Origin of the sequence: Paraburkholderia madseniana (genome assembly GCF_009690905.1) — a bacterium.
GTDB classification, from domain to species: Bacteria; Pseudomonadota; Gammaproteobacteria; order Burkholderiales; family Burkholderiaceae; genus Paraburkholderia; species Paraburkholderia madseniana.
Window position 1 is genome coordinate 1 of sequence record NZ_VOSW01000016.1, and the last position, 57,671, is coordinate 57,671.

General features: G+C 60.1%; 48 protein-coding genes and 1 tRNA gene (1 of these 49 running past the window's edge). 27 read left to right on the forward strand and 22 right to left on the reverse strand.

Features of this window, described 5'->3' with window-relative positions:
• Positions 1 to 389: 389 nt before the first annotated feature.
• Positions 390 to 854 (reverse strand): hypothetical protein, encoded by a 465-nt coding sequence (locus tag FSO04_RS10480; protein WP_154559636.1) that lies wholly within the window; start codon positions 852 to 854, stop codon positions 390 to 392.
• Positions 855 to 1,900: 1,046 nt separating this feature from the next.
• Between FSO04_RS10480 and FSO04_RS10485 the strand changes: the two genes are divergently transcribed.
• Positions 1,901 to 2,479 (forward strand): hypothetical protein, encoded by a 579-nt coding sequence (locus FSO04_RS10485; RefSeq protein WP_199203022.1) that lies wholly within the window; start codon positions 1,901 to 1,903, stop codon positions 2,477 to 2,479.
• A gap of 39 nt (positions 2,480 to 2,518) precedes the next feature.
• Here the strand turns inward: FSO04_RS10485 and FSO04_RS10490 are convergent, their stop codons facing one another.
• The gene (locus FSO04_RS10490; protein WP_154559637.1) at positions 2,519 to 2,875 is read right to left on the reverse strand and encodes a nucleotide pyrophosphohydrolase; all 357 of its coding nucleotides are present in this window, start codon (positions 2,873 to 2,875) and stop codon (positions 2,519 to 2,521) included.
• Positions 2,876 to 3,198: 323 nt separating this feature from the next.
• Between FSO04_RS10490 and FSO04_RS10495 the strand changes: the two genes are divergently transcribed.
• Complete coding sequence (locus FSO04_RS10495; protein WP_233464810.1) at positions 3,199 to 3,549, forward strand: contractile injection system protein, VgrG/Pvc8 family; 351 nt, start codon at positions 3,199 to 3,201, stop codon at positions 3,547 to 3,549.
• On the opposite strand, the gene FSO04_RS10500 is transcribed toward FSO04_RS10495, so the two are convergent.
• Together FSO04_RS10500 and FSO04_RS10505 are read right to left on the reverse strand one after the other, a co-directional pair.
• The gene (locus FSO04_RS10500) at positions 3,458 to 4,180 is read right to left on the reverse strand and encodes a putative type VI secretion system effector (RefSeq protein WP_154559638.1); all 723 of its coding nucleotides are present in this window, start codon (positions 4,178 to 4,180) and stop codon (positions 3,458 to 3,460) included. The genes FSO04_RS10495 and FSO04_RS10500 overlap by 92 nt on opposite strands.
• Positions 4,181 to 4,207: 27 nt before the next feature.
• Positions 4,208 to 4,954, reverse strand: coding sequence for a putative type VI secretion system effector (locus tag FSO04_RS10505; protein WP_154559639.1), 747 nt, complete (start codon positions 4,952 to 4,954; stop codon positions 4,208 to 4,210).
• A 110-nt stretch (positions 4,955 to 5,064) separates the two neighbouring features.
• Here FSO04_RS10505 and FSO04_RS10510 point away from each other — a divergent pair, with 110 nt between their 5' ends.
• Genes FSO04_RS10510 through FSO04_RS10520 form a run of 3 tightly spaced genes read left to right on the forward strand, consistent with a single transcriptional unit; the run spans position 5,065 to position 9,381 of the window.
• Entirely contained in the window at positions 5,065 to 7,902 is a 2,838-nt protein-coding gene (locus FSO04_RS10510; protein WP_154559704.1) for a T6SS effector BTH_I2691 family protein, read from the forward strand.
• On the forward strand, positions 7,899 to 8,636 hold the full coding sequence (locus FSO04_RS10515; protein WP_154559640.1) for a putative type VI secretion system effector: 738 nt from the start codon (positions 7,899 to 7,901) through the stop codon (positions 8,634 to 8,636). The genes FSO04_RS10510 and FSO04_RS10515 overlap by 4 nt, the downstream gene beginning before the upstream one ends.
• A 43-nt stretch (positions 8,637 to 8,679) precedes the next feature.
• The gene (locus FSO04_RS10520; RefSeq protein ID WP_154559641.1) at positions 8,680 to 9,381 is read left to right on the forward strand and encodes a hypothetical protein; all 702 of its coding nucleotides are present in this window, start codon (positions 8,680 to 8,682) and stop codon (positions 9,379 to 9,381) included.
• Positions 9,382 to 9,453: 72 nt separating this feature from the next.
• Here FSO04_RS10520 and FSO04_RS10525 read toward each other — a convergent pair whose 3' ends face one another.
• The 5 genes from FSO04_RS10525 to FSO04_RS10545 all read right to left on the reverse strand — a co-directional run bounded on the left by FSO04_RS10525 (position 9,454) and on the right by FSO04_RS10545 (position 17,850).
• Entirely contained in the window at positions 9,454 to 10,911 is a 1,458-nt protein-coding gene (locus FSO04_RS10525) for a reverse transcriptase family protein (RefSeq protein WP_325063519.1), read from the reverse strand.
• 295 nt (positions 10,912 to 11,206) lie between these two features.
• A complete protein-coding gene (locus FSO04_RS10530; protein ID WP_168435634.1) occupies positions 11,207 to 12,382 on the reverse strand; it encodes a Wadjet anti-phage system protein JetD domain-containing protein in 1,176 nt (391 codons plus the stop codon).
• Positions 12,379 to 15,753, reverse strand: a complete 3,375-nt coding sequence (locus FSO04_RS10535; protein WP_154559642.1) for an ATP-binding protein — start codon at positions 15,751 to 15,753, stop codon at positions 12,379 to 12,381. Before FSO04_RS10535 ends, FSO04_RS10530 begins: the two co-directional genes overlap by 4 nt.
• The gene (locus tag FSO04_RS10540; protein ID WP_168435640.1) at positions 15,746 to 16,393 is read right to left on the reverse strand and encodes a DUF4194 domain-containing protein; all 648 of its coding nucleotides are present in this window, start codon (positions 16,391 to 16,393) and stop codon (positions 15,746 to 15,748) included. Before FSO04_RS10540 ends, FSO04_RS10535 begins: the two co-directional genes overlap by 8 nt.
• Before the next feature lie 2 nt (positions 16,394 to 16,395).
• Positions 16,396 to 17,850, reverse strand: coding sequence for a DUF3375 domain-containing protein (locus FSO04_RS10545; RefSeq protein WP_154559644.1), 1,455 nt, complete (start codon positions 17,848 to 17,850; stop codon positions 16,396 to 16,398).
• 287 nt (positions 17,851 to 18,137) lie between these two features.
• Here FSO04_RS10545 and FSO04_RS10550 point away from each other — a divergent pair, with 287 nt between their 5' ends.
• Complete coding sequence (locus tag FSO04_RS10550) at positions 18,138 to 19,253, forward strand: Fic family protein (RefSeq protein WP_154559645.1); 1,116 nt, start codon at positions 18,138 to 18,140, stop codon at positions 19,251 to 19,253.
• 346 nt (positions 19,254 to 19,599) lie between these two features.
• Here the strand turns inward: FSO04_RS10550 and FSO04_RS10555 are convergent, their stop codons facing one another.
• Positions 19,600 to 20,466 (reverse strand): AraC family transcriptional regulator, encoded by an 867-nt coding sequence (locus tag FSO04_RS10555; RefSeq protein WP_154559646.1) that lies wholly within the window; start codon positions 20,464 to 20,466, stop codon positions 19,600 to 19,602.
• Positions 20,467 to 20,721: 255 nt separating this feature from the next.
• On the opposite strand from FSO04_RS10555, the gene eat reads away from it, so the two are divergent.
• The 3 genes from eat to eutC are packed head-to-tail and all read left to right on the forward strand — an operon-like array spanning position 20,722 to position 24,345.
• Positions 20,722 to 22,125, forward strand: a complete 1,404-nt coding sequence (gene eat / locus FSO04_RS10560) for an ethanolamine permease (protein WP_154559647.1) — start codon at positions 20,722 to 20,724, stop codon at positions 22,123 to 22,125.
• A 43-nt stretch (positions 22,126 to 22,168) separates the two neighbouring features.
• Complete coding sequence (locus FSO04_RS10565) at positions 22,169 to 23,563, forward strand: ethanolamine ammonia-lyase subunit EutB (RefSeq protein WP_154559648.1); 1,395 nt, start codon at positions 22,169 to 22,171, stop codon at positions 23,561 to 23,563.
• Entirely contained in the window at positions 23,560 to 24,345 is a 786-nt protein-coding gene (gene eutC / locus FSO04_RS10570) for an ethanolamine ammonia-lyase subunit EutC (RefSeq protein WP_154559649.1), read from the forward strand. The genes FSO04_RS10565 and eutC overlap by 4 nt, the downstream gene beginning before the upstream one ends.
• 16 nt (positions 24,346 to 24,361) lie before the next feature.
• Here the strand turns inward: eutC and FSO04_RS10575 are convergent, their stop codons facing one another.
• On the reverse strand, positions 24,362 to 24,757 hold the full coding sequence (locus tag FSO04_RS10575) for a DUF779 domain-containing protein (RefSeq protein ID WP_154559650.1): 396 nt from the start codon (positions 24,755 to 24,757) through the stop codon (positions 24,362 to 24,364).
• Between the two features lie 75 nt (positions 24,758 to 24,832).
• Positions 24,833 to 26,353: an aldehyde dehydrogenase gene (gene adh, locus FSO04_RS10580; RefSeq protein ID WP_154559651.1), complete on the reverse strand. Its 1,521-nt coding sequence runs from the start codon at positions 26,351 to 26,353 to the stop codon at positions 24,833 to 24,835.
• A 336-nt stretch (positions 26,354 to 26,689) separates the two neighbouring features.
• Here adh and FSO04_RS10585 point away from each other — a divergent pair, with 336 nt between their 5' ends.
• Positions 26,690 to 27,730: a helix-turn-helix domain-containing protein gene (locus FSO04_RS10585; protein WP_154559652.1), complete on the forward strand. Its 1,041-nt coding sequence runs from the start codon at positions 26,690 to 26,692 to the stop codon at positions 27,728 to 27,730.
• A gap of 19 nt (positions 27,731 to 27,749) precedes the next feature.
• Here the strand turns inward: FSO04_RS10585 and FSO04_RS10590 are convergent, their stop codons facing one another.
• A complete protein-coding gene (locus FSO04_RS10590; protein WP_233464811.1) occupies positions 27,750 to 30,194 on the reverse strand; it encodes a heavy metal translocating P-type ATPase in 2,445 nt (814 codons plus the stop codon).
• Between the two features lie 80 nt (positions 30,195 to 30,274).
• On the opposite strand from FSO04_RS10590, the gene cadR reads away from it, so the two are divergent.
• The 5 genes from cadR to FSO04_RS10615 all read left to right on the forward strand — a co-directional run bounded on the left by cadR (position 30,275) and on the right by FSO04_RS10615 (position 34,896).
• The gene (gene cadR / locus FSO04_RS10595) at positions 30,275 to 30,706 is read left to right on the forward strand and encodes a Cd(II)/Pb(II)-responsive transcriptional regulator (protein ID WP_054037094.1); all 432 of its coding nucleotides are present in this window, start codon (positions 30,275 to 30,277) and stop codon (positions 30,704 to 30,706) included.
• Positions 30,707 to 30,817: 111 nt separating this feature from the next.
• The gene (locus FSO04_RS10600; RefSeq protein WP_028197690.1) at positions 30,818 to 31,018 is read left to right on the forward strand and encodes a hypothetical protein; all 201 of its coding nucleotides are present in this window, start codon (positions 30,818 to 30,820) and stop codon (positions 31,016 to 31,018) included.
• A 53-nt stretch (positions 31,019 to 31,071) separates the two neighbouring features.
• Positions 31,072 to 32,475, forward strand: a complete 1,404-nt coding sequence (gene dbpA, locus FSO04_RS10605; protein ID WP_154559653.1) for an ATP-dependent RNA helicase DbpA — start codon at positions 31,072 to 31,074, stop codon at positions 32,473 to 32,475.
• A 377-nt stretch (positions 32,476 to 32,852) separates the two neighbouring features.
• Positions 32,853 to 34,007, forward strand: a complete 1,155-nt coding sequence (locus tag FSO04_RS10610) for a pyridoxal phosphate-dependent aminotransferase (RefSeq protein ID WP_154559654.1) — start codon at positions 32,853 to 32,855, stop codon at positions 34,005 to 34,007.
• A gap of 94 nt (positions 34,008 to 34,101) precedes the next feature.
• The gene (locus FSO04_RS10615) at positions 34,102 to 34,896 is read left to right on the forward strand and encodes an ABC transporter substrate-binding protein (protein WP_154559655.1); all 795 of its coding nucleotides are present in this window, start codon (positions 34,102 to 34,104) and stop codon (positions 34,894 to 34,896) included.
• 13 nt (positions 34,897 to 34,909) lie between these two features.
• Here the strand turns inward: FSO04_RS10615 and FSO04_RS10620 are convergent, their stop codons facing one another.
• Both FSO04_RS10620 and FSO04_RS10625 read right to left on the reverse strand, forming a co-directional pair.
• A complete protein-coding gene (locus FSO04_RS10620; RefSeq protein WP_154559656.1) occupies positions 34,910 to 36,277 on the reverse strand; it encodes an FAD-dependent monooxygenase in 1,368 nt (455 codons plus the stop codon).
• Positions 36,274 to 36,933 carry a PadR family transcriptional regulator gene (locus FSO04_RS10625; protein WP_154559657.1) on the reverse strand — a complete coding sequence of 220 codons (660 nt, stop codon included), beginning with the start codon at positions 36,931 to 36,933 and terminating at the stop codon, positions 36,274 to 36,276. Before FSO04_RS10625 ends, FSO04_RS10620 begins: the two co-directional genes overlap by 4 nt.
• Positions 36,934 to 37,145: 212 nt before the next feature.
• On the opposite strand from FSO04_RS10625, the gene FSO04_RS10630 reads away from it, so the two are divergent.
• A complete protein-coding gene (locus FSO04_RS10630; protein ID WP_154559658.1) occupies positions 37,146 to 37,991 on the forward strand; it encodes an AraC family transcriptional regulator in 846 nt (281 codons plus the stop codon).
• A gap of 21 nt (positions 37,992 to 38,012) precedes the next feature.
• On the opposite strand, the gene FSO04_RS10635 is transcribed toward FSO04_RS10630, so the two are convergent.
• From FSO04_RS10635 to FSO04_RS10645, 3 genes are all read right to left on the reverse strand, one after another.
• Positions 38,013 to 38,600, reverse strand: a complete 588-nt coding sequence (locus tag FSO04_RS10635; protein WP_154559659.1) for a LysE family translocator — start codon at positions 38,598 to 38,600, stop codon at positions 38,013 to 38,015.
• Between the two features lie 86 nt (positions 38,601 to 38,686).
• Complete coding sequence (locus FSO04_RS10640) at positions 38,687 to 39,433, reverse strand: UPF0149 family protein (protein ID WP_154559660.1); 747 nt, start codon at positions 39,431 to 39,433, stop codon at positions 38,687 to 38,689.
• Between the two features lie 140 nt (positions 39,434 to 39,573).
• A tRNA-Lys gene (locus FSO04_RS10645) sits at positions 39,574 to 39,649 on the reverse strand.
• A gap of 202 nt (positions 39,650 to 39,851) precedes the next feature.
• Here FSO04_RS10645 and FSO04_RS10650 point away from each other — a divergent pair.
• Together FSO04_RS10650 and FSO04_RS10655 are read left to right on the forward strand one after the other, a co-directional pair.
• A complete protein-coding gene (locus FSO04_RS10650) occupies positions 39,852 to 40,256 on the forward strand; it encodes a PaaI family thioesterase (protein ID WP_028197697.1) in 405 nt (134 codons plus the stop codon).
• A 44-nt stretch (positions 40,257 to 40,300) separates the two neighbouring features.
• Positions 40,301 to 41,176 carry a patatin-like phospholipase family protein gene (locus tag FSO04_RS10655; RefSeq protein WP_154559661.1) on the forward strand — a complete coding sequence of 292 codons (876 nt, stop codon included), beginning with the start codon at positions 40,301 to 40,303 and terminating at the stop codon, positions 41,174 to 41,176.
• A gap of 32 nt (positions 41,177 to 41,208) precedes the next feature.
• On the opposite strand, the gene FSO04_RS10660 is transcribed toward FSO04_RS10655, so the two are convergent.
• Positions 41,209 to 42,222: a D-2-hydroxyacid dehydrogenase family protein gene (locus tag FSO04_RS10660; RefSeq protein WP_154559662.1), complete on the reverse strand. Its 1,014-nt coding sequence runs from the start codon at positions 42,220 to 42,222 to the stop codon at positions 41,209 to 41,211.
• Between the two features lie 377 nt (positions 42,223 to 42,599).
• On the opposite strand from FSO04_RS10660, the gene FSO04_RS10665 reads away from it, so the two are divergent.
• Complete coding sequence (locus FSO04_RS10665) at positions 42,600 to 44,468, forward strand: phosphoenolpyruvate carboxykinase (GTP) (RefSeq protein WP_154559663.1); 1,869 nt, start codon at positions 42,600 to 42,602, stop codon at positions 44,466 to 44,468.
• A 342-nt stretch (positions 44,469 to 44,810) separates the two neighbouring features.
• Positions 44,811 to 45,911, forward strand: coding sequence for a LysR family transcriptional regulator (locus FSO04_RS10670; RefSeq protein ID WP_097390881.1), 1,101 nt, complete (start codon positions 44,811 to 44,813; stop codon positions 45,909 to 45,911).
• Between the two features lie 147 nt (positions 45,912 to 46,058).
• Here the strand turns inward: FSO04_RS10670 and FSO04_RS10675 are convergent, their stop codons facing one another.
• The 3 genes from FSO04_RS10675 to dprA form a co-directional block, all read right to left on the reverse strand.
• Positions 46,059 to 48,737 (reverse strand): DNA topoisomerase III, encoded by a 2,679-nt coding sequence (locus tag FSO04_RS10675; RefSeq protein WP_154559664.1) that lies wholly within the window; start codon positions 48,735 to 48,737, stop codon positions 46,059 to 46,061.
• A gap of 249 nt (positions 48,738 to 48,986) precedes the next feature.
• A complete protein-coding gene (locus FSO04_RS10680; RefSeq protein WP_097390883.1) occupies positions 48,987 to 49,364 on the reverse strand; it encodes a thioredoxin family protein in 378 nt (125 codons plus the stop codon).
• A gap of 89 nt (positions 49,365 to 49,453) precedes the next feature.
• On the reverse strand, positions 49,454 to 50,716 hold the full coding sequence (gene dprA / locus FSO04_RS10685) for a DNA-processing protein DprA (protein ID WP_154559665.1): 1,263 nt from the start codon (positions 50,714 to 50,716) through the stop codon (positions 49,454 to 49,456).
• A 243-nt stretch (positions 50,717 to 50,959) separates the two neighbouring features.
• On the opposite strand from dprA, the gene def reads away from it, so the two are divergent.
• The 7 genes from def to FSO04_RS10720 all read left to right on the forward strand — a co-directional run.
• Positions 50,960 to 51,463: a peptide deformylase gene (def, locus tag FSO04_RS10690; protein ID WP_154559666.1), complete on the forward strand. Its 504-nt coding sequence runs from the start codon at positions 50,960 to 50,962 to the stop codon at positions 51,461 to 51,463.
• Between the two features lie 30 nt (positions 51,464 to 51,493).
• A complete protein-coding gene (gene fmt / locus FSO04_RS10695; RefSeq protein ID WP_154559667.1) occupies positions 51,494 to 52,480 on the forward strand; it encodes a methionyl-tRNA formyltransferase in 987 nt (328 codons plus the stop codon).
• 113 nt (positions 52,481 to 52,593) lie between these two features.
• Positions 52,594 to 53,235 (forward strand): LysE family translocator, encoded by a 642-nt coding sequence (locus FSO04_RS10700; protein ID WP_154559668.1) that lies wholly within the window; start codon positions 52,594 to 52,596, stop codon positions 53,233 to 53,235.
• 103 nt (positions 53,236 to 53,338) lie between these two features.
• Entirely contained in the window at positions 53,339 to 54,196 is an 858-nt protein-coding gene (gene htpX / locus FSO04_RS10705) for a zinc metalloprotease HtpX (RefSeq protein WP_093634626.1), read from the forward strand.
• A gap of 313 nt (positions 54,197 to 54,509) precedes the next feature.
• Positions 54,510 to 55,949, forward strand: coding sequence for a 16S rRNA (cytosine(967)-C(5))-methyltransferase RsmB (rsmB, locus tag FSO04_RS10710; RefSeq protein ID WP_154559669.1), 1,440 nt, complete (start codon positions 54,510 to 54,512; stop codon positions 55,947 to 55,949).
• Positions 55,946 to 56,545 carry a DUF4390 domain-containing protein gene (locus FSO04_RS10715; protein ID WP_054037187.1) on the forward strand — a complete coding sequence of 200 codons (600 nt, stop codon included), beginning with the start codon at positions 55,946 to 55,948 and terminating at the stop codon, positions 56,543 to 56,545. Before rsmB ends, FSO04_RS10715 begins: the two co-directional genes overlap by 4 nt.
• Positions 56,535 to 57,671, forward strand: the 5' portion of a protein-coding gene (locus FSO04_RS10720) for a sensor histidine kinase (RefSeq protein ID WP_168435635.1). It continues 1,278 nt past the right edge of the window; only the first 1,137 of its 2,415 coding nucleotides appear in the window; the start codon lies at positions 56,535 to 56,537; the stop codon falls past the right edge of the window. The genes FSO04_RS10715 and FSO04_RS10720 overlap by 11 nt, the downstream gene beginning before the upstream one ends.

Consider the following 57,671-nt stretch of genomic DNA (forward strand, 5'->3'; position numbering starts at 1 on the left):
CGGCTGAACCACATCCTGGACAACCTCGACTTCGTCCATCATGTACACCTGTCCATTTAAAATTTGAATGGACATGATCGTCGGGCTGCTCGACTTACCGATCAAGATGACTTCGCCGGCTGCTTACATTGCGTCCGCAAAGTTGGGTTGCGGACGCAATCGTGAGCCGTATCAATAACGGAAGCTAGGTGTGCGAAATCGCGCGCTTACGATCGAGTGACACGGTCCTGCTCCCGCTGCTTCGAATCCTCGCTCCCTGAGCTTGCGTGTCCGGCATTGCGTCGGACACGCAGATCGTCACTTTCGAAACGCAACCGCGTTGCAACTGCGGTGGTGTCTGATTCAGAGCGGGTACAAGCCAAAGGTAGCAGGCCTCGCGCGGAAGTCGATCACGTCATCTCTTTGCAATTACGTATGGGTGGCCCGTTTGGTGCCGACAGCACGGCGATATGGACGGTGCACGCGTTCATCTTTGCAATGCCCGTTTCGACCGCACGGCGCAGTATGTAGAAGCCCGACGCGAGCGGGTGTAAAGGCGGTGACGCGTCCATGTTTGCAACAGGACTGGAACTTCGTCGTGCATTCCGCTCCCGTTGCATCGCACAATTGCGCTCCCGATAGGCCGGGTGCGTCGTGCGGTATTGACGCCAGTAGTCCGGGCGACGAGCGCGCCATTTGGCCTGCGCCCGCGCCTGGTTGTCGCGGTAGTCGGGATCACTTCGAAGTCGCTGCTGTTGCCAGCGTCGGCGTCGCTCTCGCTGGCAGCCCAGGGCAGAACAGAATCGTTGATTCGGGATGTGAGACAAAGGATGGAAGAGGCTGCCACAGGCAACGCAACGGCGAGCGTTATTCATCACGCGCTCCATACGTAAGGTAGCAATCTGGAGCACGTTGGCAGCCGGGCATCCAACCCGCCTGTGAAACGCTGATGTGCAATCGGCGAAGGCTGCGAGCGCTCAATCTGCGCGTTTTTTGGGTGGGTGACTCAGTCTAACGAATTTGCTACACAAATCCGGGAGGTCCAACTATTTCTGTTCGGAGCGCGTTTTGAGCGCCAGCAGAGCCAGTCGTTACAAGGCTTTGACAGGGGGCGCCGAGATTTTTCAGTTATTGCGGCACGGCTGCCGATTTTTTTCACTTTCAGTGTCAGCGATGGTCATGACGCATGTCACTTTTAGTGAAAAAACCCTTTAAATTCAGACGGACGTTTTTCAGGATATGTGTCACCCGACATGTCGGGTGACGTAGGGCGCCAGAGTATGTGCGACTGGCGCCATAGTTATGCGACCACAGGACAGAGCTCCTGCGACTGACGTACTCCGTTAAAAAAATCGACCTTGTCTTCGCGGTCTGCGGACTCTTAATCCAGAGGTCGAGTGCTCGATCACTTACGCCCCACCAAAGAACTACCTTAAGAATCAGGAAAAACTGCCGCTCCATCCAGCGGCTTTTTTCTGCCCCTAAGCTTGACCAGAAAGTGATCGCACCCGCGTGTCAAGCCGGGTGGCTGGGACAAAGTTGGTGTACTTCTGCACGATCTCGATCGTTTCCCAGTCGCCGAGCTCCTTCAGTACCGTCGGCAGTGTGCCACGCTGGACATGCCAGCTTATCGCGTTCGCAGTAGTAGAATTGCGCGATCTATTAGATCGCCGACGATTTAAGAGGATTTTGAGATACCGCCCGAATACTTCCACCTTGACCACCTAAGCTTGGGATACCGCGAGCAAGTTGCTCATCGTTTGGACTTGGTGAAGGCCACTGCCTGCCACTGGCGCGAACACTAGAGGCTATCTGCGCACAAAATCGGACGGCTGTGGAAATCTAAACTTTCCGAAGTACATGAGTGCGTACGCGCCAACGGCGCCGACGAAGCTAAAAATCAAGAACCAGGAGCGGCTGAATGAGCATGAACGAGGCGGACACCCGCTACCACCTCATCGACCCGGTCTTGCGTGACAAGGGTTATGTCAGCCGCGACCGAATCACGCTGGAAACTGTGCTCACGCCACCTCCGGTGGAACCCAGCGGCCCCAAAGGCCGCAGACGCAAGGGTCCGGGGCGCACGGACTATCTGCTATGTGTGCAGGCAGGTGACATGCCCAAGGCTATGCCTGTCGCAGTGCTCGAAGCCAAGAAGGAGGGCGACGATGCGCTCAAGGGTATGCAGCAGGCGCGCGGCTACGCCGACACGCTGCGCTTTGACGTGAAGTACGTCTTCTCGACCAACGGCCACAAGTACGGCGAATACGATCGTTTCACGGAACTCATCAACGGGCCGGCCCCGTTCCAGGACTTTCCGTCGCACGCCGACCTCACTGCCCGCTACGCCAGGAACAGCGGTATCGACCTCACCCGGCCCGAGGCGACTATGTTGTTTCAGGCCGATAGCCCTGCATGGTCGCAGTTCCATCTTTCGCGAAGCCACATAGCAAGCAGTCGATACGCTTCGAGTTCGTCGGCAGTTGAAACTCGAGCTTGACGCCCTGGTTGGTCAACCCGGCTCGCGAAAGCTTGATTCTTAGTCTTGATAATCGGAGTACTTACGCGAATTTCCGCGGACTTTTTCGGCGGGATATTTCGCCCGATTGATGTCCATTTTTTCCAAACAGGCTTGATAGAGGTCGACATCAAGTTTGTCTGCAAGGCGGACGAGGTATAGCAATACGTCCGCCATTTCGTGACGAATGGCGGTTTGCTTGCTCTCATCCAGTTCGTTCTTCTCGCCAGTGGTCAGCCATTGGAACGGCTCCAGTAGCTCACTCGCCTCGACGCTTAAAGCCGTCGCCAGATTCTTTGGCGTGTGAAATTTGTCCCAGTCGCGCTCATCCGCAAACTGACGAACGAGGTCGCGCAAGCTTGCAAGGTCACTTTGCATCTTAAAATCCTTCGGGTGATGGCTTCCCCGGACGGCTGGGGATAACTATTCGGATCGGTCTTGCGGGGTGAGATAGGGAACTAGAGGCGTGCCTGCTCGGATGGACCGCGTTGTCCTTATCTCGATAGGAGGTGATGATATAAGAGGGGGACGGGTTGATGCGTGCGTTCTTTAGCTGGCTACGCTGGGCGAGACGCTGTTGCAGTTTCACGAGTCGGACGCGGATTTGATCCAGCGGCTGTGCGTCGCTTGGGGCTGCGTGGTTCACGGCGGCGGGCAAGCGGGGAGTTGTCCGATCGGCCGACGGCGCCGGTGAGTCACCGGTGCAGACGCTGGTGCTGCTGTGCGACCCGATGACACTGCCGAAATCGTCGGCCGGCACGGTGCGCTATAACCGCGATGCGGTCACCGAAGCGCGCGACTCGATCAGGCTGCTGTCGGTCTCGCGTCAACACGTGCCGGGCGACGTGCTGCGCGCGAGCTGGGACTACAAAAACGTGACCGTGGCGCAGGCGTCGGAGACGAGCATCGTCGATCAGGGCGAAGCCGGCGACGACATCGCGCAGCTGCTACGCGACGCGGTCATCGACGTGCCCGGGCAGGGTCGTAAAGGAAATAGTGCAGCCCGTATTCGGCAGCAATCCTTGACGGCTTTACCCCTTTGGACGCCTTGATCAGGTCGATGTTTTTCTCATTCGGCCAGCCATAGCAGGAAAAAATAGCCTCAGCTAGATAAGAAAATCGGACCAGTTTTTGGTATGAAATGTAGAACAACCCCCAAAACATCAATAGTCCAAAAAACCCACAAATCGCAATGAAACTTAAGGCGTCAGACCATCCATCTTTTCCATTGTTATATAAGAAGACAACGGAGAATAAGGAATAAATCACAAAGAAACTCCAGAGCATCATTTTCATGACGCTTCTGTATTGAGCCAATCTCCCGCACGTCGCATGCGGATAAACTGCAACAACACCGTCTTCAGGCCGTCTCAGGGAGTACACCAAGTAGCGCCCCCTCGGTCGCTTCTCGACCACGACCTCCACCTCGTCCCCGTTAAACACTGGCATCTTCCAAAGCCAGCCTTCCATGTGCCTGCCGTCGAGATCGAATTCAACCCAGTCAGCATCTTCCTCGGAGTTGGCCGAGATGTTGAGCAAACCAGTTGCCGATCCGCCCATATCTAACAGAGCCGCGCCAGCCGCCGTTGCCTCCATGCGTTCGTGTTGTACTTGGCTCAGCACGAAGTCCTGTTGCCGCCTTCGGATGCGAAGATTAGAAATCGTTCCACGCAGCAATTCCATATTAAATGAAGTCTCTGTTGCAGATCATCATCGCCGTGCCCGCTCAGGGTCGTAAAGGAAATAGTGCAGTCCATATTCGGCAGCAATCCTTGACGGCTTTACCCCTTTGGACGACTTGACCAAATCGATACTTTTCTCATTCAGCCAGCCATAGCAGGAAAAAATAGCCTCAGCTAAATAAGAAAACCGAACCAGTTTTCGGTATGAAATATAAAAAAGACCAAAAAAAGTCAGGAGCACAAAAAAGCCGGCTACAACAAGAAAACTAAGCATCGTAGCGAAGCTTACGCTCCCACGGCTTGACAAGAGAAAAATGGAAATTACGGCATAAATCCCCAAAAAACACCAAAGCATCATTTTCATGATGCTTCTGAATCGAGCCGACCTCCCAGACGTCGCATGCGGATAAACGGCGACAACGCCATCTTCAGGCCGCCTCACGGAGTAAACAAAGTATCGTCCCTTCGGTCCCTTCTCGACCACGACCTCCACCTCATCCCCGTTAAACACTGGCATCTTCCACAGCCAGCCTTCCATATGTCTGTCGTCGAGATCGAATTCAACCCAGTCTGCTTCTTCTTCGGAATTCGCCGACATGTTGAGCAAACCCATCGCCGACGCGCTCATACCTAACAGAGCCGCGCCCGCCGCCGCTGCCTCCATGCGTTCGTGTTGTACCTGACTCATCACGAAATCCTGTTGCCGCCTTCGGGTGCGAAGGTTGGAAATCGTTCCACGCAGCAATTCCAAATTGAATAAAGTCTCTTTTGTCATATCCCTTCCGATATCACCTTATCGAATTCCGTCTCTTGCTGCGGCATATCTGTATACCGAGGAACATCATGATCTTTGATTCGCAGAGTACTCGAATACAAAAAGTCATCATGGCAACGACCGAACAAAAATGCGCTAACTGCGAGAAAACAGGTTTGCCGATCCTTCCGGTGCGGTACACCGTGCTGCCGCAGACCGTGGGTGCGAAACTGCCAGCCGGCATTAGCGGTAAAGGCGTAACGGATGTCTCACTGACGGCACATCACTACGGTCTGCGCACTTTGCGCGAAGGGTGGCTTTACCTTTTCTATGTGAAAGGCGCACGTGGTAGCAACTACTGGGAAGCCTACACGGTAACCGAGGACGGACGCCTGTGGAAGCAGCCCCTGCCGCTTTCGACTGCCCCGGCGATTCATCCTGCCTGTGCTCAGAAGAGCATCGCCGTGCAGATGGACATTATCGCGATTGAACGCCCGGAAAAGTGTGGCGACGTTTATATCGCCTTCTCCGAGTACCCATGGCACAAGGACATCTTCAAACTGTATGCGGGCGACGCGGCACTTCGTGCGCAGCGCATGCAACGCATCGAACCGGCGAAATGGATCACGGGCGCAAAAGATGAACACGCCGCGGTTGCGACCGAGCAGAGCATCGATGCAGTCATCGAATACATGCCGGGTTTTGATCCCAAGTTGCTGCAATTGCCAAAGCAAAAAGTCAGCAACCCGAACGGGACTGTCAACGCGGATGTGTTGAAACACGAAGCGACGCGCTATCCATTGCATATACGCCAGGCGACACCGGCTTCAACGAGCGCTGCGCTTGTGAAACTGATGAAAGGCGTTGGTGAAACCAAAGCGGGCAAGCATCATCCCCCGATGCTGTTGGCCCTTTGGGACGGCATCGGCAATGTGCACGAACTGAACGGTTATCGCAATGACGCTGCCGTCATGATGACGCGCTACGTGCAGGAATTACCCAAAGAGATTGATGCGTTGCAGTCGATCGAAGCGGCGGAGGTCGCGGTAAAGAACGGGGCGGTTGCGTCCAAAAGCCGCTGGCGTTCGGCTCGTCAGGCAGGCTGGGAAGCCATGATCAATTCGCCCGGCGCAATGGATGGCATACCGACGATGCTGTCGCCCGAACAGGAAGCAGCGTCGCAGAAGAACATTGAGGACGCGGGAAAAATCAGCCCAGCAGAAGCCAAAGAGATCGGTGAGGCGGAGTGGCCGAAATACCTGGATAAGCTTAACAAATCCAGGTTCCGGCAGTTTCGCGACGCGTTCCAATCAACGCAAAGCACGGTGAACCAGTTACAAGCTGACCGCACGGCGGACGTTGCCGCGTGGCTGAAAGCACCGGTGTTGCTTGCTACGCTTCGCGATTACCATGAAGACGATGTGCCCAATGGCACTGCGTTCGAAGGCGTAGTGAACGAGGCGATCAACGGGCTGCCCTCCGAAGAGAAAGGCGCCCAAGTCGTGGTAGATCTGGTGAACAACATGGATCCCACCCAGCCGACGAGTCTGGTGTGGCGAGCCTTTGCGTTCAATCAGAAACAACCAAAGGTTGAAATCAAGGAATTGCTCGCGAAGGCGACAGCATACAAGGCGACGCGCGCAGAGGAGATCGCGGAGATTCTCGAGAAGATCGCAAAGCCGCTCGAGAAGCTGAAAACGTTTGTCGAGTTTCGCGAGAAAATGGGCGAGGTTAAGGAGCATGAGTACGCGATCTCGGCTACCGAGCGTGCCGTAAAAAAACTTCAAGTCGACCGGCTGAGCATTACGATCGCCAATGCACTTTTCAAATGGACGGGGATGGGTAAAGTAAGCGACTGCGCGGGAGCATTCCTGATACGCGGTGCGCTTATGATGCGAGTCGGCATTAGCCAGACCGACACCCTTGGCTTGGTCAAGGAATCGGCGAACGTCGAACCGAAGTTGCGCGCCAAGCTGGAAAGTGGTTACCGCGCGTTGCGCGCAAAGGGCGTGAAACCTGCGGAAGCATACGCGCAGACGCTTGAGACCCTGGCATCGGATGAAAGGGGGCTCGTGCTCCGGGCGAAGTGGAACGCAGTCAAGCTGACCAGTGAGGGCGCGGAGGCCGCCACAGGGATTCGAATCGGCGGAACGTTGGCGATCATTGAGCTGTTCGGCTTCGGTGCGAGTCTGGCAAAAGTCGATAAGAGTGGGGAAGACTATGCAATGCTGGTGGCAAGCGGATTTTCAGCTTCATCTGCTTGTTTGCAAGCCTCGAGCAAAGCAATGGCCGCGATGGCGAAAGATGCAGCCCAGACTGTGGCCAACTTAAAGGCCATCACGGGTTATTTTGGTGGCGCATCGGCCACGATTGGCGCGTTCTTCGACGCGAAAAAGGGTGTGGAACAAGCAAGGGACAGCAAGATTTGCCTCTCGTCACTCTATTTCATTAAGAGCGGTTTGGGATTTACCGCCGCCGCTGCTAACCTCTTGACGGCGCTAACATCAAGCGCACCAATGATCGCGAGAATCACCGGTGGGCGCGGCGTCGTGTGGCTAGGCAAGGCGAGCGCAGGTATTGCCGGAGCGACAGCAAGAACTGCCAGCCTGGCAACAGCCGCCGAAGAAGGTACGACGGCAGCTGCTCGGGCGGCCGCAGCAAATGCAGCCGGCAGAGAAGCAGTTGGCGTGGCAGCAGGAGAAGTTGTCGTGGCAGTCGGCGAGCGCGGCGCGTTGCTAATGATAGGGCGGGTTGCACTCTTCATGGCGGGCTGGGAGGTCGCTGTGGTAATCACAGTGATTCAAGTCCTGATCTGGTATTTCTCGGATAACGATTTGCAGACCTGGTTTGACAAATGTACGTTTGGCAAGTCGCCGAATAGTCCTCCATGGGAGGCGGGCAAGCAGCATGAGGAATTCGAAAAGGCGCTGAAAGGCGTTGGGTTGGAGGCAAGTGAGGGTTCGGAATGACTATTGAAACAACATCGTCGGCGCCCGCAAAATTGCTGCGGGGGCGCATCACCAATTTGCGTAAAACACGTCGCAGTCAGGACTTTTTCTTTACGGACTCCGACCGGAAAAAAATGGGTGCAACGGCAATCGCGGCCGGACTGGCAGGTTTGGGTGGCATCGCTGTTGGCCTAAGCGGTATGGCAATGGATACGACTGAGGAAGCGGATCTGCTGGAATTCGACCTGGACGGTAAGCCAATCAAAGCGTGGGTGTGGCAGTCGGTCTTCGGCGAAGGCGAAGAAGTGGAAGTTGTCGCCGAGCAATGGGGTGACACTTGGCAGGGGTATGGCATACGACGTATCAGCGACAAGATCGTGGCACTGCATCCGCATTGCAGTAGAGGCAGATATGCTCACTACAAGGCTTCATTACGGTTGTGGTTGAAAGTCTGCCTACCGCTGCTCTTGTTTATGTACATTTTAACTGGCGCGATAGCATTCTTTGAATCTATGGACAACTGGACAGGCATGGTGCAAATGTGGGTTTTGGGCGGTTCCGGGCTGCTGGCGATATTGGGCGTCATTGCCTTCCGGATGTCGCGCAAACTGATGGGTTTCGTTAGCCTCGCCGAAGGCATTTTCCAAGGCTTTGGTTGGAAGGACGTCAAGAACATTGATCTGCCGGCGATCACCAAGAAAGGCAAAACACCAGGTGAACCGGGTGCGCTCGGCATTCTTTATTTTCGATATTGACAGCGTCAGATAACCCCGGTGGGACAAACGGCGGCTTTGATAAATGAATGCGGGAATACGCTCGGTTAGCGGAAAAGTATCGAACCTGCGATTCTCGCTGGAGGAGCGCGAATCGAAGGCAGCGGAGTTCGAGCGCAAAATCACGCTGCTGTCCCCAATCCTGCTCGCACTTAGCGGCAACGGTGGACTGGCTGTAGGCAACATGGCGGTCAATTACGGCATGTCGATCGCTAAAGGCAAAGCATATTGGGTCGAGTTCGACGTAGACGGGCGAACGCTAAAAGGGTGGCTCGGCGGCGTCTGTTTCGAGAACGGCGATGCTGTCGATGTGGCGATGGAAGGGAATGACACTTTGTTGGCTGTTAATAGTTCCAACGAGCGGGTCGTCGCGATCTTGCCGCCTTGTGGCAGCAGCCCAAAGATGATCTACAAATGCATGCGCTATACGTTCATTGGAATCTTTCTATTCCTTTTGCTGTTTCTCGGCCTAGGCTTTTACTTTGTGGCCGCACGAGAGGATCTTGTCGAGCTGCTTTCCGTAGCTTTCCCATGCGCGATTGCGGCGGCATTGTTCGTTGCGGTTGGCGCGAACGGGCGTGAGTGGCTTCATGCAGTGCGCACAAGGAAAATTCTGTCTGCGCTGGAACTGCCAGAGGCCGACTCTCTCGATTTACCAACGAGGTCCTACGAGCTTCTCGGCAAGGGCAAGATACAGGGTAGTGTGGGCACGGTGTATCGCTATTGACGGTCCTCTTCCGAATCGAGGAGTTCCACGATCGAAAGCCGGCCTCGCTAGTAGCGGTACCTCGGTAGTCGGTTAAGAACCAAGGTTCCACACGATACGATCGAAGATAGTTTTTAACTTTGCTCCCCTTGCCGCATTCAGCATTACAGCATGCGCGACGCGACCGGCGAGATGCGCCCGAAAGTCTGAATGTCCGTCGCGATTCTGCGAAGCTGGGTCCGACCTCACACAATTAGTGAGCACCGCCTTCAAAGCATCAAACTCCGTCCGCGCAAGATTCGGATGACTGTTCACCACAACCCCAGCCAGATGCTGCCTCGTCCCCCGCCGCATCACCCGCGTCTTCCTTAGATTGACCGCAAACCCTTCCTCAATAGCAATCGCCGCCACACGAATCTGAAGCCGCTGTGCCATCCGCGCGAGATCGTCCCCACTGGAAAACGCCAGATCATCGGCATAGCGCGTATACGTCGCCCCTAAAGACCGCGCCAACCCAGCCAGCCTCAGATCCAGCCGAAAAGCACACAAATTCGCCAACGCCGGCGAAGTCGGCGCACCCTGCGGCAAATGCCGGTTCCGATATCGCTGCCGTTCCTGCCAATCGATCCTGTCGCGCACGTCCGGCGCCAGCAGCCAACCACTCGGCACACGATTGGTACACAACCCAGTCAACGTCCGTGCAACGTGCAACGGATAACCCAAGGCACACATCACGGAGTAAACGCGTCCCGCATGCACAGACGCAAAGAAATCCGTCAAATCGAAGCGAATCACAACCGCTTTACCCGCATGAGGCGCCGCGAACGTCACCGTATTCCGCCCACGTCGAAAACCATGCACCGCATCGTGAGCAGGAACCCGATCGAGCAAACCGTGAAGCACTTTCCTCTGCAAAGCCCGCAAACGCGATTTGGGCACTTCGATAATCCGACACCGTCCGTCGCGTTTTTCGATCGCCTTGTACGAATAGTGATGAAGCGGTGTCGCCGCACTCTGCGCCGGCACACGCCAGCGATCGGCAAACCAGTCCAGTTCGTCCGGCTCGATTTCCAGCCAAGCGGCCAGATCGCCGAGCGTCGGCAACTGCGGCAACGCCACTTCATGCAACCAGGGCGGAGGCGGCCGTTGAACAGGCGGGCGAGGCAATACACGCACAACCCTCGGCTGATTCTCACCTCTCCAAGCCGCGACAAATCCCGTGTTCTCAGCAACAACCTTCGACAACTCTTTACTGTCGACGTTGTCCCACCGCGCGCCAAATCGCTTCGCAATCCCGCGCGCCAATCCATTCATCCAATCCGCGCGTTCACCCAACACAAGCGTCATCCGCTCGACCATCGTGGCGGCCTCGGGCCCCCCGGCCAGCATGGCATCGGCGATCGCGTAGGTGACAAATTGCAGGGAAGATTGCGGCATAGAGCAGAAGTAAGGGCGGGCCGGCCAGTCAACGCGTCTTGTGCTGCGTGAGCTCATTTGCGCAACGCGCAAGTCACGCTCATGCGACGAACTGTGGAAGTCATTCAGATCCACGGGGTAGCCCCGTAGTGCCCGGAACGATTACTGCCCGTACCTTGGCAAGCTTGACTAGCCGTCCCGCGAGTCGAAGATAAGCGACGCACCTACGCTTGTCAACGCATTGGCAGTACGAACCAATTTTGCAACAAAATGCTGCGGAAGCGCATCGCTTGATGCGGAAGACGCTGCAGTCGACCGTTGACGATGTGCAGCAGAAACATCGGCAACACGACAGGACGCTGTCCCACCATCACGTAGACGGTATCTTACAAGTACGACAACGAACTCCGGTTTGACGTTGCCACAGCGCTCACATCTTTTCCAGCGCCGCCCCAACCCAACCGAAACTGATCCTCTCCTGCTCCAGCCGCAGATTCTTGCGCAAACGGTTATCTCGCAGATCGTCATATAGCGCTCGTTCGTCCCGAGTCAAACGCGGCAAATCCCGCAACGTCTGCTTGTCCTCCCGATCCCATTGCGATTGGAACGCCATCAACGTTTCCCGGTCCATCAAGAACGATTCGACGTGATCGAACTGATGGCGCAGTTGATCGAGAATCGCGAACCCATGCGTATCTATATCTCCCCAGTAACAAACGCGCCGACGCAAAAGCCAGTTGGCGTTTGCGAGCATTTCAAAACCATATCCTGCGCCGAAGACAACCATGCTGTCGTCAACCGGCGGAAAAGCCAGAAAATTAATCTCGTTCTCTGTGATAAAAATGCGGCTAACGTCGAGGTCCAGGCGAGCAAAACTTGCGGCGTCCAGGGTGATGTCCTGCTCGGTGCTGGCGGGATGAAATAGAGCCTTCTTCGCGTCCAGCACACGAAAGCGGATACGCAACGGTTTTTCTCGCAATCCATAGCGCGCTGCAAACTGGCCAAGGCCGGATCGTGCGGGGTCCACCGAGTCCACCGGCAATACACAATCCAGCAACTCGGCGAGTACGCCACGGTGCGCTTCAATGAATTTGGTGTGTACATCAGCGATATCGATCTGCCGTAGATACACCCCGGGCCGCGGATGTACCTCCAGCCACAGGCACACGTCCAGCAACAGGCCCCACACTTCAGCAAGTTCAAGCGCTCTTATCGGTCTTTTCGCAAGCCACGGAACGAGGCGAGGCTCGCGAGCCCGAGTCACATCCAGAAGCGATAAAAACCGTGCCGCTTCGCGTTGTTTTCCAATGAAAGCGACCGCATCCTCGAATGAGTCGATCCACACTTCAACTGGCAGCGCATTGCTGCCGAAAACCCGATGCCGAAACTCGCGCATCTCAAGGCGGCAATGTGCGATTGCCCTGAGCGAACTACTCCATTGACGAATGTCCTCGAAGCGCTCTGTGATCTCAACGGACGTAGGGCTTTTCAACACCAGGCGCTTCGGAAACAACGAAGCTCCCGTTGCGAGGCCGGCGAGCAGTTCACCTCGTTCCCAGAGCCTGTTGACCTGGGTGCGGAGATCGGTCGGTGTGGTCCAACTCACGTTTCGCTCCTGCCTTTTTCCTCGCGGTATTCTTCGATCGACAGGTTGCGCAGCCTCGATTCGCGTCCCTCCTTGTTGTCGACAAATCCAACGCTGGCAACAAACGGTTCGATGATATAAATCTTCTGCAGCGGGGTGACAATCAGCAACTGAAGGTTCAACTGAGCAAACAGCCGCAAACCGTATTGCGCGGACTCGTCAGATCCACGGCCAAATGCTTCGTCGATAACAACGAAGCGAAACGAGCGCGAGCGCACAGCGCCCCATTCGAGACCGAACTGGTAAGCGAGGCTCGCGGCCAGGATCGTATAGGCGAGTTTTTCCTTTTGCCCGCCTGACTTGCCGCCCGAGTCGGAATAATGCTCGTGCTCGCTATCATCTTCGCGCCAACGTTCGCTGGCGGCGAACACGAACCAGTTGCGCACGTCAGTGACTTTTGCCGACCAGCGACGATCCTGCTCCGTCAGCCCCTCGCGTCCGCGGAATCGCTCGATGATCTGTTTGACCTGCAGAAACTTGGCTTCGGAATACTGCACGTCTTCCGACCCTGTGAGTGTGCCTTCGGTACACGAACGCAAGTCGCTCTGAAAATCACGAATCTCTGCGTCCTGGCTCAACTGCGCTTCCAGAACGATATAGCGGCCGGCGTTGTAGTCGATCTGCGTCAGCGACTCGTTGATCAATGCGATCCGCTCTTTGATCGTCTCGCGCTCGCGAGCCAGTTGTGACTGGAAGTTGGCCACTTCACGAATGGTGTTCTCGTTGAGTAAATCCTTGAAGCGCGCTTCGAAGCGCGGCAGATCGTCGGCTTTCAATGTGTCCAGCATGGTGCGATATTCCGCGGCCGCTTCAATGGCGACGTCCACTTCCTGCGTCTCAAGCGGAAAAGCCGTGCAATACGCTCGCATGGCGTCGATGATCTTGTCGCGCTGACGCGAAACCTTCTTTTCCTCAGCGTCGATATTGTCCTGCAGCCATTTGCGCATATCGCTCTCGCGATTGTCACAGGATTCGACAGTCAACTGATGCTTGCCGAGCACCTCGGACCATAGCTCGGCAAGCCGGGCGAAGTAAGCCGTATGAGCCGCGTAACCCGGGTCGTCAAGAATCGCCCGGGTGTGCGCGTGCAGATCATGCGCAATACGCTGCCGTTCTTCCGTGCGCGTGCGCTCGGCTTTGTGCCCATCGAGTTGCGTCTCGATGTCAGCGAGTGCGGCGCTGACTTGATTCAGACGCTGGGTCAATTCTTGCAAAAGGTCTGAAGCCGACTCCAGCCGTGTTTTCTCTTCGCGCAATCCGGCGACTTCCACCGCGACGGTATGCCAGTCAAGTTCGCGGTATTCCGCGTGTTCGTTGAGCAGCGACAATGCGTTCAGGCGTGTCTTTAATTCACTTTGCTCTGCCTGAATCTTGCCGATCAGCGCGCCCAATGCGCCCAGGTGTGCTGCCAACTGTACGGATTGCGCTTCGAGCGCCTGAATTTTTTCCGTATTGGTCCAGCCCAGCACGTAGCGCCGGCGGTCATCCAGTCGATGGCGATCGTCTTTCTCATGCCGTTCGCCCGGCGCCTTGATCTGACCGGCGCGTGTAATGGCGCGTGTTTCGCGGCGGAATTGCTCCTGGGTGTCGCAGCAGACAACATTGAAGCGCTGCGCCACTTCGTATTCGAGCCAGTCGTAAAACGGCGAGTCAGGTTTCACGGAGAGCTTTCGGGCCAGCGAGTCACGATGCAGTTCGGCACGCTCACGTCTCGCAGATTGCCGCACCCGAAAATAAACGAGCCGCCCCTTCAAGTGGGTCTTGTCGACCCACTCAGTGACTGCAGCATAGTGTTCATCGGATACCAGAAGCGACAGGCCGAAACCACGCAGCAGGCGCTCGGCGGCGCCCTCCCAATCGCGCTCGTCTTCGCGCACTTGTAGCAATTCGCCGGCGAAGCATAGGTCTGCTTCGGGTAGCGCAAGAGCATCGCACAACGCGGTGCGCATCGCGATCTGTTCGGCCGGGATATTGCTGCGCCGGCTCTTCAGACTGTCGATCTCCGCCAACAGTGCGTCGTGGTCCTGTTTGCCTGCGCGAAAACTCACACCGTGTTCGGTCAGATCGTTTTGCAGGCGCGCTTCGTCCAATTGCGCAGTTTCTACACGCTCGGTGAGACGCCGGCGCAGCGCAAGAAAGGCGGGTTCATCTTCAGGAACGGACTCGCCGGCCACCTGCGCAAGATCGTGGAAGCGCTGGGATTTCTGTTTGCGCCGAGAACACTCCGCATCCTTCGATTGGATCTCGCCCTCAAGGCGCTCTAGCCGGTCCCCACCGTTTTCAGCAATGTTGCGCCGCAGTTCGCCTTCCTCGATACGCTGCGCGGAGCGCATTGCGTCGAGTCGTTTGACATGAGCGTCCTGTCGCTCCCATTCCGCAGCGAGATTCTCAATTCGCCGGTCGAGCAAACCGACCTTGAGGTCGGCCGCATACGATTTAAGCGCCTCCCGGCAGGCCCGCAGATCGTCGACTTGCGATACCAGCAGCGCGTGCCGCTCACAATCCTCGACGAGAGGGCCCAGCCGCTCCATCTGCCTCTTGGCTTTTAACACCGCTTCATGAGCGCGATTCAGGTCGTCGAAGTGGCCAATCAGCGCAGTCATGCGCGTCGCGACATCGAACGGTTCGAGCATGTGGCTCCGGACAAAATCCGTCAGATTACCCACCGACTTCATCGACACCGTTTGATGAAACAACTCCAGCGCCTGCTCGTTCTCGATCCCGAAGCGCCGACGGAACCACGCACCGTATGGCGGAAAACTGTCGAACAGTTCCGCGCCGAGCGCACGCAACTTTTTACGTAGACCGGCGATGTCCGGTCCGAAGTCGGCAAAGTCTGCTGCAATCGACAGCGCTCGTTCCGCACCGACGAATAGCCGCGCCGGTTGGCCGTGCGCGTCTTTCATCCAGAACACCTGGGCAAGCGTGACGGTTTGGTCATAGCCTGCGTTGTGGAAGCGACCCAGAATGACCGAATAGTTGTTGTGGTCCCGCAAAGCCACAGGTTTGGCCGTGCCGCTGGTCTCATTGCGTTCCGACTTGTAATGGCCGAGCACGTACGAGCGTAGCGTGCGTTCCTTGCTGTCAGCGCCCGCTGCCTTGTTGTAAGCGATGCGATGCGCGGGAACCAGCAACGTCGTCACGGCATCGACGAGTGTCGATTTGCCGGAACCGATGTCGCCCGTCAGCAGCGTGTTCTTGCCGTCGGGGTTCAGCGTCCACACCCGGCGATCGAAGGTCCCCCAATTGAAGACCTCCAGTTGCTGCAGGCGAAAACCGGACAGCGCATCGTCGGCGACGAAATCGAGTCCGGGCAGTTGCATGTCAGTCATCTGCGTTCCTTGATGCTGCTGTGCCGAGTTGCGCTTGATAGACCGCGAGCCGTGCGTCGAAATCGGCGAGCCACTGGGCGTCGACAAACGCTTTGAGAATTCGTTGTACTTCGAACGCGGCGGTTTGTCCTTCGCGCTTGCCGGCGGCTGGCTTCAGCTTGCGCAAGAAACCGAGTTCGACGATCTTGTTTATTTGCGTGTCGATCTGATCAATCAGTTTGGCTTCGTTGCTGCCTGACGGTAGAAACACACGAATCATTTCCACCATCTGCTCGCGGGTGAGAATGAGGCGCGTGTCACCACCGCCGGCGTCGGACTCGGCGAGCTTTTTGCGCAGCAATGCCAGCATCAGGCTCACCGGAAAAGACAACGGGCGTCTTGCGACAAGACGGGGCAACGCTGGCGAATCGTCATCGCCGTTGTCGGGGCGGGAGCGCAGGAACGCGTAACCCTCTGCTTCGTCGAGCACCAACTCGAGATTCAACACTGTGACGTAATCCCTTACGCGCGCTTGCAAGTCGAGCAGGGCGCTCCATAGCGGCGCATCGGCATCGCGGTAAATCACGCCTTTAAGCAAGGGAATCAACAGGCTCGACAGATCGTGTGTCGAAGCCGTTGCGTCATGTTCCTGTTCCAATATCCTTACCTCACGAAAATAACGCGTGGCAGGCTTGCCTGCCGGGTCTGTTGTTCGCCGCTGTCCTTCCGGCTGCACCAGACGATCGTCTCGCTGACCTGCTCGTCCACCACCGTGCTGAATGTGTCGCCGGCAAGTTGCAAGTAAGCGACCAGTTCAGCCAAACCTTGCTGCAGAGGCTGAGTGTCGCAAAGCTCGCGCAGCGTCACTTGCGAACGGTCCTGCAGAACATGACGGATATGCCATACCAGTCTGGCTTTGTCGACTACGACCTGGGAGTACAACGCCGCGGCGTCGATGTCGGCATCACCGGCCTCGATGGTGATGCCGGCAATGCGCGGTTTGAGGCTCGGGGCATAGAGTGGCCGCTCCATCGGCAGTTCGATCCCGGCTGCCGTGTCGGCGATAGTCATGACGTCCCCGGCTGTTGGCGTGTCTCGCAGGGCGAGCGCTTTGGCTTCCACGCCATGCAGGATATCCATGATGCGGCGGTTTTCAAGCCATGCCTGATCATCGAGAAAGCGCCGCAACTGCTGCGATAGAAAAGCGACGGTGCGCTGCGTATGCTCGCCCGCTTCCAGCCAGTCGTAGTGAACCCGCCGTGTGCGCGCATCGGGTTTGAGTTCCGCCACGGGCGGAAGCGCCAGCACGCGGTCGAGCAACAGGGTCAGTTCTTCCTGGCGACTGCTCGACATCAGAAAGTCCCAAAACGCCCTGAAGCTGCGCCCCTGATCCGAGTCGGCGATCGCATCGCGCTCGCCCATGATTTCCTCAAGCAGTTCGCCCTTTGCTCCGTCCCACAAAGCAATGCGCTCTCGCACCCGACGGTCGAGACCGCGAAAATTGTGTTCGACTTCGCGGAAATCGGTCAGCAGTTCGCGTGCGATCGCTGTGAACTGCTGGAAGCGATCTTTCAGCGCCGTGTCATCCAGAAGCGAAATGTCTCCGGATTCCGCACGGGCGATTTCCGCATCGATCTCGGCTCGGCGCTTATGGAGTTCGGCAAGACGTGTCTCGGGGTCGCTTTCGCTGCCTTCGCTCATCTGTTTGAGCAATTCGAACAAGGTAAGCAAGCGCGATTCAGTACCGACGAAACTACGTTCCGTCAATGTGCCAAGCCACGCAATGGCCTTTTCTGTTGCGGGCGTGAGATCGAAATGAGGTTCATCCGAATCCTGACGGTAAAACTTGCGTAACCAGCCTTTGTCGTTGGCGGCCCAGTCGTTCAGATAGTCGGACGCAGCTTTTGGAAAGGCGGTGGGACCGAGCTGCTCGCGCAGTGCATACAGTTCGTCTTCCAGCGCTTCGGCCAGGTCCGCTTGCGATATCACGCGCACATTGGGCGCTGTGAAAGTGCGATGCAGAAAGCTTGCGACAAGCGGCGCATGATCCGAGCGCAACAGCCGCCATGCCGGATGGTTCTGGCGTAACGCGTCGAGCGTGGAATAGTCGAAGTTCATGGGGCAAGGATGGCAAAAGCGGAAACGAACGGTGTCGCGAAACGCGATGATAGTCTAGCTTTTTCGTCTCCCATGCTTTGTGGGTTTCGACGTGCGGTTACGTTGGAAACCTTGCTGCTTATGAAGCTGTCCGCCTCGGCTTCGCCACCTCATCCCACTCGATCCGCTCGGGAAATCGGTCGCTCGCAAGGCGCCTAAGCCCACGGGCAGCGAATAGCTTCGTTATTCTCCGCATTTTTTGCGGAAAATAATTGATATCTGCGGGAAAAGTGGGCCATAATCTCCGCATGAATCGCGGAGATTGGTTATACATCTGGGAATCCCCCGAATGGCCCGCATGGCGCTATGACTTGTCACGCCTTGTGGTACCGCTGGCGGAAGTTTCCCGAGCTCAAGGCTTGTTGCTGGGGCGTCTTGCCGATGTCGGCCTGACGTTGCGCGACGAGGCCAGTCTGGACGCGCTCACCGAAGACGTCATCAAAACCAGCGAAATTGAAGGTGAACGGCTGAATATCGCCTCGGTACGCTCGTCGATTGCGCGCAAGCTCGGTGTCGATATCGGCGCGCTCGCGCCGATCGACCGTCACGTCGAAGGCGTCGTGGAAATGGTGCTCAACGCCACGCTGCTGTGCGCGAACGAGGTCACGCGAGACCGTTTGTTTGCGTGGCATGCCGCGCTTTTCCCGACGGGTTTCAGCGGTATGGCCCGGATCCGCGTAGCGAACTGGCGTGACGATTCCACCGGCGCAATGCAGGTCGTGTCTGGCCCAATCGGCCGGCAAACGGTTCACTTCGAGGCGCCGCCCGCCGCGCGGCTGGATTCGGAAGCTGACCGCTTTCTCGCCTGGCTCAATGATGATTCGGCCGATCCTCCGGTTCTGAAGGCAGGGCTCGCCCACCTCTGGTTCGTCACCTTGCATCCCTTCGACGACGGGAATGGCCGCATTGCAAGAGCCATCGGCGATTTGCTTCTGGCACGCGCCGATGGCAGTCCGCAGCGTTTCTACAGCTTGTCGGCACAGATCCAGCGTGAGCGCAAAGACTATTACGACATCCTCGAACGCACGCAAAAAGGCACGCTTGATGTCACCGAGTGGTTGGCGTGGTTCCTCGGTACCTTGCATCGCGCAGTCGACAGCGCGCAACTCACGTTGAACGCGGTGTTGACGAAGTCCCGCTTCTGGCAACGCTGGGCAGGTTCACCGTTTAACGAGCGGCAACTCAAATTGTTGAACCGTCTGCTCGACGGTTTTGACGGCAAGTTGACCAGCAGCAAGTGGGCAACCATTGCGAAGTGTTCACCTGATACCGCGTTGCGCGATATCAGCGAACTGGTCACATTCGGCGTGTTGAAAAAATCAGCAGCAGGTGGCCGCAGCACGTCGTACGAGTTAGCGGATTGAGCGTCCCTAAGTAGCCGCACTTATCCACACCCCCCTCTGGACAACTTTTGTACAAACTACCTGACACGTTGTGGGCGAAACTTTGATAAACCGGCGACCTCGCCAGGTCAGTCCAAAGTTTTCCCTGGCTCCCCGGTCCTGTTCGCCCACCCTCCGCAGGGTTATCGATTCCGCATCCCCTTGATCGGTAAACGAAGATCCAAGTTATCCACAGCAAGGCGAGGTGCTTGTTAACTATTACTACGTATACATATACAAAGACTATAAAAACCAGAGACGCATCCCCAAACCCCGCTGCGTAAACATGCACAAGGCAGGCAAAACAACCGGAACCAACCCAAACCCCTCAAACCAACGGCAAACAAATCTCCGTCAACAACTCAGCAGGCGCAGTCTCCTTCGGACTATTCAAATACTCCTCGAACACCGGCGCATCCGCAGCCTCACGGCCCGACTGCACAAGCCACGTCCCATACAACCACTCATAAGCCGCCCGCATATCGCTATACGGCCCCTTATGCCGCAACACCGCGTACTCCCCGCCCTTCACATGCGCCACCGAAACCGGCGGACTCACCGTCACCGAAGCCTGCACCGGATGCGGCAACAACACCCCAGCCTTCGACCGCAACTCATCCTCCGCAACAACACCAGGATCGTCGTAGTAAATCCCGATCATGCGCATCTGTCCCGCCAGCAAATTATGTTTCGCCAACCAGCCGAACAGCCCATCGAACGCCTTGCCGACCTGCATATACGGCCCAACGTGATCCACCGACAAAACCTCCATCGGCTCCACGCTGCGAATCACCACTTCACGCATCGTCATTTGATCGTCTCCTGAAAGTGCCGGACGAAACCGGCTATGCGTACCCTGCTTGCGATACTGCGCGGGCGGAATGCCAAAAACCGCGCGGAAGGTGCGAGTGAAAGACTGCAAACTGCTATAGCCCGAGCGCTCGGCAATCTCAGCGATCGGCATCGAACCATTCGCCAGATATCCCGCGGCGCGATGCAACCGCAAACGCCGCACAGTCGTTGCCACCGTCTCGCCATACATCGCCTGAAAGATGCGATGCCAGTGATACGGCGACATGCAGGCGATTTGCGCGAGACGATCGATATCCAGCGGTTCGTCAAGATGGTCGTAAATATGGTCCAGCACGCGACCAAGCCGCGTTTCGTAGCGCGCACGATTGTCCGATTGGTTCATGACTAAGTGGCCAACAAAGAGAAGATTGCTGAAGGGATGCGAACCAAAGTACCACGTCCCCATTTACCAAATCCTGCGAACTTCGCCAAAGCATTCGTGAACGGAATTAAGCACCCACTGACACAATCACGCCCGAACTTTGCCGAATTTCGATAACACCTCGAATAATGGCTCACTACCATCGACTGAAGCCTGTCCGCCCATGCACCGCAAAGCCTTGCGGCGTCGAGCAAGCGACAACATCAGGAGCGCCCGATGAAATCAGAGTCCAAAAATCAGCACGTCGGTAAATTCACGCATCACGAGTTGAAGCAGACGCTCGGCACGTGGCAACTGTGGGGGATCGCGGTCGGTCTGGTCATTTCCGGCGAGTATTTCGGCTGGAGCTACGGCTGGGCGAGCGCCGGCACGCTCGGCTTCGTCATCACGGCGGTTTTCATTGCCGCGATGTACACCACCTTCATTTTCAGCTTCACCGAACTCACCACGTCGATTCCGCATGCGGGCGGCCCGTTCGCCTACGCGCGCCACGCTTTCGGCCCGACCGGCGGTTATCTGGCGGGCGCGGCAACGTTAGTCGAATTCGTGTTTGCACCACCGGCGATTGCGCTCGCGATCGGCGCCTATCTGCACGTGCAGTTTCCGGGTCTCGAACCGAAACATGCGGCGATGGGTGCGTATCTCGTCTTCATGGCACTGAATATCGTCGGTGTGCAGATCGCCGCGGCCTTCGAGTTGTGTGTGACGCTGCTCGCGATCTTCGAATTGCTGGTGTTCATGGGCGTCGTGTCGCCGGGATTCCAGTGGTCGAATTTCACGAAGGGTGGCTGGTCTGGCGCGGACACCTTCAGCATGGGCTCGTTCCATGGCATGTTCGCAGCGATTCCCTTCGCGATCTGGTTTTTCCTCGCGATTGAAGGCGTGGCGATGGCTGCCGAAGAAGCCAAGAACCCCAAGCGTTCGATTCCGATCGCCTATGTCGCCGGTATTCTGACCTTGGTCGTGCTCGCCATCGGCGTGATGGTGTTCGCAGGCGCCGCCGGCGACTGGACCAAGCTGTCGAACATCAACGATCCGCTGCCGCAGGCCATGAAATTCATCGTCGGTGAACATAGCGGCTGGATGCATATGCTGGTGTGGCTTGGCCTGTTCGGGCTCGTCGCGTCGTTTCACGGCATCATCCTCGGATACTCGCGGCAGATCTTCGCGCTGGCTCGCGCCGGTTATCTGCCGGAGTGGCTCTCCAAGGTGCATCCGCGCTTCAAGACGCCGCATCGCGCGATCATCGCGGGTGGTGTGGTCGGCATCGCCGCGATCTATAGCGACGAGCTGATCCAGTTCGGCGGCCAGACGCTGACGGCGAACATCGTGACGATGTCCGTATTTGGCGCTATCGTGATGTATATCATCAGCATGTTGTCGCTGTTCAAGCTGCGTCGCTCGGAGCCGAACATGGAACGCCCGTTCCGCGCGCCGCTATTTCCGTTCTTTCCGGCGTTCGCGTTGGTGGCGGCGGTGATTTGTCTGGCTACGATGGTCTATTTCAATTTCCTGGTGGCCATCGTGTTCGCGATTTTCCTCGCGCTCGGCTACGTCTACTTCTTGTTGACGCGCCATCAACGCGAAGCAGCGCCGTCGGACGCTTTGCTCGAAGAGTGACGGATCGAGCCGCTGCGTAAGCAGCGGCGATGGAGTCGTAGAGATGAGCTACACCGAGATAATCGGCAGCCGCACGTATCGCTTTGCCGACCTGAAAACCTTGATGGCGAAGGCCAGTCCGCTGCGTTCCGGCGACCAGCTCGCGGGCGTCGCGGCGGCGAGCGAAGAAGAGCGTGTCGCGGCCAAGATGGCGCTCGCGCAGGTGCCGCTGCGCACGTTTCTCAACGAAGCGCTGATCCCGTACGAAAGCGACGAGGTCACGCGTCTGGTGATCGACGATCACTCGCCGCAAGCGTTCGCTGAGATCTCGCATCTGACGGTCGGCGATTTCCGCAACTGGCTGTTGAGCAGCACGACCGATGCGGACGCGCTCACGCGTATCACCGCCGGCCTCACGCCGGAGATGGTTGCGGCCGTTTCGAAGCTGATGCGCAATCAGGATCTGATCGCGGCGGCGCGCAAGCGTCCGGTGATTACGCGCTTTCGCAATACGATCGGCTTACCCGGTCACATGTCGGTGCGTCTGCAACCGAATCATCCGACCGACGATGTCAAAGGTATCGCCGCATCGATGCTCGATGGCCTGATGTACGGCTGCGGCGATGCGATGATCGGCATCAATCCGGCCAGCGACAATCTTGCCGCGATCACCAAGCTGTTGCTAATGATCGATGACTTCCGCCAACGCTATCAGGTGCCCACGCAATCGTGCGTGCTGACTCACGTCACGAACACGATCGCGGCGATTGAGAAAGGCGCGCCGGTCGATCTGGTGTTTCAGTCGATTGCCGGAACGGAGAAAGCGAACGCGGGTTTCGGTATTTCGCTTGCGCTATTGCAGGAGGCGTATGAAGCAGGGTTGTCGTTGAAACGCGGCACTGTCGGCAATAACCTGATGTATTTCGAAACCGGGCAGGGCAGCGCCTTGTCGGCCGATGCGCATTTTGGTGTCGATCAACAGACATGCGAAGTGCGCGCCTATGCGGTCGCGCGCAAGTTCAATCCGTTTCTGGTGAACACGGTGGTCGGCTTCATTGGACCGGAGTATCTGTACGACGGCAAGCAGATCACGCGCGCGGGCCTTGAAGACCACTTCTGCGGCAAGCTGCTCGGCGTGCCGATGGGTTGCGACATTTGCTATACGAATCACGCCGAAGCCGATCAGGACGACATGGATAACCTGCTCACGCTACTCGGCGTGGCGGGCATCAACTTCATCATGGGCATTCCAGGTGCGGACGACGTGATGCTCAACTATCAAAGCACGTCCTTCCACGATGCCCTTTACGTACGCGACGTGCTCGGCCTGCGCCGCGCACCGGAATTCGAAGAGTGGCTGGAGTCGATGCAGATCACCGACGCGCGTGGCGCTTTGTTGAGTGCATCGTCACAGCAACCTCTGCTGGCAGGCGCGAATGACTGGATGGGCATCGCATGAGCGACTTCCTCGAAAAGAATCCATGGAACGCGCTGCGCCAGTTCACCAACGCACGCATCGCGTTGGGCCGCGCGGGCAACAGTCTGCCGACGGCTCCGTTGTTGGCGTTCAACCTGTCGCATGCGCAGGCACGCGATGCGGTGCATCATCCGCTCGATACGGACATGCTGCACGAACAGTTGCGCGCGCAAAGTTTCAGCACACTGGATGTGCATAGTGCCGCGCCCGATCGCGAGCATTATTTGCGGCGCCCGGATCTCGGCAGGCGCTTGAGCGATGAGAGCCGCGCAGCGCTTGGACAACTCAAGGTGGATTCACCCGAAGTGGTCTTCGTCATCGCAGATGGTCTCTCTGCATTCGCTGCGTCGAAACAATCGATTCCGCTGCTGCAAGCCGTTTGCACGAAACTCACGGATTGGAAGATCGGCCCGGTAGTAGTCGCACGTCAGGCCCGCGTCGCGCTCGGTGACGAAATCGGAGAACTGCTCGATGTCAAACTGGTTGTGATGCTGATCGGCGAACGACCAGGTTTGAGTTCGCCCGATAGTCTCGGCATCTATTTGACTTACGCGCCGAAAGTGGGCTGCAGCGATGCGCAACGCAACTGCATTTCCAACGTGCGTCCCGAAGGTCTTAACTACGAATCAGCCGCGCACAAGTTGCACTACCTACTGACGCACGCAAAGCGCTTGGGTCTAACGGGCGTTGGTTTGAAAGATGATAGCGACACGCTGCTAGCGAGTACGCCGACAACACCGGCAGTCGGCGACGACTCAATTTAGACATGATATAGAAACGCTAAGCATCCGCCCGTTCCACCGGATGCGTTTCCAACCACGCGTTCTCTTCATCCTCGAAGAGCCGCGAGCGTGTCAAAAACCGTAACCCGCTCGGCCGCTCCAAAGAAAACATCCCGCCATTCCCCGGCACCACATCGATGATCAGTTGCGTGTGCTGCCAGTATTCGAACTGCGATTCGCTCATATAAAACGGCACGCCGGCAATCGTGCCGAGTTTCACATCGGACGAGCCGACCATGAACTCACTCTGAGGGAACATCATCGGCGCGCTGCCGTCGCAGCAACCACCGGATTGGTGAAACAACACGGCCCCGCGTTCGGCGCATAGCTTGTCGATCAAATCGACCGCAGCAGGCGTCGCGATCACACGGGCTACTTCCTTCTCATCAGCCATCACATGCCCTCGTTGAAAAAGAGCGAGCCGCGTAATGCGGCTCGCTCGAACAGAATTGCTAACGCCTCGTAAAGCTCAGAAGAAACCGAGCGGCTTATCGCTATAGCTAACGAGCAGGTTCTTGGTCTGCTGATAGTGATCGAGCATCATCTTATGATTTTCGCGGCCGATACCCGATTGCTTGTAGCCACCGAACGCAGCATGTGCCGGATACGCGTGATAGCAGTTGGTCCACACGCGGCCCGCCTGGATCTGCCGGCCGAAGCGATAGGCGCGCGTACCGTCGCGTGTCCATACACCGGCGCCCAGACCGTAGAGCGTATCGTTGGCGATTTCGAGCGCTTCGTCTTCGTTCTTGAAAGTCGTCACGGAAACGACCGGCCCGAAGATTTCTTCCTGGAAGATGCGCATCTTGTTGTGGCCGCGGAATACGGTCGGCTTCACATAGTAGCCCTTGCTCAGTTCGCCGCCGAGCGTATTGCGCTCACCGCCGATGAGACATTCCGCACCTTCCTGCTTGCCGAGATCGACATACGAGAGGATTTTTTCAAGCTGCTCCTGCGAGGCTTGTGCGCCGATCATCGTCTTCGTGTCGAGCGGATGGCCTTGCGTGATCGCCGCCACACGCTTCAACGCGCGCTCCATGAAGCGGTCGTAAATCTTTTCGTCGATCAGCACACGCGACGGACACGTACACACTTCGCCCTGATTCAGCGCGAACATCGTGAAGCCTTCGAGCGCCTTGTCGAAATAGCTGTCGTCCGCGTTCATCACGTCGGCGAAGAAAATGTTCGGACTCTTGCCGCCGAGTTCGAGCGTCACCGGAATGATGTTCTGGCTTGCGTACTGCATGATCAGGCGGCCGGTCGTCGTTTCACCCGTGAACGCGATCTTCGCGATGCGCTTGCTCGACGCGAGCGGCTTGCCGGCTTCGAGGCCGAACCCGTTCACCACGTTCAGCACGCCTGGCGGCAGCAGATCGTGGATCAGTTCGAGCAGCACGAGAATCGATGCAGGCGTTTGCTCGGCCGGCTTCAGCACGACGCAATTGCCGGCGGCCAATGCAGGCGCGAGCTTCCACACGGCCATCAGGATCGGGAAATTCCACGGAATGATCTGGCCGACCACGCCGAGCGGCTCATGGAAGTGATACGCGACGGTGTCGTCGTCGATCTGGGAGAGCGAGCCTTCCTGCGCACGCACGGCGCCGGCGAAATAGCGGAAATGATCGATGGCTAGCGGGATATCGGCCGCCATGGTTTCGCGTAGCGGCTTGCCGTTGTCGATCGTTTCAGCCACGGCGATGCGTTGCAGGTTCGCTTCCATCCGGTCGGCGATACGGTTCAGGATGTTCGCGCGATCGGTGGTCGACGTCTTGCCCCACGCTGCCTTCGCACGATGCGCGGCGTCGAGGGCGAGTTCGATATCGGCTTCGCGCGAACGCGGGATCGACGTGAACGGCTCACCGGTGATCGGCGACACGTTGTCGAAGTACTCACCGCCTACGGGCTTCACCCATTCACCGCCGATAAAATTCCCATACTGCTTTTTGTACGGAAATTCGGTAGTCAGAAACTGCATCTCTGCGTGATTCATCTGTGTGCTCCTCACATGTTTGAATGGGCTATATTCGGCGCGATATTTCGCTGGCCGCGACAGACTAGAGCCAGAATTGTGCCAATGCACCGCGCTGGTGAGCTGTGCACGCGCAGCAGGCACGCCAGCAGGCACGCCAGCAGGCATGGGGCGCAGACCTGTTCACCTTGTCAAACGATGAGCGTCTCGTTTCTGATCAGTGTGCGCAGCCCTGTTCATGAATTGAACAGGGCGTGAGCATGTGCTGTCGCGATCAAAGCAAGGTAAGCGGAGAATCCGTTCGGCATGAGAATTGCCTTCCAGATCTCCTCAATACTTCGATTTCGTAGATCCGGTATGACGATTGAACTCCGAAGCGACAGCCTGACAGCACCGACGCACGCGCAGCAGCCGAGCTTTTGCGTGCAGACCTGTGTCGCCTACGACGCCGACGAGCAGGCGCGCAACCTCCACGGCTGGAGCCAGACCTACGACCAACTGACCGCGGGCCGCTTCGTCGGCGGTTTGACGGAGTTGTGCCTCGACCACATGCAGGTGTTCGTCGAAACCACCAGCCACACGCTGCGACAGACCTGCGAAGTGCAGGAGGACGCGTACTGGTTCGGCATTCCGACTTGCCCCGAGGGTTCCGGTCGTATCGATACACAGGTGATCGCGGGCGATGCGCTCGCATTTCGTCCGGGCGGGATCGAATTCGAATTACTGACTTCGGCGGGCTACGAGATTTTCGGTGTGGTGGTGAAGGGTGAAGTGCTGCGCCGCTATGCGGCCGAAGTGGAGCGGGTCGGTCTGGCCGACCATCTGCCGAACACGGAAGTCGTGTCGATCGGCACGGCTCGCAAGGAGCGCTTGTGCGCATCGCTGCGCCAGCTTCTCGACGACGGGGCGGCGAACGGCGCGCCGCTGTCCTCGTTCGCACGGAACAATTTGCAGGCGTCGGTGCTGGCGTCGTTGTTCGACGTCGGTGCGTTACCGGCCAATGGGCAGATTGAAATGCCCACGCGTGGGAGGCGTCAGTCGATCGTGTCGGAAGCGCGCGAGTATGTTCTGGCCCATCGCGACCGAGCGATCAATGTGCCGGAGTTGTGCGAGCGCTTGCATGTGAGCCGACGCACGTTGCAATACTGCTTTCAGGACGTGTTGGGCATGGCGCCCGCCACGTATCTGCGCACGATCCGCCTGAATGGCGCGCGACGCGATCTTTGCAACGCGTCGCGCGAATCGCGTTCAGTTCAGGATGTCGCCGCGGCCTGGGGCTTCTGGCATTTGAGCCAGTTTGCAACCGACTACCGGAAGCTGTTCGGCGTCCGTCCATCGGAGACACTGAAGGCCGCCAACGGACGCATCGACGGACGCGCGTATTTGTTCGCGCACTGAGCGTGCCGGCGTCGCGACGTTATTTGCGCAACAGCCTCAAACCATTCGCCACCACCAGCAGGCTCGCGCCTACATCGGCGAATACGGCCATCCACATCGTGCCCAGACCCATCATCGTCAGCACGAGGAAGACGCTCTTGATGCCCAGCGCCAGCGTGATGTTCTGCACCAGCACCGAATGCGTCGCCTTCGACAGGCGGATGAACTGCGGAATCTTGCGCAGATCGTCGTCCATCAGGGCGACGTCGGCGGTTTCGATCGCGGTGTCGGTGCCCATCGCGCCCATCGCAAAGCCGATCTCGGCGCGTGCTAGTGCCGGGGCGTCGTTGATGCCGTCACCGACCATGCCCACCGTCGCGCCTTGCTGCGACCACTGCGCCACCGCGTTCAGCTTGTCTTCAGGCAACTGATTGCCGCGTGCTTCATCGATACCGACTTGCTGCGCGATCGCGGCGGCCGTGTGCGGGTTGTCGCCGGTGAGCATGGCGGCCCGCACGCCGAGGCGCTGCAACTCGGCAATGGCGGCGCGGCTCGTGTCCTTCACCGTATCGGCGACGGCGAACAGCGCGAGCACGCGTTCGGCATCCAACAGCATCACGACGGTTTCGCCTTGTCCCTCGAGCGTATCCAGCCGCGCTTCGAGCGACGTCGAGCAGCGTCCGAGTTCTTCGACCAGCCGATGATTGCCGAGCCAATACGGCAAGCCGTCGATGTCGCCGCGCACGCCGCGACCCGCCAGTGCCTCGAACGCATCGACCGTGGTGCTGGCGCTAACGATGCCGTCGTTTTTCGCCGCTGCCGCGATCGCCATCGACACCGGATGATCCGAGCGGCCCGCAAGGCTCGCCGCGAGCGTCCTGCAACGAACGACATCGACGTCGGCCAGCATCTCGAACTCGGTTTGCACCGGCTTGCCGTGCGTGATCGTGCCGGTTTTGTCGAGCGCGAGCCGGCTCAGCTTGCGGCCCTGTTCGAGATAGGCGCCACCTTTGATCAGGATGCCTTTGCGGGCGGCAGCAGCGAGGCCGCTGACGATCGTCACCGGCGTCGAGATCACCAGTGCGCAGGGACAGGCGATCACCAGCATCACTAGCGCCTTGTAGACCCATTCGTGCCACTGTCCGCCGAACAGCAGCGGCGGCAGCACCGCCACGGCGAGTGCGGCAGCGAACACGATCGGCGTATAGACGCGCGCGAACTGATCGACGAAACGCTGCGTCGGCGCTTTGGTGCCTTGCGCTTCCTCGACCGCGTGGATCATGCGCGCGAGCGTCGTGTTGCTGGCCGCGGCCGTGACGCGATAGTCAAACGATCCGGCCTGATTGATCGTGCCGGCGAAGACCGCGTCGCCCATGGTCTTGTCGACGGGCAGGCTTTCGCCGGTGATCGGCGCCTGATCGACGCTCGAGCGGCCCGCGACGATTTCGCCATCGAGCGCGATCCGCTCGCCGGGCTTTACGCGTACCAACGCGCCGAGCGCGATTGTCTTGAGGTCCATGAGACGCCAACTGCCGTCCGCTTGCTGCACGCTCGCCTGTTCGGGCGTGAGCTGCATCAAGCCTTGGATAGCATTGCGGGCGCGGTCGAGCGACTTCGCTTCGATCAGTTCGGCAATCGTGAAGAGCACCATCACCATCGCCGCTTCCGGCCACTGCTGCAGGATCAGTGCGCCGGTTACGGCAATGCTCATCAGCGCGTTGATGTTGAGGTTGCCGTTGCGGATCGCGAGCCAGCCCTTCTTGTACGTCGTGAGGCCGCAGGAGGCGATCGCGAGGAGCGCCAGACCCGCTGCCAGCCAGACGGGAGCGCCAAGCCAGCCGGCAGCCTCTGAGCCCACCGCAGCGATGCCTGCGAGCGCCAGCGGCCACCACGGCTTGGACGGCGCACGAGGAGCGGCAGTTACCGTGTCCGGGTTCGCGTCTGCCAGTTCAGGCGTGAAGTCGAGCGAACGGATCGCGGCGAGGATCGTTTCCAGGGCGTCCGGCGCGTGGACGACGGTTAGCACGCGCTGCATCAGGTTGAAGTCCATGCTGCGCACGGACGGCATGCGGCTGAATTTCTTGCGGATCAGCGCTTCTTCGGTCGGACAGTCCATCTGCATGATGCGAATTGCGGTGCGCAGGTCGCTGCCGACGGCTTCCGATTGCGGGAGCTTGACCGGCGCGGCTGCAGCGTGCGCCGTTCCGCAGCAGGCTGCCTCGGCGTGGCTGTGGGCGTGACCGTGCCCGTCAGCGTGTTCGTGCGCGTGGTCAGAGCCATGCGCTTGATGGTCATGACCGCAGCTTTCACCGTGCTCGTGGGCATCTTCACGAGCACCCGCTTCGTGGCCGTGACCGCAGCTTTCGCTATGACCGTGACCCTCCGCGTTTTCATCCGGATGGCCATGGACATGCCCTTCATGCCCATAGGCACAGGCTTTGGCCCGTTCCGGACGGTCGGCTTCGGCAAGGTTGGCGTGAGGCATGGGTGGCTTCCTGGTTCGATTTGTGGTCTAGTAAACACCTTGAAGCCACTACAAGGTCAAGGCCGTATTCCGGAGGGACCATGAAAATTGGCGAACTGGCGAAAATCGCCCATTGCACGACCGAAACCATCCGTTTCTACGAAAAAGAGGGCCTGTTGCCCGAAGCGGAGCGCACCGAGGCCAATTACCGCAGCTATTCGGCCCGACACGTCGAACGACTGCGCTTCATCCGCAACTGCCGCGCGCTCGACATGACCCACGACGAAATCCGTGCGTTGCTGCGTCTAACAGACGCACCGGCAGATGGCTGCGGCGGCATCAATACCCTGATCGACGAGCACATTGCGCACGTCGACACGCGTATCGACGAATTGAAGCAACTGAAAGCGCAACTGACCACGTTGCGCGAGCAATGCCACGGCGAGCAGGCCGTTGAAGACTGCGGCATCGTCCAGGGCCTCACCGAAATGGACGTGAGCGCAACGCGCGCGCGGCATACGCATCTGGGTTGAAGCGCTCTGCCCATGCTGCCGGCGCCGCCGGCCATGGCAGTGACAGCATTCCCGGCTGGGCCATTTATCCGGCCCACCCAATAAACAATCGAATCCAGTTGGAGAATCAACGTGTTTACCTGTAGAAACCAGCCCTGCGGCGAGCAGTGGGAAATGTCGGACGTCGTCATCAAGAATGAAGGGCAGGGACTCCTGTTCCGTTGCCCGATGTGCGGCGCGCGTAATTACGTCGAACGTTTCGACGGGGAAGATGGCTCGGTGCTGTACGAGCAGATCGAAGGCCGTCCCGCCACCGGCCCCATGGCCGAATAGTCCCTGGCCTTCAGCCTCATCAGCCTCTTCAGTCGATAGCGAGCCCTCACCTTATGAACACTCCCACCCAAGCCGGCGCGCCGTTTAGCCAGCTACCGCTACCGCCCGCCACGCTCACCAATCTGACGCAGCTCGGCTATGTCGAGATGACGCCGATTCAGGCCGCGAGCCTGCCGATCGCGCTGGCCGGCAACGATCTGATCGCCCAGGCGAAAACCGGCAGCGGCAAGACCGCGGCGTTTTCGCTGGCGCTGCTCAACCGCCTCGACGTGCGCAACTTCGCCGTGCAGGCGATGGTGCTGTGCCCGACGCGCGAACTCGCCGACCAGGTCACGCAGGAAATCCGCCGTCTCGCGCGTGCCGAAGAAAACATCAAGGTGCTGACGCTGTGCGGCGGCACGCCGATGCGTCCGCAAACGGCCAGCCTCGAACACGGTGCGCACATCGTCGTCGGCACGCCGGGCCGGATCATGGATCACCTCGAGCGCGGCAGCCTGCCGTTGCAGTCGCTCAACACGCTGGTGCTCGACGAAGCCGACCGCATGCTCGACATGGGTTTCTTCGACGATATCGCGACCGTCGTGAAGCAATGCCCGAAAGAGCGGCAAACGCTGCTGTTTTCCGCGACGTATCCCGAAGGCATCGTCAAGCTCAGCCAGCAATTCCTGCGTAATCCGAAGGAAGTGAAACTCGCCGAGCGGCACGACAACACCAAGATTCGTCAGCGCTTCTATGAAGTGACCGAAGACCAGCGTCTGCATGCCGTCGGTCTGTTGCTGAACCACTATCGTCCGGTGAGCACGCTGGCGTTCTGCAACACCAAGCAGCAGTGCCGCGATCTGCTCGACTTGCTGCGCGCGCAGGGTTTTCATGCGCTCGCGCTGCACGGCGAACTCGATCAGCGTGAACGCGATCAGGTGCTGATCCAGTTCGCAAACCGCAGTTGCTCGGTGCTGGTTGCCACGGACGTTGCCTCGCGCGGTCTGGACATCGCGGAGCTCGAAGCGGTGATCAACGTCGACGTGACGCCGGACCCGGAAGTGCATGTGCACCGCATCGGCCGCACGGGCCGAGCCGATCAGGAAGGCTGGGCGCTGAGTCTCGCCAGCATGAACGAGATGGGCCGCGTGGGCAGTCTCGAACAGGCGCAAAAGCGTGAGGTCGAATGGCACAAGCTGGCCGATCTCAAGCCGGCGAGCAACGAGCGTCTGCTGCCGCCGATGGAAACGCTGCAGATTCTCGGCGGCCGCAAGGAAAAGATCCGTCCGGGCGACGTGCTCGGCGCGCTCACCGGCGAGGCGGGTTTCGCAGGTTCGCAGATCGGCAAGATCAACGTGACCGAAATGTCGACCTATGTGGCCGTGGAGCGCAGCGTCGCGCGCGACGCATTGCGCAAGCTCAGCGCCGGCAAGGTGAAGGGCAAGAAGGTCAAAGTCCGGATGATGGACGACGCCTGATCCTCGATTAGTTTGCTTTTGACGGCTGCGACCGCCCGGTCGCAGCCGGGTTGTTCTGCAGCACTACTGCGCGCCGTCGTAGCAAATAGCAACAAATCGCAACTTCGCATCACCGCCCCGCATCACATTACGTCATACCTCTGCGGTTTTCGGCGCTCCCCGCGCGGCCGCATTTCCCCCGCTAAACCCCCGATTTCATTGCCTTAGCCTGCCCCAACACGGCATTGCGCGAGCCATGACGTAAACGCATGCCGCGCATGACAAAGTTTCGATTGTGACCGTTCTTTGGCTGATGCCTAATCATCGAACCGGATGGGACCGCCGCGCTGTGGGCGGTCCGCGAATCCGCTGCCGGATGGAGAAAGGGAGAAAGCCTTATGCAGAGCGCCATGCAAGCCCGCTCGAAACTGCCTGACGTAGGCACGACGATTTTTACCGTGATCGGCCAACTGGCCGCGCAACACGATGCGCTGAACCTGTCGCAAGGTGCGCCGAATTTCGCGCCCGACGCGAAGCTGATCGATGGTGTCGCGCAAGCCATGCGCGCCGGTCATAACCAGTACGCGCCGATGGCCGGCATCGCCACCCTGCGCGAAGCGCTCGCCGACAAGGTCGAGACGCTGTACGGCGTGCGCTACGACCCGTCGAGCGAAGTCACGGTGATTGCCAGCGCCAGCGAAGGCCTGTATTCGACGATCAGCGCCCTGGTGCATCCGGGTGACGAAGTGATTTACTTCGAGCCGTCGTTCGATAGCTACGGCCCAATCGTTCGCCTGCAAGGCGCAACGCCGATCCCGATTAAACTGTCGCTCACCGATTTCCGCGTGGACTGGGACGAGGTCGCCGCCGCGATCACGCCGAAGACGCGCATGATCATCATCAACACGCCGCACAACCCGACCGCGACCGTGTTTAGCGAGGCGGACATTGCGCGTCTGAAGGCCGTGACGCGTAACACCGACATCGTGATTCTCGCCGACGAAGTCTACGAACACGTGGTGTTCGACGGCGCTAAACATCAAAGCATGGCCTGCGATTCTGAACTCGCTGAACGTAGCGTGATCGTGTCGTCGTTCGGCAAGTCGTATCACGTGACCGGTTGGCGCGTCGGCTATTGCCTTGCCCCCGCCGCGCTGATGGACGAGATTCGTAAAGTCCATCAATTCATGGTGTTTTCTGCCGATACACCGATGCAGTACGCGTTTGTCGATGCGCTGGCCAATCGCGAGAGCTATCTCGGCCTGTCCGTGTTTTATCAGAAGAAGCGCGATCTGCTCGCCCATGCGTTGCGCGAGTCGCGCTTCGAATTGTTGCCGAGCGAAGGCAGCTTCTTCATGCTCGCGCGTTTCCGCGGTTTCTCCGAGGAAAGCGATAGCGACTTCGTGCTGCGCCTGATTCGCGATGCGCGCGTTGCGACGATTCCGCTGTCGGCGTTTTATACCGACGGCACAGATTCAGGTTTGATCCGCCTGAGCTTCTCGAAGGACGACGCGACCTTGATCGAAGGCGCGCGGCGGTTGTGCGAAATCTAATTTGACAGCAGTATGATCGTCGCGCGATCACGTCGTTACGCATCAGCGCGCAGCATGCTGCGTTACAACAATATCGAAGGAAAAGGGACCCGTTATGAAATTGCTCAAGCCTTTAATGGCATTGGCCTGCGCATTCGCGTCGATTGCTGCATCGTCAGCCGCGATCGCTGCCGACACCTCGACGCTGCGTTTCGGACTCGAGGCGCAGTATCCGCCGTTCGAATCGAAAGGGCCGAACGGTGAGTTGCAAGGTCTCGACATCGACGTCGGCAATGCCGTGTGCGTCGCTGCGCACATGACGTGCAAATGGGTCGAAACCTCGTTCGACGGCTTGATTCCCGCGCTGCAAGGCCGCAAGTTCGACGCGATCAATTCGGCCATGAACGCCACCGAGCAGCGTCGTCAGGCGATCGATTTCACGACGGTCGTGTATCGCGTGCCGACGCAACTGATCGCGAAGCGTGACAGCGGTTTGCTGCCGACGCCGGAATCGTTGAAGGGCAAACGCGTCGGCGTGTTGCAGGCGTCGATTCAGGAAACCTTCGCGAAGGCGCATTGGGAACCGGCGGGTGTCACCGTCGTGCCGTATCAGGATCAGAACCAGGTCTATACGGATCTGCTGGCGGGCCGGCTTGATGCGACGCTCGTTCTCGCGCCGGCCGGCCAGACGGGATTTCTGTCGAAGCCTACCGGCAAGGACTACGCGTTCGTCGGGCAGCCGGTGCGCGATGACAAGATTCTCGGCAGCGGCATCGCCTACGGGATTCGCAAAGGCGACACCGCGTTGCGGGATCAGTTGAACGCAGCGATCGCGAAGGTTCAGGCCGATGGCACCGTGAAGACGCTGGCGGCGAAGTATCTCGGCAATATCGACATCACGCCGAAGTAACTTATTGACCGTATTATTGACCGTGCGCGGCGGGTGCCGCGTGACGATCGGCGCCGCGAAATTCGTTTTCGGCGTCGATCATGCGGCGCTTGAGCATTGGCACGTTGTTCACTACGCGCAAGCTCGTGCGCATGGCGCTCAACGCCATTCTTCCGACCACCGGCCGATGCAACGCGCCGCGCGCGTCGAACTGCTTGCGCGATTCCGCGACCGCGTGAAAACCGTAGCGGCGCATCTCCTCTTCGTAACCCGCTACGGCGTCGTGGCCCGACAGCTTGCCCTGTTGTGCGTCGGCGAGACGCGCAGCGAGTAGTGCGGCATCACGCAGCGCGGTATTCGCACCGACGCCGCGGCCCGGCGTCATCAGATGCACTGCGTCACCCAGAACCGTGACGTTGGTGGTCGGCCAAGCGTCGACAGGAACCGATGTGCGCACTTCGACGCTGAAGGTGGTGGACGGGTCCGATGCGCGAATCAGGGCGCGTAGATTGGGATGCCAGCCATCGGTGATCTGCGTCGCGAGCGCGAGTAGTGCGGCCGGTCCCAGCGGTTTGGGGTCGGCCGGCAGGTTGTGCAGTGCGCCCCAGATACCCCACATCAGATAGTCGCGCGTGTTGTCGTAGAGCAATCCGGGCCAGCCCGAGAGCAACTCGGCGTCGTTGCTGCCGATGCCTTCCTTCATTCCGCCGCCGTCCGCGCGCCACGGAAATTCCATCACATGGATGATGCCGCCATAGCCCTTTGGCGCGTTGATCAGCGTAATGCCGTCGAGCACCTTGGGCGGCAGCAGCGCGCGTGATGTTTCGTCCATCGGCACCTTCGCGCCGATGCTGACGATGCCGGTGTTTTCAAGCTTCGCGTGCGGCAGGAGTTGGCGGCGCACCTTCGAACGCGCGCCGTCCGCACCGATCAGCAGATCGGCGCTCACGTGCGTGCCATCCGCGAAATGCACGGTGACGCTGCCGTCGGCGTTCTGCTCGTACGACGTGAACGTCTTGTCGAAGTGCAATTGCGCTTCGAGACCTGTCAGCAGGACTTGCCTGAGCGTCATCCGGCTGACCGATTTGCCGCCGCTCATCGATTCGTCTTCGAGTGGCACGGTGAGCAATTCGGTCATGCGCTCGGTCAGGATGTTGAAGTGGCCGGGTGTGCGCGCGCAGGTCGCGAGAAAGGTTGCATAGAGTTCGGGCGGAAGACACGCTTCCAGCGACGCGAGCCCGTGCGGATTGATGCCGACGCGATAGCCCTGCAAACCGTCAGCACGTGTGCGGTCGCGTTCGTAGACATTTACGTTGATGCCGGCGCGCTTCAACCCGTGCGCCAGACAGAGGCCGCCTGTGCCGGCCCCGATCACGATCACCTCCATGGGTTCACGACTCATGACTTCGCCTCCTTCTTTGTGGCAGGTTGGACAAGCCGGTACTTGTATTCACCGGCCGGCAGCGTGAAACGTTGAGCGATTTCTTCTATCCATTCCTGGCTCCAGGTGAGCGTGCCAGCTTTCAGATCGGTCACCACGCTGCGAACCCATTCCAGCTCGACAACGAGTTGCGCGCGCACGAGTTCAACTTCGAGCAGGAACAGCCGCGGCACTTCCATCTGGGTGGCTTGTGCGGTGGCTTCATCGAGCCGGGCCAATTCCCGCTCAAGCGCGCCGATGCGGGTATCGAGCTGACGGCACACGTCTTCGGGCGAGAGCAGCGGCAGAAGCGAGAGCGCGGCCGGAAAGGCCGGGAAATCGCGGGTGCGCTGCGCAAGCTGTTCGCGCAGCCACAGACGCCCGGTGTCGCGGCCGGCTTCGGTGATTTCATAGACCGTGCGTTCGGGGAACGCGCCGTCGCGCTCCGTCTCGCGGATGGCGATCAGGTCGCCGCGCACCAGGCGATCGATGGTCTGGTACAGGCTGTTGCGCTGGCCAACGTTGATGACCTCGTCCTTGCCGCGTGCCTTGATGAGCTGCTGCATCCGGTACGGATGCATCGGGGTTTCAGTCAGCATGGCGAGGACAGCGAGGGCGAGCGGAGAGTGGCGGACCATAGTTAAAGTGGCTGCAGGCTAGTCTTTGTTGATCTAGTCATAATATAACTATGTGTTTTGAGATTGGCAAGCGTGAAATGTCGGGGGTTCCTGCGGGTGCGATGCTTTCGACGCTGGTCCGTGGCGGTTTGGACCGTTACGATGTGGTTCGCGCCGACGTGCACAGGCGACGAAGTTGCGATGAAATAAAGCGCCTGACCGAGGAGCACACGATGAGCGGGACGAATGACCGGGATGATTCAGCGGTGTTGGCTGCGGCGCCGAAATTCTGGCGCGATGACGCGTTGCCGTTCATCGAGGCGCGTTCCATCGAAGACGGCCGTGAGGTCTGCTATGCCAAACACTCGCACGAGACGTTCTCGATCGGCGCCGTCACCGGCGGGCGTAGCGTGTACGTGAATCGTCACGCGAGTGAATGGATCGGCGCCGGTGCGGTCGTGATGATGAATCCCGATGACGTGCACGCGTGCAACCCGGTTGCCGACGAGCGCTGGTCGTATCGGATGCTGCATGTTGACGTTGATTGGCTCACAGGTCTGCAACACGACCTGGGTTTCAGCGACAACCACGCGTTTAGCGCTTTCTCACAGACCATGACGACCGACCCGGCGTTGTTCGGCGGTTTGAACCGTCTCTACGCGATTCTCGTCGACGACGACAGCGCGCTCATGCGCAAGGAAAGCGCTGCGCTCACGTTCTTCTCGGAAGTCCAGCAGAAGTTGAATCCGGCGCCCTTGCCGGATCACGATGCGAGCGGGCAACTCGCGCGAGCCGCGGAATTCATCGCCGAAAATTGCACCCGTGCGCTGAAGCTGGAGGATGTTTGCGAAGCGGCTGAGCTTTCCGCTTCGCACTTGATCCGCGCGTTCAAACAGCGTTACGGCATGACGCCGCACGCGTATCTGATCAACCGACGCATCCAGTTCAGCCGCGCGCAACTCCGGCGCGGCCACCCGATAGCGGACGTTGCGCTCGACGCGGGCTTTGCCGATCAGGCGCATTTGCAGCGGACTTTCAAGCGGCTGGTCGCCGCAACGCCGGGGCAGTATCGCAGTTGAATTGCGGACGCGTGTTTCGCGTCACGCTATCAGCAGATACAACGCGCTAGCCGCGAGCAAAACCGCCATCACACGATTGAAAAACCTCACGCGCTTCGGCTCCTGCAAGTATCGACGCAGGAACGTGCCGGCATACGCCCAACTGGCAATCGACAGATAGCAAACCACGAAGTACACGACGGTGAATTGCCAGACGAGCCGGCCATCGCCATCGGCCGCGTAGGCGCCCATGCCGGCTAGCGACGCGAGCCACGCCTTCGGATTGAGCCATTGCATCGCAGCGCCGTAGGCGAAGGATGGCCCGCGAGTGGGCTTGTCGGCGCCAAGCTTGCCGTCGTCGACGGCGAGTTTGTAGGCCATGTAAAGCAGGAACCCGACGCCCGCCCATTTGACGATGTCGATCAGATTGGGGAAATGCGCGAGTAGCTCGTGCAGCCCCAGACCGATGAGCAACAACAGCAGCGTGAACCCGACGGTCGCACCGGTCACATGCCGCATGCTCGCGGCGAAACCATGCTGTGCGCCGGCGCTCAGCGCGACGACATTGACCGGCCCAGGAGAAATCGACGAGGCCAGCGCAAAGGCGGCCATGGAGAGTAAGACGGTCATCTGATGCCTCGATACGTGAGTGCGCGGGATTTGCGACGCTCAACGGTATCGGGCAGCGGAGTGGGGTGTATTGAAGGAAATTGCTTTCAATGCAGCGTAGCCGCAGCGCCGCAGCATTTCTTGAATTTCTTGCCGCTGCCGCAAGGACACGGGTCGTTGCGGCCCACCTTGGGTTCGGTGCGCTGCATCGCGGCGGCGAGCTTTCGCTCGTGCACAGCCTGGCGGTGCGGAAGCCAGAAACGATAGATCGCGGCGACGCTGGCGGGAATCTGTTTGGTGAGGGTTTCACGCTGTTCTGGCGTGTCGATCAACTGCTGCTCTTCCGGCGTAAGCTCCTCTGAGCCCATCAGGTGTAGCGGATTCAACCATTCCCGACCCTGCTCGCTATCGAACAGCGCTTGCCAGTCCGCCCGAACCGCGGACAGGCCCTGCATGAAGCCGAAAGCCCACGCTTCGCCGTCGATGTATTCGCGTTCATTGTCGTCAACGCGGCAGAAGCCGAACACCGGTTCGAACTCATCGGGGTCATCTTCCAGGCTGACGATGATGCCGTTCATGTTCCGCAAGATCAGCCCGAGAATGTGCTGTGCCTGATCCATGGTTTCGAATGCAGGTGCGTCAGCCTCGCTCGGCCCCCAGACACCCGGTAGCCAGTAACTGGGCGGCACGGTAGTCGGTCCGATGGCCATCGCAGTCAGATACCCGTCGAGCCCCTCGATCGTCAGCGTCTCTTCCGACGTTACGTCGGAAACCAGAAACTCATCGAGTTCGTCGAACTCTTTTTCGGAGAGCGGCGTAGCCAGATCGGCGGGATTGAGTTTTGATTTGGACATGGCGAGGCTCCGGCGCTTCGAATCATGGGTCACGATGGCAGGTCGGGGAATGCGGAGTCGGCTTGCTCGCACGGCGCCCGTGCCGCAGAGCGCAAAGCAAAAAGCCCAGTCGCAAGGACCGGGCTTTTTGTCGAATGCTTTGGTGGGGCGTGAGTGACTCGAACACTCGACCTACGGATTAAGAGTCCGCTGCTCTACCAACTGAGCTAACGCCCCCAACAGAAGCGAAATTATGCCGAAACTTTCCGAGATTGCCAAGCCCCTTTAGCAGATTTCTTAAAAAATCTGGAAGGTCGGCGACCCGGCACCTGCGCTGCCGGCCGTCACGCACCGGGACGGCGCGCGGCTCGCCGTCCCGGTATCATGTCGCGGACACCTGCCGCGCGAAGCGTCGCGCGGCTTTCGACCGGGGACCGCCATGGATGATAAAGAGATTAACGAGCTGCTCGACCGCATCCTCGCGCCCTGGGTCCGCGCGCTCACGCTGACCCCGGTCAAGGTCGACGAAGAAAGTGCGACGTTGCGCCTGCCGTTTTCCGGCGGACTGCGTCATTCCGGCGGGGTGATCTGCGGCCAGGTCTTCATGGCGGCCGCCGATACGGCGATGATCGTCGCGATTTCGGCCGCGCTCGGCGGCTTCAAGCCGATGAGCACCGTCTCGCTCAACATCAGTTTCATGCGCGCGGTGCGCAACGGCGACGTGCTGATCACCGCGCGCGTGCTGCGCATGGGCCGCAATCTCGTGTTCGGCGAAGTCGAGTTATTCGACGAAGCCGGCAACATGGCCGTCCACGCCACCACCACCTACGCTCTGCTCGACTGACACCTGAAACGGGCCAGCAAGCCGTATTAGAGGAAAAAGCCAAGATGTTCGATCAGGTCGTATTCGCCGGCGGCGGCAATCGCTGCTGGTGGCAGGCGGGATTCTGGGACGTGGTGCAGCCGGAACTGGATATCCGTCCGCGCGTCATCGCTGGCATTTCGGCCGGCGCCGCCACTGCGTGCATGCTCTACACGCGCGATTCCGACTGGGTCATGCGCTATTACGAAGACGCGCTGCGCCACAACACCCGCAATGCCTACTGGGGCAATCTGCTGCGTGGCGAATCGGTGTTTCCGCATTACCGGATCTACCGGCAGGCGTTGCTCGATATCTACCGCGACAAATTTTCCACGCTCGCCGACGCGCCTGAAATCCGCATCGGCGTGTCGCACCTGCCGCGCTGGCTTGGCGCGCGCAGTGCAGTTGCCGCAGGCCTGATCGCGTACAACATCGAGAAATACGTGCGTAAGACGCTGCATCCGACATTGGGTCAGACGCTCGGCTTTCATCCGGAATTCGTGCGAGCGCAGGATTGCGCGAGCGTCGAGGATCTCGCCGATCTGATCCTGCAATCGTCGAGTACGCCGCCGTTCACGCCGGTTTTGCGGCGCAATGGCCGGCCGGTGCTCGACGGCGGAATGGTCGACAACGTGCCGGTCGGCGCGCTCGACGCCGATGCGCCCGGCAACGTGCTGGTGATGGTCACGCGCCTTTATCCGCGGCCGCAGATGTTCGTCGTGCCGCACGGCGTGCAGCAACGGCTCTACGTGCAACCGTCGCGCAAGGTGCCCATTTCGAGTTGGGATTACACGAGCCCTTCGCAGATGGTGCACGCGTACAACCTCGGTCGCACCGACGGCGAGGCCTTTCTGGAACGCATGCCCGATCTGCTGGAAGCCGCCGCGCACGAAGCGCGCTGAGGTGAGCTGCGGCGCGGGACTAACGCCGAAAATTAACGCCGGCGCCCGCCCTGCAACGCTTCCGGATTCGCCACGCTGGCCGTGTCGCCGGCGTCGAAAGCCAGAATGTTCTGGAATGCAGCGGTGAAATACAACTCATAGCTCTCGCGCTCCACGTAGCCGATGTGCGGCGTGCAGATCACGTTCTCCATGCGCAGCAAGCTGTAGCCCTGCAGAATCGGCTCGCTTTCATAGACGTCGATCGCGACCATCCCCGGACGGTTGTGCGACAACGCACTGACGAGTGCGTTGTCGTCGAGCAGTTCGGCCCGGCTCGTGTTCACGAGCAACGCAGTCGGCTTCATCCGCATCAGGTCTTCCTGCTTGACGATACCGCGCGTGTCGTCATGCAGTCGCAGGTGCAACGACAGCACATCGCTTTGCTCGAACAACGCCTCGCGGCTCTCGGCCACGCCATAGCCGTCCGCGCGCGCCGCTTCGCGCGAATGCTCGCGACCCCAGATCAGCACGTTCATGCCGAACGCCTTGCCGTATCCGGCAACCAGCCGGCCGACCTTGCCGTAACCCCAAATCCCCAGCGTCTGACCGCGTAACACCTGGCCCAAACCGAAGTTCGGCGGCAGCACCGATGTCTTCAGGCCGGACTGCTGCCAGGCCCCTTGCTTAAGGTTTGCTACGTATTGCGGAATCCGCCGTTGAGCGGCCATGATGAGGGCCCACGTCAGTTCGGCCGGCGCGATCGGTGAGCCGCTGCCTTCCAGCACGGCAATACCGCGCTCGGTACAGGCTGCCAGATCGATATGGCTGGAGACTTTGCCGGTTTGGCTGATCATGCGCAAACGCGGCAACTTGTCGAGTAGTTGCGAGCTGATGCGGGTGCGTTCGCGGATCAGGACGAGTGCGTCGACTTCGGAAAGACGGCTCGCCAGTTGGCCGAGACCGCGGACTGTGTTGTTGAAAACCTTGACCTCATGGTCGGCCAGCAGTTGAAAGCAGTCGAGCTTGCGGACGGCGTCCTGGTAATCGTCGAGGATGGCAATCTTCATGGTATGTGTCTTGCGGCGCACCATAGCGGTGCGGAACGGAGTGTTATGCTGACTGTCCCACCATGTGACCCAGGTCACATGCCGGTCTGGCTGGATGCCTTACCGTAGAAGTTGCCGCGTAGAACGGCAGCGCCACGGCAAGGCCGATTGACATCGTTTTTAACAGTTTGTTGCGTGTTGAGGCAAGTCGCTTTACAGACGGTTGCAGAAGGCCGTCGGCGGGAACCTCCGTGCAACAGGCTGTGTGGCCCATGATGACCTGCACAAATTGCGCGTCGGCTTGTAGAAATGTCGTCGCGATGAATTGAACGCCTCTCGCATGCAGCGTCACTGGGCTTGTACCGTTTTTCTATTGCTTTCAAAACGGAGACAGGTCGATGAATCATCCCTCATTCGAAGGACAGCCCACTATCGAGGCGTCCGCAGGGGCGCCCGAGTGGGTCAAACACCGAAAACTGATCGACTGGGTCCAGCGCGTTGCCGCCAGGACCAAGCCCGATCGAATCGTCTGGTGCGACGGTTCACAGGAAGAGTACGACCGCCTGTGTGCCCAGATGGTCGAAGCCGGCACCCTCAAGAAGCTCAATCCCGCCAAACGTCCCAATTCCTATCTGGCATGGTCCGATCCGTCGGACGTGGCGCGTGTCGAAGACCGTACCTTCATCTGCTCGCAGCGTCGTGAAGATGCCGGGCCAACCAACAACTGGATCGAACCGGCTGAGATGCGCTCGACGCTCAACGGCCTCTTCGACGGCGCCATGCGCGGCCGCACCATGTATGTGGTGCCGTTCTCGATGGGGCCTCTCGGTTCGCCGATCGCGCACGTCGGCGTCGAGTTGAGCGACAGCGCGTACGTGGTGACCAACATGCGCATCATGACGCGCATGGGTCGCCAGGTGTACGAGGTGCTGGGCGAAGACGGCGAGTTCGTGCCGTGCGTGCACTCGGTCGGCGCGCCGCTTGCGGCGGGCGCGAAAGACGTGCCGTGGCCGTGCAACGAGACCAAATACATCGTCCATTTCCCCGAATCGCGCGAGATCTGGAGCTACGGCTCGGGCTACGGCGGCAATGCGCTGCTCGGCAAGAAGTGCTTCGCGCTGCGCATCGCCTCCACGATGGGCCGCGACGAAGGCTGGCTCGCCGAACACATGCTGATTCTCGGCGTGACGTCGCCGCAAGGACATAAGCATCATGTCGCGGCGGCGTTTCCGTCTGCTTGCGGCAAGACCAACTTCGCGATGCTGATTCCGCCGGAAGGCCTGAATGGCTGGAAAATCTCCACGATCGGCGACGATATTGCGTGGATCAAGCCGGGTAAGGACGGCCGTCTGTACGCGATCAACCCGGAGGCGGGGTATTTCGGCGTCGCGCCGGGCACGAGCGAAAAGACCAACTTCAACGCAATGGCCACGTTGAAGGAAAACGTCATCTTCACGAACGTCGCGCTGACCGACGACGGCGACGTCTGGTGGGAGGGCATGACCGACGAGCCGCCCGCGCACCTGATCGACTGGCAGGGCAAGGACTGGACGCCGGCGAGCGCGAAGGAGAGCGGGCGCAAGGCCGCGCACCCGAACGCACGGTTCACGGCGCCGGCTTCGCAATGTCCGTCGATCGATGCCGACTGGGAGAACCCGGCAGGTGTTGCGATTGACGCGTTCATTTTCGGCGGCCGCCGTTCCACCACCGTGCCGCTCGTCACGGAAGCGCGCAACTGGGTCGAAGGCGTCTACATGGCGGCCACCATGGGCTCGGAAACGACCGCGGCGGCGGCGGGGCAGCAGGGCGTGGTGCGCCGCGACCCGTTCGCAATGCTGCCGTTCTGCGGCTACAACATGAGCGACTACTTCGGGCACTGGCTGAAAACCGGCGAGCGTCTCGAGAAACTGAACGCAAAGCTGCCGAAGATCTTCTGCGTCAACTGGTTCCGCAAGGGCGCGGACGGCAAGTTCGTCTGGCCGGGCTTCGGCGAGAACATGCGGGTGTTGAGCTGGATGGTCGGGCGCATCGAAGGCAAGGCGCAAGGTGAAGAGCACGCGTTCGGCGTGTCGCCGCACTATGAAGACATCGACTGGCGCGGCCTGGATTTCAGCCGCGAGCAATTCCAGCAGGTGATCTCGGTCGACGACGCAGCTTGGCGCGCCGAACTCGCGCTCCATACCGAGCTATTTGACACGTTGCAGCAAGGCCTGCCGCCGGCTTTGACGCAGACCAAGCTCACACTCGAAGGAAAGCTCGCTGCCTGACTAGGTGAGCGGTCACTTCGCACAGAAGCCGCCTTCGGGCGGTTTTTCTTTGCCGGTCCGACGCCGAATCGGGATTTTTTCTGATTTCACAATGCCGGGACGACCGTTGCATCTGTTCGAACAAAAAAGACAGTGCAAGCTGCGGTGCAGCAGATTGTTGCTCTCGTCGGAACAATCGAGATGCGTGCCCTACATTGAGGGACACAGTCGCACAAATATCGACAATATTTCCGCTTTCGCGGGCAACTTCTGCACGATTTCGCGAGTCGTAGGAGAATTCCAAGTTCGCTTCACTGGTTTTCACTAATTGTCAGGAAGCAGTAACACGGCAGGAGTTGTCTTATGGATCATTTGCAGTCGATGCGAGTTTTCGTCAAAGTGGCGGATCTCGGCAGTTTTGCCCGCGCTGCGAGCGCGATGGATATTTCCAACGCAGTTGCCACCCGTCACGTTGCCGATCTCGAAGGCCGTCTTGGTACGCGGCTGCTCAATCGCACAACCCGCAGCTTGTCTCTGACCGAATCCGGCCAGGTTTATCTCGAGCGCGCGCGCCAGATTCTCGACGAACTGGAAGACGTCGAGCAGATGGTGGTCGCGCGCAATCACGAACCCGTCGGCACGCTGCGCATAGTCGCACCGGTCGTGTTTGGGTTGCATAACCTTGCGCCCGTGCTGCAAACCTACGCGGAGCGCTATCCGAAAGTCATTCCCGATGTCACGCTGGTCGACCGTCAGGTTGATCTGGTCGAAGAAGGTTTCGACGTCGGTGTGGTGGTCACGCGGCAGATGCGCAGCGCGAGCATTGTCACGCGGCGCTTGACCACCGGTTGCATGACGGTATGCGCGACGCCCGCGTATCTGGAAAAGCACGGCACGCCCACGCGTCCCGAGCATCTGCTCGAGCACCCGTGCCTGAGCTTGCCGTCCGAGTATTGGGGCGACGAGCGGGTGTTCACGGGTTCGGAGGGCGAAGTGCGCGTGCGGCCGGTCAACGTCATCGTGGCGAACAACACGGAGATGCTGCGGCAGTTCGCGCTGCTCGGCATGGGCATCGCGATTCTGCCGAGCTACCTGATCGGCCGTGACATGACGCGCGGCAGGCTCGTGCGTTTGCTCGGCGATTTCCGTTTGCCGCAGGTCGAGATCAACATCGCGTATCCGAGCCGCCGTCACTTGCCGGCGAAGGTGCGTACGTTCATCGATCATCTGGTGGAGCATTTCAGCCAGACGCCGAACAGTCTGCTCGGTGAACAGTGGATCAAGGACGGGCTTGGCAGGCCCGCCACGTCCGCCGCGCTCGATTCAGCGGATCCCATGCCGCCGGAAGCGTTCGATGGCGCTGAGCCGCTGTCACGGCTGCTGGATAGCGAGTTGTCGCCGCTGCCGAAGACTTTGGCAAAGACGACGAATCGTCCGCGGCCCACCGCTCTGTCGCCGCTGTAACTAGTCGGGCGATGGTGCCGGCAGCGCTTGAGGCAAGCGCTGCCGGGCCGACAAATAAAAAGGCGCAGTCACGGAAGTGACTGCGCCTTTTTTATCGGCAAGTTCGAAGCTGGCTGGAAGCAGAATACCCTCCAGCCTCCGCCCGAATTACGAGCCCGTCTTGCGTGCTACTGCTTTCTTAGCCGGCGCCTTCTTGGCAGCGGCGGTCTTTTTCGCAGCCGCCGTCTTCGTAGCGGGCGCTTTCTTCGCTGCGGCCTTTTTGGCGGGCACTGCCTTCACTGCGACCGGTGCGTCTTCGTCATCAGACTCCGGCGCTGCCTTCGCTGCAGTCTTGGCCGCCGCGGTTTTCGCTGCGGTCTTGGCCGACGGCTCTTTCTTCTCGAATTCGAAGCCGATCTTGCCGTCGTTCTGCTTGACGAGGAACGCCTTGAAGTTGCGGCCGGTGCGCGACGACTTGAAGTTCGTCAGCAGGTCGGTGCGTCCTTCCTCGAGCAACTTTGACATCTGGTCTCGGGCGATTTCCTGCTGCAGAATCACCTTGCCCGAGCGGAAGTCACAAGTCTTCGGATTCGCAACCGAGTTCTCGCAGACATAGCTCATGCCGTGTTCGAACACACGGCCCTTGCACTTCGGGCACGCGCCGACTGCCTCTTGATCGGAGAAGTCAGGCGGTTCACCGTCTTCGCCGCCGGAGTCCTGACCGAAGTCGAACTCGAGCTTGTAGTTCTTGATCTCGTCATCGAGTGAGAGCTTGAGGATCGCGGAGAACGGGCGGCCCATCTTGCTGCGGAAACCCGACAGCGGTCCGATCGTCTTGTTCTGCAGCAACTCTTCAACTTCCGGGATTTCGAACTGGCGGCCGCCCGGAATCTTCGAGATCGAAAACTCGCACTTCGAGCATGCGAAGCGCCGGTAGTTTTCCTTCACCTGACCGCCGCAATTCGGACACGGCGTTTGCAACGTCGCGTAATCACCTGGGATCGTGTCGGAATCGTATTCCTTCGCGCGCTTGACGATGGTTTGCGTCATGCGGGCGATTTCCTGCATGAACGCGTCGCGCGGCAGGTTGCCACGCTCCATTTGCGAGAGCTTGTATTCCCACTCGCCGGTCAATTCCGGCGCGGTCAGTTCCTTCACGCCGAGACCGCGCAGCAGCGTCATCAACTGGAATGCTTTGGCGGTCGGAATCAGATCGCGGCCTTCGCGGATCAGATACTTTTCGCCGAGCAGCCCTTCGATGATGGCGGCGCGCGTGGCCGGCGTGCCGAGCCCCTTGGCCGCCATGGCTTCGCGCAATTCGTCGTCTTCGACCAGTTTGCCCGCGCCTTCCATGGCCGACAGCAAGGTCGCTTCGTTGTAGCGTGCGGGCGGTTTCGTCACCAGTTGCTGGGCGGCGATCTTGTCCGTCTTGACCTTCTCGTCCTTCTGCACCGGCACGAGGTTCGCGTCTTCGCCGCTGATTTCGCGGCCATAGACCTGCAACCAGCCCGGTTCGACCAGCACCTTGCCTTCAGTCTTGAAGTGATGGCCGACCACTTCCGTGATCCGCGTCGTCACTCGATATTCAGCGGCCGGGAAGAACACCGACAGGAAGCGCTTCACGACCAGGTCGTAGAGCTTCTGTTCCGGCTCGGACAGATTCTTCGGCGCCTGCGCCGTCGGGATGATTGCGAAGTGGTCGCTGATCTTCGAGTTATCGAAGATGCGCTTGTTCGGCTTCACCCAACCCTTGTCGAGCACCTGCTTGGCGTACGGGAGATAGTTGTTGCTCTCCTTGAGCATGCCAAGCGTTTCCTTGACCGTATCCATATAGTCTTCCGGCAACGCGCGCGCGTCGGTCCGGGGATAGGTCAGCACCTTGTGCTTTTCGTACAACGCCTGAGCGAGGCCCAACGTGTTCTTCGCCGAGAAGCCGAAGCGGCCGTTGGCCTCACGCTGCAAGCTGGTCAGGTCAAACAGCGCCGGCGACAGTTGCGTGGACGGCTTTGATTCTTCGGTTACCTTGCCGATCTGGCCGCGGCAGGCGGCGACGATCGTTTCGGCCGCGGGCAGTGCCCACAGGCGCGAATCGCGTTTTTCCGGATCGAACTCGTCGCGCTTGAATTGCGGATCGAACCAGCGGCCTTCGTAGAAACCGGCCGCGCAGACGAACTCCGCCTTCACTTCCCAATAATCGCGCGGCACGAAGCGGCGAATCTTTTCTTCGCGCTCGACAACGATCGACAGCGTCGGCGTCTGCACCCGCCCGACCGTGGTCAGGAAGAAGCCGCCGCCCTTGCTGTTGAACGCCGTCATGGCGCGCGTGCCGTTGATGCCGACCAGCCAGTCCGCTTCCGAGCGGCAGCGCGCCGCATCCGCGAGCGGCTGCATTTCTTCGTCGCTACGCAGACGCGCAAAGCCGTCACGGATCGAGCCGGCTGTCATCGACTGAAGCCACAGGCGCTGTACCGGTTGCTTGGCTTTCGCGTGCTGCGCGATCAGGCGGAAAATCAGCTCGCCCTCGCGCCCAGCGTCACATGCGTTGATCAGACGATCGACGTCTTTACGCTTGAGCAGCTTGGTCAGCACCTTCAGGCGCGACTCGCTCTTGGCGATCGGATTCAGATCGAAGTGCGGCGGAATGACGGGCAGGTTGGCGAAACTCCACTTGCCGCGTTTGACTTCATAGTCTTCGGGCGCGGCGATTTCCAGCAAGTGGCCGACTGCCGAGGAAAGGACGTAGTCGTCGCTTTCGTAGTATTCGTCATGCTTGGTAAAGCCGCCCAAAGCGCGCGCGATGTCGTTCGCGACGGAAGGCTTTTCGGCGATGATCAGTGCTTTGGACATGACTCGATGTGAGGTTGGTAGATCCGGGTTGATGGCCTTGAGTGCGCATTTATTAGCGCGACCCTCGTTTGCGACCTTTGCGACCCAATAACGACCGCTTTATAGCACACGGCGCCAGCGCGGCGTGTCAAGTGCCATAAAAAGCGCGCCATGATAATTGCGCGCTCAGTAACTGGGCAAGCTGCGGAAAACGCGCTGTGTGTCGCTCGCAACGCCCGTGCCACAAGGTTCAGCGGCCGGCGCCCACATTCACGCGACGGCGAGCGCGGGCCGCAGTTTGGGCGCGCCGCTGACGCCGGGCACGGCCGTCAGATCGGACAACATCCGCTCCACAATCGCCGCCTGCGGCAAAACCGTGCCAAAAAAACGTGTCGTTACTGAGTCTTCGATCAGGATGGTCGGGAAATTTTCGACATCCAGATCGTCGAAGCGGTCCGCATGGGTTTCGATGTCGATCCATGCGAAACAGATCTCCGGATGCTTATCGGCCAGCCGGTCGAAGGCGTCCCGATACTCACGACAGGTTCCGCACCACTCCGCGCACAGGCAGGCCACGAACAGCGTGTCGGGTTCGTTGACGCGCTCGGCGATCCGGTCTTGGTCGGTGTCGAGATTCAGCGCGGGCATGGTGGTTCCTTGCGTACTTTTGTCAGGTGCTTTGGCGCGAATGTAGCATGGCCGATCCCGAATGGTGGTCAACCCTGGTCGATGCGGGGTCAGCCGTGGGTGGCTCGCGTGAAGCGGCCGCCGGGCAGCGCGGTCACCTGGCCGGCGAGTTCGAGCTGCAGCAGCGTGTTTTGCAATGCCGCGTCCCCCATCTCGGTGCGGGTGGCAAGAATTTCAAGCGTGGCGGGGGCGTGACCGAGTGCGTCGAGGAGTTGCAACGCCTCTGCGCTCATGGCCGGCGGGGCCGCGGATGCTGCCGGCGCAGCCGTCAATTCCGGCTGAGTCGCGGCTGAGGCTGGCGCGGCTGCCGAATCCGGTTGATCTGCCACCGACGCCAGCCCCGTTGAGGAATTTCGCCAGCCCGCCTCGCCGTCCCAAAGAACGGCTTGCCCGCTGGCGGCCTTCGTTGCCACGGGCCTCGAGACGCCCAGTTCCTCCAACACCTCATCGGGCGTTTCCACCAGCTTGGCGCCCTGCTTGATGATCCGATGACAACCGCGCGACAACGGCGCATGGATCGAGCCGGGCAACGCGAAGATATCGCGCCCCATTTCATTGGCGAGCCGCGCCGTGATCAGCGAGCCCGAGCGCATGGCGGCCTCGACGATCACAACCCCGCTGACGAGGCCGGCGATCAAGCGGTTACGCTGTGGAAAATTGGCGGCGCGTGCCGGTGTGCCGAGCGGCCATTCCGACAGGATCGCGCCTTGCATTGCAATCTGCCGCGCAAGTGCATGATGCGCGGCCGGATACACGAGGTCCGCGCCGGTGCCGATTACGGCCACCGTGCTACCGACGCCTTCCAGGCCGCCCCGATGCGCGGCACCGTCGATGCCCAGCGCGAGCCCCGATACGATCGTGACACCGGCCTGCGAAAGCTCGCGCGCGAAGCGCTCCGCGTCTTCAGCGCCTTGCGGTGTCGCGCTGCGGCTGCCCACCAGGGCGACCGCCCTCGTATGCAGCAGATCCAGCCGGCCCTTTATATATAGTAGTGGCGGCGGATCGGGCATGGTCAGCAGCGCGGGCGGGTAGGCGGGATCGTCGAGTGTCACCACGTGGTTGCCGGGCAGCTCGCGCCATGCGATCACCGCGTCGAGTTGCGCATCGAAATCTGGGCTGCACGGCGCCAGCACGGCGCGCGCCGCAGCCTCGCCCGCGATCTCGGCAAGTGCCTCGGGCGATTGATTGAAGATCGCTTCCGGCAGTCCGAAAGCGCCCAGCAGTAGGCGCAGGGCAGCGGGCTTCAGCCCCGGTGCGAGCGAAAGCCGCAGCCACGCGGCGAGTTCAATATCGGTTGCGGGCAAGGTATGCATTGAGAGTCGATCCTCTTACGGAGCCAGCGGGCAGGCGGGCGCCATGCTAAAATTTTCATCATCCGAAATAACTGCAGCGCCGCGCCCACCCGCGCGGGCTCGTCGTTTGGCGCACGTGGCGCGTTGAATCGAACCGGTTCGACAGCCTCTATCCTCTGCGTAACGCGATGTGCCCACAACCTGGCCGAATGGCCAACGCTAGCCTTCCACCGGCAGCGGCGCCGAAAAAACACACTCAAGATCATGGCTTTACTGAACATTCTCAATTACCCGGACAAGCGGTTGCACAAGATTGCGAAGCCGGTCGAAGCGGTCAACGACCGCATCCGCCGGCTCGTCGCCGACATGGCCGAAACGATGTATGGCGCGCCCGGCGTCGGCCTCGCGGCGACCCAGGTGGACGTGCATGAACGCGTGATCGTGATCGACGTGTCGGAAACGCACGACGAGCTGCTCGCCTTCATCAATCCGGAAATCATCTGGTCGAGCGACGAGAAGAAGTTGTCGGAAGAGGGCTGCCTCTCGGTACCGGGCATTTACGACAACGTCGAGCGCGCCGAGAAAGTGCGCGTGCGGGCGCTGAACGAGAAGGGCGAAACCTTCGAGCTGGATTGCGAAGGCTTGCTGGCCGTGTGCATCCAGCACGAAATGGATCACCTGATGGGCCGCGTGTTCGTCGAGTACCTGTCGTCGCTCAAGCAGACGCGCATCAAGAGCAAGATGAAGAAGCTCGCCCACGCGATGTAACGCGCGTCCACCTCGCCTACTGCCCCCTTCATGAGTCATTCGTTGCGCGTCATCTTTGCCGGTACGCCGGAGTTCGCCGCGGCCGCGCTTGCCGCGATTCACAGCGCCGGTTTTCCGGTGCCGCTCGTGCTGACTCAGCCCGACCGGCCCGCGGGACGCGGGATGAAATTGCAGGCGAGTCCGGTCAAACGCTACGCGCAGGAACACGGGCTTGCTGTGGCGCAGCCGCCTTCGCTGCGCCGCGCCGGCAAATATCCGGCCGAGGCCACCGCCGCGATCGATCAACTGCGCGCCACGCCGCACGACGTGATGGTGGTGGCCGCATATGGTCTGATCCTGCCTCAGGAAGTGCTCGATATTCCGCCGCTGGGTTGCATCAACATTCACGGGTCGCTGTTGCCGCGCTGGCGCGGCGCCGCGCCGATCCACCGTGCGATCGAGGCGGGCGACACGGAAACCGGTATCACGCTGATGCAGATGGACGTCGGCCTCGATACCGGCGCGATGATTTCCGAAGTGCGCACACCGATTTCCGCCGACGACACGACGGCCACGCTCCACGACCGCCTCGCACAGGACGGCGCGAAGCTGATCGTCGAAGCACTGATCGAACTCGAGCGTAGCGGCAAGCTGGCGGCAACGCCGCAACCCGCGGACGGCGTGACTTACGCGGAAAAGATCGGCAAGCACGAGGCTGCATTCGACTGGCGTAAGCCGGCCGCGGTCCTTGCGCGTCAGGTGCGCGCGTTCGACCCGTTCCCCGGCGGCGTGGGCACGCTGGAAGACGGTACGTCGATCAAGATCTGGGCGGCGGTCCCGGTCGAGGCGCAAGGCGACACAGCGCCCGGCACGATCGCCGACGTTTCTCCGGAAGGCGTCGTGGTTGCCTGTGGCGAAGGCGCCCTGCGTCTCACGCAATTGCAAAAACCCGGCGGCAAGCGCTTGCCGGTGCGCGAATTCCTGGCCGGCGCCACGTTGGCCGCGGGTCAGCGTTTCCAGCTTCCCGAAACAAAATAACCGCCTTGCGCATAGCTTGAACATCGTCCATTCGGCCGATGTTCAAGAGCCCCGCTGCAAGTCTGCAGCGCGTTAGAATCCTCTATGCAACAGCCCGCGTTTAGAGGATCTCCATGTTTGGCATCACCCATTTCGAGTTTTTCGTCGTCGCGGTCTTTCTGCTGAATGTGACGCCCGGTCCCGATACGGCTTACATCGTCGGGCGCAGCGTCGCACAGGGTCGTGGCGCAGGGCTGATGTCCGCGCTCGGCATCTCCGCCGGTTGCTGCGTTCATTCGCTTGCCTGCGCGTTCGGCCTGACGGCGCTGCTGGCCGCTTCGGCCACCGCATTCACCGTTATCAAGTTCGTCGGTGCTATTTATCTGATGTATCTCGGCCTGCGCCTGATTTTCGCGAAGCCGGCGGCAGACCAGGCGCTGGGTGAAGCGCGCGCGGCCGGCGCGCCGAAATCATTGCGTCAGTTGTTCCTGCAAGGCTTCTGGACCAATGTGCTGAATCCCAAGGTCGTGCTGTTCTTCGTGTCGTTCTTTCTGCAATTCGTCACAACGGGCAGCGACCATAAAGCGCTGGCGTTCCTCACGCTCGGCGGAGTGTTCGTCGTGATGAGCATGATCTGGAACAGTTTTGTCGCGTGGGTTGCCGGCAGCGTGACCCAGCGCTTCTCCGGCCAGCCGTTGATGAAGCGGTGGCTGGACCGCGGCGTCGGCAGCGCATTCGTCGGCTTGGGCATCAAGCTCGCCACCGCATCAAGATGATTGAATTTTCCTCACGCGTCCATATCTAACATTTCGCTTACAATCAGCCGCCGCGATCACGCGGCGCAGATATGAACCCGCGTTAGGGCAAGGAGTAGCAGACATGTTCAATTGGGTCAAAACCGCGATGTTGATGGCCGCGATCACGGCCCTTTTCATCGTGATCGGCGGGATGATCGGCGGGTCGCGCGGCATGACGATCGCGCTCGTGATCGCCCTTGGGATGAATTTCTTTTCGTACTGGTTCTCGGACAAGATGGTCCTGCGCATGTACAACGCGCAGGAAGTCGACGAAAACAGTGCGCCGCAGTTCTATCGCATGGTGCGCGAGCTTTCCACGCGTGCCGGCCTGCCGATGCCGCGCGTCTACCTGATCAACGAAGACGCGCCGAACGCGTTTGCTACCGGCCGCAATCCGGAGCATGCGGCTGTCGCCGCCACCACGGGCATCCTGCGCGTGTTGTCTGAGCGCGAAATGCGCGGCGTGATGGCGCACGAACTGGCGCACGTGAAGCACCGCGACATTCTGATCTCCACGGTTTCGGCGACGATGGCCGGCGCCATTTCTGCACTGGCGAACTTCGCGATGTTCTTCGGCAGCCGCGACGAAAACGGCCGTCCGACGAACCCGATCGCTGGCATCGCTGTCGCGTTGCTCGCGCCGATCGCCGGCGCGCTGATTCAGATGGCGATTTCGCGTGCGCGTGAATTCGAAGCGGACCGCGGCGGCGCGCAGATTTCCGGCGATCCGCAGGCGCTCGCCTCGGCGCTCGACAAGATCCATCGCTACGCGAGCGGCATTCCGTTCCCCACGGCCGAGCAGCATCCGGCCACCGCACAGATGATGATCATGAATCCGCTGGCGGGCGGCGGCATCGCGAATCTGTTCTCGACGCACCCGGCCACCGAGGAACGCATCGCGCGTTTGATGGAAATGGCGCGCACGGGGCGCTTCGAGTAACGGTGCGCTGATCCGGCGATCCGGCGATCCGGCGATCCGGCGATCCGGCGTGACGAAAGGCGAGTCTGCGGGCTCGCCTTTTTGCTTAAGCGGCCGGACCGCGGATTAGTAGCGGCACGATCTGATGCGGCCAATGCGGAGCACTTTCGCTCCGGGCGCAGCGTCGCTTGCCCTCCGCTGCGAGGCCTTGCCCTATTGCTCGCGCCTCGGCTGGCGCGGCTACGCGCCACCCTCGGCGGCCTTCGCCCCGCGCCACGCTACAATGTGTGCTGTTTGCGCCGCGCGTACCGCCCGGCCTGCCTTTGCCTTTTTCATGACTCCAAAGCCTTCTTCGCGTTCTGCTTCCCCATCGACGCGTCCGCGCGAATCCCGTTTGACGATGCTGCATCTCGCGCCCGAATCGCTCGGTTTCGTGCTCGACTGCGCGGGCCAAGCCGTCGGCGCCGTGCGCCTCGGCGCGGCGTTGCCGGCCGCGTTGCAATCCGTATTCGTCTCCGCGCCTGAAGGCAGCGCCGCCGCTGCGCGCGGCGCGGTGCAGGACATCGCGTACCGCACCATGCGGCGTCTGGCGACCGCCGAGTGGCTGATCGCGAAGCTGGTGAAGAAGGCGCCGCCGCCGCACGTCGGTCATGTGCTCGCCTGCGCGCTCGCTTTGCTCGTCGACGATGAAAAGAACGCCGCCTATGCGCCGTTCACGGTTGTCGATCAGGCGGTGAGCGCCATCGCCGCGCGTCGTGAATTCGCGTTCGCAAAGGGTCTCGTCAACGCCGTGCTGCGTAATTTCCTGCGCGAGCGTGAGGCGCTGCTGAGCGCAGCGCAAGCTGACGAAGTTGCGCGCTGGAACTACCCGGCGTGGTGGATCGATGCTGTGAAGTGCGCGTGGCCCGACGCATGGCAAGCCGTGCTCGCCTCCGGCAACACGCAAGGTCCGCTGACATTGCGCGTCAACGCGCGCCGCTCGACAGTCGACGCCTATCTGCAGGTGCTGCACGACCATCACATTCCCGCGAGCAGGGCCGGCGAATACGCCGTCAAGCTCGCCACGCCGATGTCCGTCGACCGGATCCCCGGCTTCAACGACGGCGTGGTGTCGGTGCAAGACGCCGGCGCGCAACTCGCTGCGCAACTGCTCGGCGTGCGTGACGGCATGCGAGTGCTCGACGCGTGCGCGGCGCCTGGCGGCAAAACCGGCCATCTGCTCGAACTTGCCAACTTGCAGCTCGTGGCGCTCGAAAGCGACGCATCGCGCGCGCGTCGCATCGGTGAAAACCTGCAGCGGCTCAAGCTCGAAGCGGAAGTGCGTATCGGCGACGCGGGTGCGCCCGCAAAATGGCACGACGACATCGACCAGCCGTTCGACCGCATTCTGGCCGACGTGCCGTGTTCGGCGTCCGGCATCGTGCGGCGTCATCCGGATATTCGCTGGCTGCGTCGCGCGTCGGATATTCCCGCACTGGTTGCCGAGCAGCGCCGCATTCTCGAGGCGCTATGGCCACTCGTGAAGCCAGGCGGCGAGTTGCTCTACGTTACGTGTTCGATCTTTCCCGAAGAAGGCGAGTTGCAGGCGCAGTGGTTTGGAAACAAGTACCAGGATGCGGTACGATTGGACGCGCCGGGGCAACTTTTACCCTCAGTTGCCCGCGCGCCCGCCGGCACATCGGCCGGGTCCCATGCCGGACATGTCGCTGAAGATAGCGCCGGCTCGAACTCAGACCACGACGGATTTTTCTACGCGCGCTTTCAGAAACGGTGACCATCAAACGCTTCTTCCCGCTTCGGCTCGCTGCCGTGCTCTGGATCGTGCTGGCCGTGTGGCTCGCCGTACCGGGCGCGGCGTACGCCGATTCGATCGCGGTGCAGCGCGCGTCGCTGCAATCGGACAACACCGGCTGGAGCATCGACGCGCGTTTCGACTTCGACCTGAACAGCAATCTCGAAGACGCCGTCAACAAAGGCATTCCGCTGTACTTCACGACAGACTTCGAACTGAGCCGGCCGCGCTGGTACTGGTTCGACGAACAGCCGGTGAGCGTGTCGCAGAGCATCCGCCTGTCGTTCCAGCCGCTCACGCGTGAGTATCGTGTGTCGAGCGTGTCGTCGGGTGGCTTGCAGCTCGGCTTCACGACGCTGAAAGATGCGCTCGCGGTGATCAAGCACATCACGTCGTGGCACGTGATCGACCGCAATCAGGTGCATGTCGGGGAGACGTACAACGCGTCGGTGCGCATGCAACTCGACATCGCGCTGATGCCCAAGCCGTTCCAGATCGACGCGGTGAACAACCGCGACTGGAGCCTCTCGTCGGAGTGGAAACGCTTTACCTTCACGGTGACCGAACGTGCTAAATAGAGTGCGCCAAGCCACCAGCGTCAGCAGCATCGTCGTGCGCGTGCTGGTGTCCACGGTCGCCGTGACGGCCGTGCTGCTGCTCGTGCTGCTTGCAGCGGCGAGCGCGAATACCGAATTTTTCGACCGCTATTACCAGTGGCTGTACGCGGCCAACCTCGTGGTCGCGATGATCTTTTTGCTGGTGGTGGCGACGCTCGTCATCATCATCATTGCGCGGCTTAGAAAAGGTAAGTTCGGCACCCGCCTGTTAGCGAAACTCGCGTTCTTCATGGCGCTGGTCGGCGTGGTGCCGGGCGGCATCATTTACGTGGTCTCGTATCAGTTCGTATCGCGCAGTATCGAGTCGTGGTTCGACGTGAACGTCGAAACCGCGTTGACCTCGGGCCTGAATCTCGGCCGCGGCATGCTCGACGCCTCGCTGTCCGATCTGCAGACCAAGGGCCGCCTGATGTCCGAGCAACTGGCGAGCGCGGACGCCGCCGGCACCACGCTCACGCTCCTGCGCTTGCGCGATCAGTTCGGCGTGCAGGACGCGACGATCGTCGAACCCACGCGCAGCATGTCGGGCGCGACGCCGGACATGCACGTGGTCGCGCAGGCGTCCGGCAATTACGCGACGCTCGTGTCGAACGACTTGCCCACGCCGTTGATGATCGATCAGGCGCGTGGCCGCGGCTATGCGGCGATCGAAGGGGAAGTCGACGGCGATCCGCGCGCGCACGGCAGCAAGGGCGCGTTGCGGCTGCGCGTCGTGCAGCGCATTCCCGATTCGAACGCGTCACTGCTGCAGCCCACCGAGCGCTTCCTGCAGCTCACGCAGCCGGTGTCGCCGTCGCTCGCGCGTAACGCCGACGCAGTGCAGCGGGCTTATCGCGAATATCAGGAGAAGGCGCTGGGCCGTACCGGTTTGCGCAAGATGTACATCGGCACGCTGACGCTCGCGCTGTTCCTTGCCACCTTCATCGCGATGATGCTGGCGCTTGCGCTCGGCAATCAGCTTGCGCGACCGTTGTTCCTGCTCGCGCAGGGCACCAAGGAAGTGACCGAGGGCGACTACACGCCAAAGCGCGAAATCAAATCGCGTGACGAACTGGGCTTCCTCACGCAGTCGTTCAACGCGATGACG

Bases quoted from the DNA above. Each gene is read 5' to 3' on its own strand.
- FSO04_RS10520 (WP_154559641.1), top strand. From the start codon at position 8,680: ATGAATGCGGGAATACGCTCGGTTAGCGGAAAAGTATCGAACCTGCGA.
- FSO04_RS10620 (WP_154559656.1), bottom strand. From the start codon at position 36,277: ATGAGTCGTGAACCCATGGAGGTGATCGTGATCGGGGCCGGCACAGGC.
- FSO04_RS10615 (WP_154559655.1), top strand. From the start codon at position 34,102: ATGAAATTGCTCAAGCCTTTAATGGCATTGGCCTGCGCATTCGCGTCG.
- FSO04_RS10500 (WP_154559638.1), bottom strand. From the start codon at position 4,180: ATGGAATTGCTGCGTGGAACGATTTCTAATCTTCGCATCCGAAGGCGG.
- def (WP_154559666.1), top strand. From the start codon at position 50,960: ATGGCTTTACTGAACATTCTCAATTACCCGGACAAGCGGTTGCACAAG.
- FSO04_RS10625 (WP_154559657.1), bottom strand. From the start codon at position 36,933: ATGGTCCGCCACTCTCCGCTCGCCCTCGCTGTCCTCGCCATGCTGACT.
- FSO04_RS10575 (WP_154559650.1), bottom strand. From the start codon at position 24,757: ATGGCTGATGAGAAGGAAGTAGCCCGTGTGATCGCGACGCCTGCTGCG.
- FSO04_RS10635 (WP_154559659.1), bottom strand. From the start codon at position 38,600: ATGACCGTCTTACTCTCCATGGCCGCCTTTGCGCTGGCCTCGTCGATT.
- FSO04_RS10660 (WP_154559662.1), bottom strand. From the start codon at position 42,222: ATGAAGATTGCCATCCTCGACGATTACCAGGACGCCGTCCGCAAGCTC.
- FSO04_RS10650 (WP_028197697.1), top strand. From the start codon at position 39,852: ATGGATGATAAAGAGATTAACGAGCTGCTCGACCGCATCCTCGCGCCC.
- FSO04_RS10655 (WP_154559661.1), top strand. From the start codon at position 40,301: ATGTTCGATCAGGTCGTATTCGCCGGCGGCGGCAATCGCTGCTGGTGG.
- FSO04_RS10545 (WP_154559644.1), bottom strand. From the start codon at position 17,850: ATGAACTTCGACTATTCCACGCTCGACGCGTTACGCCAGAACCATCCG.
- rsmB (WP_154559669.1), top strand. From the start codon at position 54,510: ATGACTCCAAAGCCTTCTTCGCGTTCTGCTTCCCCATCGACGCGTCCG.
- FSO04_RS10640 (WP_154559660.1), bottom strand. From the start codon at position 39,433: ATGTCCAAATCAAAACTCAATCCCGCCGATCTGGCTACGCCGCTCTCC.
- FSO04_RS10510 (WP_154559704.1), top strand. From the start codon at position 5,065: ATGGCAACGACCGAACAAAAATGCGCTAACTGCGAGAAAACAGGTTTG.
- FSO04_RS10505 (WP_154559639.1), bottom strand. From the start codon at position 4,954: ATGACAAAAGAGACTTTATTCAATTTGGAATTGCTGCGTGGAACGATT.
- FSO04_RS10590 (WP_233464811.1), bottom strand. From the start codon at position 30,194: ATGCCTCACGCCAACCTTGCCGAAGCCGACCGTCCGGAACGGGCCAAA.
- eutC (WP_154559649.1), top strand. From the start codon at position 23,560: ATGAGCGACTTCCTCGAAAAGAATCCATGGAACGCGCTGCGCCAGTTC.
- cadR (WP_054037094.1), top strand. From the start codon at position 30,275: ATGAAAATTGGCGAACTGGCGAAAATCGCCCATTGCACGACCGAAACC.
- FSO04_RS10670 (WP_097390881.1), top strand. From the start codon at position 44,811: ATGGATCATTTGCAGTCGATGCGAGTTTTCGTCAAAGTGGCGGATCTC.
- FSO04_RS10680 (WP_097390883.1), bottom strand. From the start codon at position 49,364: ATGCCCGCGCTGAATCTCGACACCGACCAAGACCGGATCGCCGAGCGC.
- FSO04_RS10490 (WP_154559637.1), bottom strand. From the start codon at position 2,875: ATGCAAAGTGACCTTGCAAGCTTGCGCGACCTCGTTCGTCAGTTTGCG.
- fmt (WP_154559667.1), top strand. From the start codon at position 51,494: ATGAGTCATTCGTTGCGCGTCATCTTTGCCGGTACGCCGGAGTTCGCC.
- FSO04_RS10480 (WP_154559636.1), bottom strand. From the start codon at position 854: ATGAATAACGCTCGCCGTTGCGTTGCCTGTGGCAGCCTCTTCCATCCT.
- FSO04_RS10665 (WP_154559663.1), top strand. From the start codon at position 42,600: ATGAATCATCCCTCATTCGAAGGACAGCCCACTATCGAGGCGTCCGCA.
- FSO04_RS10700 (WP_154559668.1), top strand. From the start codon at position 52,594: ATGTTTGGCATCACCCATTTCGAGTTTTTCGTCGTCGCGGTCTTTCTG.
- dbpA (WP_154559653.1), top strand. From the start codon at position 31,072: ATGAACACTCCCACCCAAGCCGGCGCGCCGTTTAGCCAGCTACCGCTA.
- FSO04_RS10555 (WP_154559646.1), bottom strand. From the start codon at position 20,466: ATGAACCAATCGGACAATCGTGCGCGCTACGAAACGCGGCTTGGTCGC.
- eat (WP_154559647.1), top strand. From the start codon at position 20,722: ATGAAATCAGAGTCCAAAAATCAGCACGTCGGTAAATTCACGCATCAC.
- htpX (WP_093634626.1), top strand. From the start codon at position 53,339: ATGTTCAATTGGGTCAAAACCGCGATGTTGATGGCCGCGATCACGGCC.
- dprA (WP_154559665.1), bottom strand. From the start codon at position 50,716: ATGCATACCTTGCCCGCAACCGATATTGAACTCGCCGCGTGGCTGCGG.
- FSO04_RS10675 (WP_154559664.1), bottom strand. From the start codon at position 48,737: ATGTCCAAAGCACTGATCATCGCCGAAAAGCCTTCCGTCGCGAACGAC.
- FSO04_RS10610 (WP_154559654.1), top strand. From the start codon at position 32,853: ATGCAGAGCGCCATGCAAGCCCGCTCGAAACTGCCTGACGTAGGCACG.
- FSO04_RS10535 (WP_154559642.1), bottom strand. From the start codon at position 15,753: ATGACTGACATGCAACTGCCCGGACTCGATTTCGTCGCCGACGATGCG.
- adh (WP_154559651.1), bottom strand. From the start codon at position 26,353: ATGAATCACGCAGAGATGCAGTTTCTGACTACCGAATTTCCGTACAAA.
- FSO04_RS10485 (WP_199203022.1), top strand. From the start codon at position 1,901: ATGAGCATGAACGAGGCGGACACCCGCTACCACCTCATCGACCCGGTC.
- FSO04_RS10565 (WP_154559648.1), top strand. From the start codon at position 22,169: ATGAGCTACACCGAGATAATCGGCAGCCGCACGTATCGCTTTGCCGAC.
- FSO04_RS10585 (WP_154559652.1), top strand. From the start codon at position 26,690: ATGACGATTGAACTCCGAAGCGACAGCCTGACAGCACCGACGCACGCG.
- FSO04_RS10550 (WP_154559645.1), top strand. From the start codon at position 18,138: ATGAATCGCGGAGATTGGTTATACATCTGGGAATCCCCCGAATGGCCC.
- FSO04_RS10515 (WP_154559640.1), top strand. From the start codon at position 7,899: ATGACTATTGAAACAACATCGTCGGCGCCCGCAAAATTGCTGCGGGGG.
- FSO04_RS10630 (WP_154559658.1), top strand. From the start codon at position 37,146: ATGAGCGGGACGAATGACCGGGATGATTCAGCGGTGTTGGCTGCGGCG.